Origin of the sequence: Embleya sp. NPDC127516 (genome assembly GCF_044765325.1) — a bacterium.
Classification (GTDB): domain Bacteria; phylum Actinomycetota; class Actinomycetes; order Streptomycetales; family Streptomycetaceae; genus Embleya.
Genome location: NZ_JBIWJT010000052.1, coordinates 1 through 57,671, shown reverse-complemented (window position 1 = coordinate 57,671; position 57,671 = coordinate 1). Strand labels below are relative to the sequence as shown.

General features: G+C 71.9%; 48 protein-coding genes and 1 pseudogene. 34 read left to right on the top strand and 15 right to left on the bottom strand.

The window, feature by feature from the left end; all coding sequences use genetic code 11:
* The first annotated feature begins 994 nt into the window (after positions 1 to 994).
* Positions 995 to 1,861: a hypothetical protein gene (locus tag ACIRL2_RS48835; protein ID WP_395873808.1), complete on the top strand. Its 867-nt coding sequence runs from the start codon at positions 995 to 997 to the stop codon at positions 1,859 to 1,861.
* A gap of 427 nt (positions 1,862 to 2,288) precedes the next feature.
* On the opposite strand, the gene ACIRL2_RS48830 is transcribed toward ACIRL2_RS48835, so the two are convergent.
* Complete coding sequence (locus ACIRL2_RS48830; RefSeq protein WP_395873756.1) at positions 2,289 to 3,548, bottom strand: DUF1015 family protein; 1,260 nt, start codon at positions 3,546 to 3,548, stop codon at positions 2,289 to 2,291.
* A 103-nt stretch (positions 3,549 to 3,651) separates the two neighbouring features.
* Between ACIRL2_RS48830 and ACIRL2_RS48825 the strand changes: the two genes are divergently transcribed.
* Both ACIRL2_RS48825 and ACIRL2_RS48820 read left to right on the top strand, forming a co-directional pair.
* Positions 3,652 to 4,125, top strand: a complete 474-nt coding sequence (locus ACIRL2_RS48825) for a tetratricopeptide repeat protein (RefSeq protein ID WP_395873757.1) — start codon at positions 3,652 to 3,654, stop codon at positions 4,123 to 4,125.
* Positions 4,126 to 4,190: 65 nt separating this feature from the next.
* Positions 4,191 to 5,195 carry an HAD-IIA family hydrolase gene (locus ACIRL2_RS48820; RefSeq protein WP_402241837.1) on the top strand — a complete coding sequence of 335 codons (1,005 nt, stop codon included), beginning with the start codon at positions 4,191 to 4,193 and terminating at the stop codon, positions 5,193 to 5,195.
* A gap of 30 nt (positions 5,196 to 5,225) precedes the next feature.
* On the opposite strand, the gene ACIRL2_RS48815 is transcribed toward ACIRL2_RS48820, so the two are convergent.
* Positions 5,226 to 5,567 (bottom strand): alkyl sulfatase C-terminal domain-containing protein, encoded by a 342-nt coding sequence (locus tag ACIRL2_RS48815; RefSeq protein WP_395873758.1) that lies wholly within the window; start codon positions 5,565 to 5,567, stop codon positions 5,226 to 5,228.
* Positions 5,568 to 5,964: 397 nt separating this feature from the next.
* Here ACIRL2_RS48815 and ACIRL2_RS48810 point away from each other — a divergent pair, with 397 nt between their 5' ends.
* From ACIRL2_RS48810 to recN, 5 genes are all read left to right on the top strand, one after another.
* Positions 5,965 to 6,573, top strand: coding sequence for a hypothetical protein (locus tag ACIRL2_RS48810; RefSeq protein ID WP_395873759.1), 609 nt, complete (start codon positions 5,965 to 5,967; stop codon positions 6,571 to 6,573).
* A complete protein-coding gene (locus tag ACIRL2_RS48805; RefSeq protein ID WP_395873760.1) occupies positions 6,570 to 6,821 on the top strand; it encodes a hypothetical protein in 252 nt (83 codons plus the stop codon). The genes ACIRL2_RS48810 and ACIRL2_RS48805 overlap by 4 nt, the downstream gene beginning before the upstream one ends.
* A gap of 102 nt (positions 6,822 to 6,923) precedes the next feature.
* Complete coding sequence (locus tag ACIRL2_RS48800) at positions 6,924 to 7,727, top strand: TlyA family RNA methyltransferase (protein ID WP_395873810.1); 804 nt, start codon at positions 6,924 to 6,926, stop codon at positions 7,725 to 7,727.
* Between the two features lie 73 nt (positions 7,728 to 7,800).
* Positions 7,801 to 8,688, top strand: a complete 888-nt coding sequence (locus ACIRL2_RS48795) for an NAD kinase (protein WP_395873761.1) — start codon at positions 7,801 to 7,803, stop codon at positions 8,686 to 8,688.
* 122 nt (positions 8,689 to 8,810) lie between these two features.
* Positions 8,811 to 10,544 carry a DNA repair protein RecN gene (gene recN / locus ACIRL2_RS48790; protein ID WP_395873811.1) on the top strand — a complete coding sequence of 578 codons (1,734 nt, stop codon included), beginning with the start codon at positions 8,811 to 8,813 and terminating at the stop codon, positions 10,542 to 10,544.
* A gap of 683 nt (positions 10,545 to 11,227) precedes the next feature.
* Here recN and ACIRL2_RS48785 read toward each other — a convergent pair.
* The 3 genes from ACIRL2_RS48785 to ACIRL2_RS48775 form a co-directional block, all read right to left on the bottom strand.
* Positions 11,228 to 11,842 (bottom strand): DUF4865 family protein, encoded by a 615-nt coding sequence (locus ACIRL2_RS48785; protein ID WP_402241827.1) that lies wholly within the window; start codon positions 11,840 to 11,842, stop codon positions 11,228 to 11,230.
* Positions 11,843 to 11,894: 52 nt separating this feature from the next.
* Complete coding sequence (locus tag ACIRL2_RS48780) at positions 11,895 to 12,296, bottom strand: cupin domain-containing protein (protein WP_395873763.1); 402 nt, start codon at positions 12,294 to 12,296, stop codon at positions 11,895 to 11,897.
* Positions 12,297 to 12,423: 127 nt separating this feature from the next.
* A complete protein-coding gene (locus ACIRL2_RS48775; RefSeq protein ID WP_402241824.1) occupies positions 12,424 to 13,008 on the bottom strand; it encodes a TetR/AcrR family transcriptional regulator in 585 nt (194 codons plus the stop codon).
* 332 nt (positions 13,009 to 13,340) lie between these two features.
* On the opposite strand from ACIRL2_RS48775, the gene ACIRL2_RS48770 reads away from it, so the two are divergent.
* Complete coding sequence (locus ACIRL2_RS48770; protein ID WP_402241822.1) at positions 13,341 to 13,847, top strand: hypothetical protein; 507 nt, start codon at positions 13,341 to 13,343, stop codon at positions 13,845 to 13,847.
* A gap of 232 nt (positions 13,848 to 14,079) precedes the next feature.
* On the opposite strand, the gene ACIRL2_RS48765 is transcribed toward ACIRL2_RS48770, so the two are convergent.
* On the bottom strand, positions 14,080 to 16,482 hold the full coding sequence (locus ACIRL2_RS48765; RefSeq protein ID WP_395873766.1) for a hypothetical protein: 2,403 nt from the start codon (positions 16,480 to 16,482) through the stop codon (positions 14,080 to 14,082).
* Between the two features lie 252 nt (positions 16,483 to 16,734).
* Between ACIRL2_RS48765 and ACIRL2_RS48760 the strand changes: the two genes are divergently transcribed.
* The 7 genes from ACIRL2_RS48760 (at position 16,735) to ACIRL2_RS48730 (ending at position 25,742) form a co-directional block, all read left to right on the top strand.
* Entirely contained in the window at positions 16,735 to 18,153 is a 1,419-nt protein-coding gene (locus ACIRL2_RS48760) for an ABC transporter substrate-binding protein (protein WP_402241819.1), read from the top strand.
* 184 nt (positions 18,154 to 18,337) lie between these two features.
* Positions 18,338 to 19,291, top strand: coding sequence for a carbohydrate ABC transporter permease (locus ACIRL2_RS48755; RefSeq protein ID WP_402241816.1), 954 nt, complete (start codon positions 18,338 to 18,340; stop codon positions 19,289 to 19,291).
* A 20-nt stretch (positions 19,292 to 19,311) separates the two neighbouring features.
* Positions 19,312 to 20,166, top strand: coding sequence for a carbohydrate ABC transporter permease (locus tag ACIRL2_RS48750; RefSeq protein WP_395873769.1), 855 nt, complete (start codon positions 19,312 to 19,314; stop codon positions 20,164 to 20,166).
* 104 nt (positions 20,167 to 20,270) lie between these two features.
* Positions 20,271 to 21,260, top strand: coding sequence for an NAD-dependent epimerase/dehydratase family protein (locus tag ACIRL2_RS48745; RefSeq protein WP_402241813.1), 990 nt, complete (start codon positions 20,271 to 20,273; stop codon positions 21,258 to 21,260).
* Positions 21,257 to 22,717 (top strand): enolase C-terminal domain-like protein, encoded by a 1,461-nt coding sequence (locus ACIRL2_RS48740; RefSeq protein WP_402241811.1) that lies wholly within the window; start codon positions 21,257 to 21,259, stop codon positions 22,715 to 22,717. Before ACIRL2_RS48745 ends, ACIRL2_RS48740 begins: the two co-directional genes overlap by 4 nt.
* 147 nt (positions 22,718 to 22,864) lie before the next feature.
* Positions 22,865 to 23,875 carry a LacI family DNA-binding transcriptional regulator gene (locus tag ACIRL2_RS48735; RefSeq protein WP_395873812.1) on the top strand — a complete coding sequence of 337 codons (1,011 nt, stop codon included), beginning with the start codon at positions 22,865 to 22,867 and terminating at the stop codon, positions 23,873 to 23,875.
* Positions 23,876 to 24,128: 253 nt separating this feature from the next.
* Positions 24,129 to 25,742, top strand: coding sequence for an FAD-dependent oxidoreductase (locus tag ACIRL2_RS48730; RefSeq protein ID WP_402241809.1), 1,614 nt, complete (start codon positions 24,129 to 24,131; stop codon positions 25,740 to 25,742).
* A gap of 147 nt (positions 25,743 to 25,889) precedes the next feature.
* Here the strand turns inward: ACIRL2_RS48730 and ACIRL2_RS48725 are convergent, their stop codons facing one another.
* The 4 genes from ACIRL2_RS48725 to ACIRL2_RS48710 form a co-directional block, all read right to left on the bottom strand.
* Positions 25,890 to 26,447, bottom strand: a complete 558-nt coding sequence (locus ACIRL2_RS48725) for a hypothetical protein (protein ID WP_402241806.1) — start codon at positions 26,445 to 26,447, stop codon at positions 25,890 to 25,892.
* Positions 26,448 to 26,555: 108 nt separating this feature from the next.
* Complete coding sequence (locus tag ACIRL2_RS48720) at positions 26,556 to 27,350, bottom strand: metal-dependent hydrolase (RefSeq protein WP_402241803.1); 795 nt, start codon at positions 27,348 to 27,350, stop codon at positions 26,556 to 26,558.
* Positions 27,351 to 27,510: 160 nt separating this feature from the next.
* Positions 27,511 to 27,840: a hypothetical protein gene (locus ACIRL2_RS48715; protein ID WP_402241800.1), complete on the bottom strand. Its 330-nt coding sequence runs from the start codon at positions 27,838 to 27,840 to the stop codon at positions 27,511 to 27,513.
* A gap of 137 nt (positions 27,841 to 27,977) precedes the next feature.
* Positions 27,978 to 28,355, bottom strand: a complete 378-nt coding sequence (locus ACIRL2_RS48710) for a hypothetical protein (protein WP_402241797.1) — start codon at positions 28,353 to 28,355, stop codon at positions 27,978 to 27,980.
* Between the two features lie 294 nt (positions 28,356 to 28,649).
* Here ACIRL2_RS48710 and ACIRL2_RS48705 point away from each other — a divergent pair, with 294 nt between their 5' ends.
* Together ACIRL2_RS48705 and ACIRL2_RS48700 are read left to right on the top strand one after the other, a co-directional pair.
* Entirely contained in the window at positions 28,650 to 29,255 is a 606-nt protein-coding gene (locus ACIRL2_RS48705) for an RNA polymerase sigma factor (protein ID WP_395873776.1), read from the top strand.
* Positions 29,252 to 30,019 carry a hypothetical protein gene (locus ACIRL2_RS48700; RefSeq protein ID WP_402241794.1) on the top strand — a complete coding sequence of 256 codons (768 nt, stop codon included), beginning with the start codon at positions 29,252 to 29,254 and terminating at the stop codon, positions 30,017 to 30,019. The genes ACIRL2_RS48705 and ACIRL2_RS48700 overlap by 4 nt, the downstream gene beginning before the upstream one ends.
* 122 nt (positions 30,020 to 30,141) lie before the next feature.
* On the opposite strand, the pseudogene ACIRL2_RS48695 reads toward ACIRL2_RS48700, so the two are convergent.
* Positions 30,142 to 30,435 (bottom strand): annotated as a pseudogene (locus ACIRL2_RS48695) (FCD domain-containing protein); the annotation flags it as partial.
* A 278-nt stretch (positions 30,436 to 30,713) separates the two neighbouring features.
* Here ACIRL2_RS48695 and ACIRL2_RS48690 point away from each other — a divergent pair.
* Positions 30,714 to 31,388 (top strand): antibiotic biosynthesis monooxygenase, encoded by a 675-nt coding sequence (locus tag ACIRL2_RS48690; protein WP_402241791.1) that lies wholly within the window; start codon positions 30,714 to 30,716, stop codon positions 31,386 to 31,388.
* Between the two features lie 40 nt (positions 31,389 to 31,428).
* On the opposite strand, the gene ACIRL2_RS48685 is transcribed toward ACIRL2_RS48690, so the two are convergent.
* The 3 genes from ACIRL2_RS48685 to ACIRL2_RS48675 all read right to left on the bottom strand — a co-directional run bounded on the left by ACIRL2_RS48685 (position 31,429) and on the right by ACIRL2_RS48675 (position 35,433).
* Positions 31,429 to 32,115: a response regulator gene (locus ACIRL2_RS48685; protein ID WP_395873779.1), complete on the bottom strand. Its 687-nt coding sequence runs from the start codon at positions 32,113 to 32,115 to the stop codon at positions 31,429 to 31,431.
* Positions 32,116 to 32,614: 499 nt separating this feature from the next.
* The gene (locus ACIRL2_RS48680; RefSeq protein WP_402241788.1) at positions 32,615 to 33,835 is read right to left on the bottom strand and encodes a sensor histidine kinase; all 1,221 of its coding nucleotides are present in this window, start codon (positions 33,833 to 33,835) and stop codon (positions 32,615 to 32,617) included.
* A gap of 362 nt (positions 33,836 to 34,197) precedes the next feature.
* Positions 34,198 to 35,433, bottom strand: a complete 1,236-nt coding sequence (locus tag ACIRL2_RS48675) for a hypothetical protein (RefSeq protein WP_395873781.1) — start codon at positions 35,431 to 35,433, stop codon at positions 34,198 to 34,200.
* A 507-nt stretch (positions 35,434 to 35,940) separates the two neighbouring features.
* Here ACIRL2_RS48675 and steA point away from each other — a divergent pair.
* The 5 genes from steA to ACIRL2_RS48650 all read left to right on the top strand — a co-directional run bounded on the left by steA (position 35,941) and on the right by ACIRL2_RS48650 (position 42,159).
* Positions 35,941 to 37,116: a putative cytokinetic ring protein SteA gene (gene steA, locus ACIRL2_RS48670; RefSeq protein ID WP_395873782.1), complete on the top strand. Its 1,176-nt coding sequence runs from the start codon at positions 35,941 to 35,943 to the stop codon at positions 37,114 to 37,116.
* A complete protein-coding gene (locus tag ACIRL2_RS48665; protein WP_395873783.1) occupies positions 37,113 to 38,234 on the top strand; it encodes a copper transporter in 1,122 nt (373 codons plus the stop codon). The genes steA and ACIRL2_RS48665 overlap by 4 nt, the downstream gene beginning before the upstream one ends.
* Positions 38,231 to 39,178 (top strand): hypothetical protein, encoded by a 948-nt coding sequence (locus ACIRL2_RS48660; RefSeq protein ID WP_395873784.1) that lies wholly within the window; start codon positions 38,231 to 38,233, stop codon positions 39,176 to 39,178. Before ACIRL2_RS48665 ends, ACIRL2_RS48660 begins: the two co-directional genes overlap by 4 nt.
* A 70-nt stretch (positions 39,179 to 39,248) precedes the next feature.
* Positions 39,249 to 41,042 (top strand): murein biosynthesis integral membrane protein MurJ, encoded by a 1,794-nt coding sequence (gene murJ, locus ACIRL2_RS48655; RefSeq protein ID WP_402241782.1) that lies wholly within the window; start codon positions 39,249 to 39,251, stop codon positions 41,040 to 41,042.
* Positions 41,026 to 42,159 (top strand): glycosyltransferase family 4 protein, encoded by a 1,134-nt coding sequence (locus ACIRL2_RS48650; RefSeq protein ID WP_395873786.1) that lies wholly within the window; start codon positions 41,026 to 41,028, stop codon positions 42,157 to 42,159. The genes murJ and ACIRL2_RS48650 overlap by 17 nt, the downstream gene beginning before the upstream one ends.
* A 548-nt stretch (positions 42,160 to 42,707) precedes the next feature.
* Here ACIRL2_RS48650 and ACIRL2_RS48645 read toward each other — a convergent pair.
* The gene (locus tag ACIRL2_RS48645; RefSeq protein ID WP_395873788.1) at positions 42,708 to 44,531 is read right to left on the bottom strand and encodes a glycoside hydrolase family 15 protein; all 1,824 of its coding nucleotides are present in this window, start codon (positions 44,529 to 44,531) and stop codon (positions 42,708 to 42,710) included.
* 707 nt (positions 44,532 to 45,238) lie between these two features.
* Between ACIRL2_RS48645 and ACIRL2_RS48640 the strand changes: the two genes are divergently transcribed.
* The 10 genes from ACIRL2_RS48640 (at position 45,239) to ACIRL2_RS48595 (ending at position 57,492) form a co-directional block, all read left to right on the top strand.
* The gene (locus ACIRL2_RS48640) at positions 45,239 to 46,915 is read left to right on the top strand and encodes a CTP synthase (protein ID WP_395873813.1); all 1,677 of its coding nucleotides are present in this window, start codon (positions 45,239 to 45,241) and stop codon (positions 46,913 to 46,915) included.
* Between the two features lie 275 nt (positions 46,916 to 47,190).
* Positions 47,191 to 47,832, top strand: a complete 642-nt coding sequence (locus ACIRL2_RS48635; RefSeq protein ID WP_395873789.1) for an NUDIX domain-containing protein — start codon at positions 47,191 to 47,193, stop codon at positions 47,830 to 47,832.
* A gap of 188 nt (positions 47,833 to 48,020) precedes the next feature.
* The gene (locus ACIRL2_RS48630) at positions 48,021 to 50,141 is read left to right on the top strand and encodes a tetratricopeptide repeat protein (protein ID WP_395873790.1); all 2,121 of its coding nucleotides are present in this window, start codon (positions 48,021 to 48,023) and stop codon (positions 50,139 to 50,141) included.
* Positions 50,142 to 50,341: 200 nt separating this feature from the next.
* Entirely contained in the window at positions 50,342 to 51,457 is a 1,116-nt protein-coding gene (gene ald, locus ACIRL2_RS48625; protein ID WP_395873791.1) for an alanine dehydrogenase, read from the top strand.
* A 335-nt stretch (positions 51,458 to 51,792) separates the two neighbouring features.
* Positions 51,793 to 52,692 carry a tyrosine recombinase gene (locus ACIRL2_RS48620; protein WP_402241777.1) on the top strand — a complete coding sequence of 300 codons (900 nt, stop codon included), beginning with the start codon at positions 51,793 to 51,795 and terminating at the stop codon, positions 52,690 to 52,692.
* Between the two features lie 354 nt (positions 52,693 to 53,046).
* Positions 53,047 to 54,021, top strand: a complete 975-nt coding sequence (locus ACIRL2_RS48615; protein ID WP_020555592.1) for a ParA family protein — start codon at positions 53,047 to 53,049, stop codon at positions 54,019 to 54,021.
* Positions 54,006 to 54,569: a hypothetical protein gene (locus ACIRL2_RS48610; RefSeq protein ID WP_395873793.1), complete on the top strand. Its 564-nt coding sequence runs from the start codon at positions 54,006 to 54,008 to the stop codon at positions 54,567 to 54,569. The genes ACIRL2_RS48615 and ACIRL2_RS48610 overlap by 16 nt, the downstream gene beginning before the upstream one ends.
* A 132-nt stretch (positions 54,570 to 54,701) precedes the next feature.
* A complete protein-coding gene (locus tag ACIRL2_RS48605) occupies positions 54,702 to 55,736 on the top strand; it encodes a segregation and condensation protein A (protein WP_402241774.1) in 1,035 nt (344 codons plus the stop codon).
* 146 nt (positions 55,737 to 55,882) lie between these two features.
* The gene (gene scpB, locus ACIRL2_RS48600) at positions 55,883 to 56,506 is read left to right on the top strand and encodes an SMC-Scp complex subunit ScpB (RefSeq protein WP_402241833.1); all 624 of its coding nucleotides are present in this window, start codon (positions 55,883 to 55,885) and stop codon (positions 56,504 to 56,506) included.
* A complete protein-coding gene (locus ACIRL2_RS48595; RefSeq protein ID WP_395873795.1) occupies positions 56,506 to 57,492 on the top strand; it encodes a pseudouridine synthase in 987 nt (328 codons plus the stop codon). The genes scpB and ACIRL2_RS48595 overlap by 1 nt, the downstream gene beginning before the upstream one ends.
* The last annotated feature ends 179 nt before the right edge of the window (positions 57,493 to 57,671 follow it).

Sequence of the window (57,671 nt, the reverse complement as noted above, 5' to 3'; positions counted from 1 at the left end):
GTTCAATCGTGACGATCGTTCCGGTGGCGGTTCGCGTCCGCCGTACCGGTCGGACCGGCCCGAGCGTTCGGACCGGCCTGCTCGGGACGACCGCGGTGCTTCGTCGCGTCCCTCGTTCAACCGTGATGATCGTGGCGACCGGGGTGGCGCCGGTGGGCGTTTGCCGTTCCGGTCGGATCGGCCGGAGCGTTCGGACCGGCCCGGTCGGGACGACCGCGGTGGTTCGTCGCGTCCCTCGTTCAACCGTGACGACCGGGGTGGCTCGCGTCCCCCGTTCAACCGGGACGAGCGTGGTGGGGACCGTCGTCCGTCGTTCAACCGGGACGACCGCAGCGGTGCGGGCGGTTCGCGTCCGCCGTTCCGGTCGGACCGTCCGGAGCGTTCGGACCGGTCCGCTCGTGACGAGCGGGAGTTCGGGGACCGCGACTACAAGGACGGCGCCAGCAGCCGGCCGACCTACAACGGTCAGCCCGGTGCGCGGCAGCCGTTCCACGAGCGTCGTCCGGCGCCGCGGCGGGACGACCGGGGTTCGGGTCGTCCGGCGAGTGGTGGTCGGGACGAGCGTGGTGGGGACCGTCGCCCGTCGTTCAACCGGGACGACCGTGGTGGCTCGGCGCGTCCCGCGTTCAATCGTGACGATCGTTCCGGTGGCGGTTCGCGTCCGCCGTACCGGTCGGACCGTCCGGAGCGTTCGGACCGGCCTGCTCGGGACGACCGCGGTGCTTCGTCGCGTCCGCCGTTCCGGTCGGATCGGCCGGAGCGTTCGGACCGGCCTGCTCGGGACGACCGCGGCTCGCGGCCGTCGTATGGCGACCGCGGGGATCGTGGTGGGTCGCGCTCCTCGTTCAGCCGGGACGACCGTGGTGGCCGACCCTCCCATGGGGACCGGGATCGCGGGAACAGCCGTCCGTCGTATGGGAATCGGGACGATCGTGGTGGGTCGCGGCCGTCGTTCGACCGTCGGGACGAGCCCGGTTACGTGCCGGTCGAGCGGATGTACATCCCGGAGGACGTGCAGGCCGAGGAGCTCGGTGCGGAGGCGCGGCAGGAGCTGCGCGGGCTGCCCAAGACCCTCGCCGACGAGGTCGCGCGCAACCTGGTGATGATCGGCCGTACGGTCGACGAGGACCCGGAGCTGGCCTATAAGTACGCCAAGGTCGCGCTGCGGCTCGCGTCGCGTGTTGCCGCGGTGCGGGAGGCGGCGGGGATCGCCGCGTACATGGCGGGTGCGTACGCGGAGGCGCTGTCCGAGCTGCGTGCGGCGCGGCGGATGACCGGTTCGAGCGAGCACTGGGCCGTGATGGCCGACTGCGAGCGTGGGCTGGGTCGTCCGGAGCGGGCGTTGCAGATGGCCGGCGCGGACGAGGTCAAGGAACTGGACAAGGCCGCGCAGATCGAGCTGCGGATCGTTGCCGCCGGCGCGCGTCGCGACCTGGACCAGCTCGACGCGGCCGTGGTCACGCTGCAGGTGCCGGAGCTGAACTCGGCGTCGACGAATCCGTGGGTGGCGCGACTGCGATTCGCGTACGCCGACGCGTTGGCGGCCGTGGGCCGGGACGATGAGGCGCGCGACTGGTTCGGCCGGGCAGCCGAGGCGGACACGACGGGCGAGACGGGTGCGGCCGAGCGGGTCGCCGAACTCGACGGCCTCGACTTCACCGACGCTCTCGACCCGGACGCGGAGGATGACGCGGACGCGGAATCCGACGACGTCGACGTCGATGGCTCCGCCGACTCCGACGAGGAGGCCGGGGACGAGGTTGCCGACGTCGAGGCCGAGGTTGCGGCCGAGGACGAGGTTGCCGGTGCGGCGAACTCGGACGTGGTTGCGGATGACGAGTCGGCGGCCGAGAAGGACTGACTTGGCGGTGGGAGGTGAGAAGGGCCTGGCACGTATGTGTGTCGGGCCCTTCTTGCGTTTCGGGCGTGGCCACCGTTGCGCGTTGGTTGGGTTGGGTTGTGTACCCACCCGCTCCACCCGTTGCCTTTGGCGCGGAGGTTGGGGTTTCAGGGGCGCCGGGGTGGCCTGGTCCGGCCCCGCGACCCGGTCCCGCCTGCGAGCCGGCTCGAACCGCGACCCGGTCCCGCTTGTGATCCGGCTCCGCCTGCGACCCAGCGGCGCTCGCAGCCTGGCCCGAGCCGGCTCCGCCTGCGACCCGCCCCGACTGGACCCGCCCCGGCCCAGTCCCACCCGCGACCGCGACGCGACGCCGCCTACGACCCGGCGCCGCCTACGACTTGGCGCCGACTACGAGGCGGGGTCGGTTGTGGGGTGGTATTGGTTGGGGCTACTCGTCCAGGTCCAAGGTTCGTAGCACCAAGCCGGTGGCTGGTTTCGGGCCGAATGATGTTGATTTGCGGGGCATGCGCACGTCTTGTTCTGCCAGCGTTCTCACCACCCGCTCGTCGGTGGGGCGGAGCAGGATTGCCGTGCCGCCCGTGTGGTTGGCCTGGCGTACGGCGGCGGTGGCGTCGTGGACGTAGGTGATGTTGTCCCAGTTGTCGGGGACGTGCCAGACGTGATCGAGCAGGGCCGCGTGCAGGACGGTGGCGTCCAGGCAGCGCCACATGTGCGGGCGGTCGGCGCGGATCGCGAGGTCGAGCAGGTCCGGGTCGGGGCCGGTGAGCAGGTGGAAGCGGCGGTCGCCGGCGAGCAGGAAGGCCGGTCCGGTGGCCTGGTCCAGTGCCCACAGGGCGGCCGGCAAAGTGCCGTCGAGGGGGCGGGCCAGGAACGCGCCGGCGCCCGCGTCGCCGTAGGTGGCCAGGGCGTTCAGCGCGTCGGCCGGGCGCAGCTTGGGCAGGACGCGGTGGATCGCGCCGACCCTCAGCGGGTGTCGGACGGTGTCCACGAGCAGCACCAGGCCGCGATCCCAGGGGCCGTTGCCACGGCCGTCCGCGTGCGCGCGGTCGCGCATCCTGGCGTAGGCCGCCCAGCGGTGGTGGCCGTCGGCGATCAGCGCCTTGCGATGCGCGAGGTCCTCGCGGATCGCGGCGAGCGCGTGCCGATCGGTCACCCCCCACAGCCGGTGACGTATGCCGTCCGGCGTGCGCAGACCGACCAGCGGCGACTGGTGGGTGGTCTGTTCCACGATGTCCGAGGCGCGCCCGCCGCCGGTGTACACCAGCAGGATCGGCTCGGGGTTGGCCGACAACTCGGTCATCAGCGCGGCGCGGTTCGCGACCGGGCCGGCCATCACGTCCTCGTGCGGCAGGACCGCGGAGTCGAGCGAGAGGGCGCCGATCAGACCGCGTTGGATGGAGTTGTGGTCGCGCTGTTCGTATACGTACAGCGTGGGCAGCGGGTCGGGGCGCAAGACGCCCTCGGCCAGCCAGGTGCGCAACGTGGTGCCCGCCTGTTCCGCGCTGCGCGGGAGGACCAGGCGCACGATGTTGTGCGGATCGGCGTCCTCCAGCGCGGGTACGCCGCCGGGCTCGACCACGTCGTACGGCGGCGAGGTCACCGAGGCGACGTCCCCCACGTGTTCCGGGTCGTAGCGAAGCCCGCGGAAGGGGGCCAGATCGAGCCCGTTCGGCACTGCGTCGTCCATGGCCGAATGTTACGGGCCCGAGCCCGGGCAAGATCAGGACATCCGATGTCGCCGGCCGCCGGATTTCGCCGGCCGGCGGATGGTCGAGTTGCGGGAGGGCATCATGGCGATGGCTCAGGGAGCCGGCGGGGTGAACGGTGCGCCCACGGGAGACGTGTACGACTGGTATCGGCGTGGCATGCAGTTGCTCTCGTCGGGTAATCCGGCCGCCGCCGCGCAGTTGCTGGCGCGGGCGGCGGACGCGGCGCCGGAGTCGCGCAGTGTGCGGGAGGCGCTGGCGCGGGCCTGGTTCGACTCGGGCAGACACGACGAGGCGCTGCGGCATTTTCGGGCGGTGGCCGAGTCGGATCCGGCGGACGACTACGCGCAGTTCGGGTGGGGACTGTCCGCGTCGCGGCTCGGCGATTTCGAGACCGCCGTGGAGCACTTGGCGCTCGCGGTGGCGATGCGGCCGGAGACCGAGCACTACCGGACGGCGCTGGTCCAGGCGCGGGCCACGTTGCGCGCGAGGGCCGGCGCGTACGGGACGATCGGCAAGGACGGTGGGGACATGGACGACAGGAGCGACGACGCGTGAGCAAGCAGACCTCGGCAGGGACCTCGGCAACGACTTCGACCTCGGCAACGACTTCGGCATCGGGGGTGGACGCTCCGGACGTGGCTGCGGCGGCGGGGGAGTTGGCACGGGAGTACGACGTCGCGCTGCTCGACCTGGACGGTGTCGTGTACACCGGCGCGCGGGCCGTTCCGCACGCGGTGGAGGTGCTGGCCGAGGCTCGGCGGCGGGGGATGGGGCTGGCGTTCGTCACGAACAACGCGTCCCGGCCGCCCAAGACGGTGGCCGAACATCTGGTCGAGCTGGGCATCCCGGCTCAGCCCGAGGACGTGGTGACCTCGGCGCAGGCCGCCGCGCGGGTGGTCGCGGAGCGGGTGCCCGAGGGCGCGGCGGTGCTCGTGGTCGGCGGCGCGGGGCTGGAGGTGGCGTTGCGCGAGCACGGGCTGCGGCCGGTGCGGTCGGCGGACGAGGAGCCCGCGGCGGTGGTTCAGGGGTTCGCGTCCGACGTGGGGTGGCAGGCGCTCACCGAGGCGTCGTACGCGGTGGCGCGCGGGGTGTTCTGGGTGGCCTCGAACGCGGACCTGACCATTCCCACCGAGCGTGGGATCGCGCCGGGCAACGGCGCGTTGGTGGGCGTGGTGCGAGCGGCGACGGGGGTCGAGCCGGTGGTCGCGGGCAAGCCCGAGTTGCCGCTGCATCGGGAGACGATCCTGCGTACCGGCGCGCGTCGGCCGTTGGTGGTGGGCGACCGGCTGGATACCGACATCGAGGGCGCGTGCAAGGGGGGCGTGGACAGCCTGTTGGTGCTCACCGGGGTCACCACGCCGGATGGGCTGCTGGCGGCGGGCGAGGGCCGGCGGCCGACGTTCGTGGCCGAGGACCTGCGGGCGTTGTTGGCCGCGCCGGTGACGGCCCGGCCGGAGGGCGAGGCGTGGGTGTGCGGTGGTTGGTCGGCGCGGGTGGTCGACGGCGCGTTGGCGGTCGAGGGCAAGGGCGAGCGGATCGACGGGCTGCGGGCGGCGTGCGCCGCGGCCTGGGCGGCGCACGCGCCGGTGGACACGGCCGGGGTCGTGTCGCGTCTGGGCTGGTAGCGGGCGCGACCCGAGGTGGGGCGGGCCGGGTCAGAGCAGTTTGCGCAGGACCAGCAGGTCCTTGAACGAGGCGTCCAGCTTGACCCGGCCCTTGGCCCACGCGGCACCGAAGTTGAGTTCGCCGGCGACCAGCGCGATCAGGTCGTCGCCGGTCAGGCTCAGCCGGATCTGTGCCTTGTCGGTGCGCGGCTCGGTGTCGATGTCGTGCAGCGCGCCGTCGCGCAGTCGGCCGGAGAAGGTGACGTCGAGGTCGGTGACGCGGCAACTGAGGCTGCGGTCGAGCTGGGTGGCCTTGCGGGTTTCGCCCTCCGCTCGGCCCATCTTGGCGGACAGTTCCTCGAGGGCCTTGCGGCACTCTTCGACGGTGGCCATGCGAAGGCGTTCCTTCCGTGGGATCCGGTTGGCGACCGTACCCCACCAGGGGTCCGCCGATGCCGGGCCGGGTCGCCGGGTGCGGTCGGCTCGCCTTCCGCCGCCTCCTCCTCGGTCGTCGTCGACGGCCGTGGTCGGCGGCCGTCCTCGGGCCGGCGCCATGTCGTTCTCCGTCCTTCTTCCCCTCTCTCGGCCCCTCTCCGCCCTTCTCCGTCGTTCTCGGCGCGGCCCGCATGTCGTTGCTTCCGGCCCCGCGCCGGTCGAGAGGGTAGCGTCGGAGCAGACCGATCATCGCCGTTCGTATCGCCGCGCAGGCACGCATACGGCGGCCGGAGCAGGAAGGCAGGCGCCGCTTATGCGAGATGTCGTTCGCAGTTACCTTCAGATCGCCAGTGGCTTGACCGAGATGACCCGGCAGCGTGTCACCGAGGTGGCCAAGGCCCTCGTCGAGCGCAGCGGCCTGGACCTGGAGCAGGTGCCCGACCAGGCCCAGGCGTTGCCGCAGTACGTGCAGCAGGTCGCCGAGGAGCTGTACGAGACGGGCAAGGCGAACCGGGACCTGCTCGTGGGCGTCGTGCGCGGCGAGGTGGACAAGGCGTTGTCCCGGTCGAAGCCGTGGACCAAGGATCTGATCAAGGCGGAGGAGGAGATCGCTCGGCTCAAGAGCCGGGTGACCGACCTGGAGCATCGCCTGGCGCGCGCGTCCACGCCGCGGACGGCCCGTCCGGCGACGGGTACGGGCTCGCCGGCCGCGACCCGTGCCGCCGCTTCGCCGGTCGCCGAGCCCGCCGCCCCGAAGCCCGCGGCGGCCCCGAAGCCCGCTGCGGCGAAGAAGGCCGCGGCGCGCAAGACGGCCGCGAACGCGCCCGCGTCGGCTCCGGTGGCCGGCCCGCGCAAGCCCGCGCGCAAGACGAACGGCACCGCCGCGACGAAGAAGGCGACGCCGGCCAAGAAGGCCATCCGCAAGCCCGCCGAGCCGGCCGCCGGCGCGGACGAGCAGTCGTGAGCGAGGGCGCGGACGTGGGCGTGGCGGGCGGCGACGGGTCCGGCGCGGTCGGGCTCGTCGCGCCCTCGGGGCCGACCGCGATCGGGCCGCTCGACGTCGAGCCGCCCGCGCCCACCGGTGATCCGCACGTGGACGCCGTACTCGCCACCCTGAGCCGTGTGGGTGACCTGCCCACCGAGGCGCACGGGTCGGTGTACGAGGATGTGCACCGAGGGCTGCGGGACACCCTGGCGGACCTGGACCGGTAGGTCCGAATCCCGACTCGGGCGAGGGACCCACGCGTGTCGGGCGCGGGAACGGCGGTCCTCGTCGACGACTTCGGCACAACCAAGGAACGGCAGGCACGACCGGTGGCACGACGCAGGCTCGACGCCGAGCTGGTGCGCAGGGGACTCGCTCGCTCCCGGGACCACGCGAGCGAACTGATCGCGGCCGGGCGGGTGACGGTGGGCGGTCAGGCCGCGACCAAGGCGGCCACCCAGGTCGATGCGGGGGCGGCCGTGGTGGTCGCCGCCGACGAGGGCGATCCGGACTACGTCTCGCGCGGTGGACACAAACTCGCGGGCGCGCTGGCCGCGTTCACCCCGCTGGGCCTCACCGTCGAGGGGCGGCGCTGCATCGACGCGGGCGCCTCCACCGGCGGCTTCACCGACGTGTTGCTGCGCGCGGGCGCGGCGCACGTGGTCGCGGTGGACGTCGGGTACGGGCAACTGGCCTGGGCGCTGCGCAGCGACGATCGGGTGACGGTACGAGACCGGACCAACGTGCGTGAGCTGACGCCGGATCAGGTGGGGCCGGCGGTCGATCTGGTGGTGGGCGACCTGTCCTTCATCTCGCTCGGGCTGGTGCTGCCCGCGCTGGTGCGCTGTTCCGCGCCGGACGCGGATCTGGTGATGATGGTCAAGCCGCAGTTCGAGGTCGGGCGCGAGCGGCTCGGCGCGGGCGGGGTGGTGCGTGATCCGGCCTTGCGGGCCGAGGCGGTGCGTACGGTCGCGGAACAGGCCGCGAAGACGGGGCTGGGTGTGCTCGGGGTGACCGCGTCGCCGCTGCCGGGGCCTTCGGGCAACGTCGAGTACTTCCTGTGGATGCGGGCCGGTGCGCCGGAGTTGGACCCGGCGGACGTCGATCGGGCGGTCGCCGAGGGGCCTCGGTGAGCGGCGCGCACGGTAGCGTCACGGCGTACGGGTACGGCTGCGGTCGGTTCGATGCGGACGAGGGGATACGGGCATGAACGATCGCACGGTACTGGTGGTGACGCACACCGGCCGACCTGCGGCATTGCGCAGCGCACGGCTGGTGGTGGAGCGGTTGATCGCGGCGGGCCTGGGCGTACGGGTGCTCGAGAACGAGGCGGACGACCTGGCCCTGCCGGGCGCGGTCGTGGTGTCGGTGGAGCCGGACGCGGCCAAGGGCTGCGAGCTGGCCATCGTGCTCGGCGGCGACGGCACGCTGCTGCGCGGCGCGGAGCTGGTACGCGAGGCGGCGGTGCCGATGCTCGGGGTCAACCTGGGCCGGGTCGGCTTCCTGGCGGAGGCCGAGCGCGAGGACCTCAACGACGTGGTGGAGCGGGTCGTGGCGCGCGACTACGACGTCGAGGAGCGCATGACGCTCGACGTGCTGGTGCGGGTCAACGGCGAGATCGTGCACACCAACTGGGCGCTGAACGAGGCCGCGATCGAGAAGGCCTCGCGTGAGCGCATGCTGGAACTGGTCGCCGAGGTGGACGGCCGGCCGCTGTCCCGGTGGGGCTGCGACGGGGTGGTGTGCGCGACGCCGACCGGGTCGACCGCGTACGCCTTCTCCGGCGGCGGGCCGATCGTGTGGCCCGAGGTGGAGGCGCTGATCATGGTGCCGATCAGCGCGCACGCGTTGTTCGCGCGCCCGGTGGTGGTCTCGCCGAACTCGGTGCTGGCGCTCGAGCTCGCGCCGGAGACGCCGCCCGGCGCGCTGTGGTGTGACGGCCGGCGCACCGTGCAGTTGCCTGCCGGGGCGCGTGTGGAGGTGCGTCGCGGGACCCAGCCGGTGCGGTTGGCGCGGTTGCATCGGGCACCGTTCACGGATCGACTGGTGGCCAAGTTCGCGCTGCCGGTCAAGGGCTGGCGCGGGCGAAAGTGAGTCGCCTTTCCGGGCCGGATCGTCGATACGGTCGTCTGTTCGTGTGTTGAACACACGCCGTTGAACTGCGTTCTTCGCGTGGAGTCCCCACGACCTCGTAGTGTCGTCCCGTGCTCGAAGAGATGCGGATACAGGGTCTGGGTGTCATCGAAGACGCCGTAGTCGAGCTCGCGCCGGGCTTCACCGTGGTCACGGGCGAGACCGGCGCCGGCAAGACGATGGTGGTGACCGGGCTCGGCTTGCTGTTCGGTGGGCGGGCCGATGCCGGGCTGGTGCGCAACGGGACGGGGAAGGCCCTGGTGGAGGGTCGGCTCAGCGTGCCGGCGGACTCGCCGGCGGGGCGTCGGGCGATCGAGGCGGGCGCCGAGCTGGACGACGACGAGCTGCTGCTGGCGCGGACGGTCTCGGCCGAGGGTCGCTCGCGTGCGCACGTGGGCGGGCGGTCCGCGCCGGTCGGGTTGTTGACCGACCTGGCCGACGACCTGATCGCGGTGCACGGCCAGACCGATCAGCAGCGGCTGCTGCGCCCGGCCCGGCAGCGCGGCGCGCTCGACCGGTACGCCGGGGAGGCCGTGTCGGTGCCGTTGAAGGCGTACGGCGGGGTCTATCGGCGGCTGCGCGAGGTGAGCGCGGAACTCGCCGAGATCACCACCCGGGCGCGCGAACGCGCGCAGGAGGCCGATCTGTTGCGGTTCGGCCTGACCGAGATCGAACAGGTCGTGCCGCAGCCGGGCGAGGACGCGGAACTGGCCGCGGAGACCTTGCGGCTGGGCCACGCGGACGCGCTGCGCACCGCGGCGACCACGGCGCACGAGGCGCTGTTGGGCGATCCGGAGACCGGTACGGACGCGGTGGACGCCTCGACCCTGCTGGGCGCCGCGCAGCGGGCGGTGGAGGCGGTACGCGCGCACGACCCGGCGTTGGCGGCGTTGGCGGATCGGCTCGGCGAGGTCGGCTACCTGGTGTCCGACGTGGCCACCGAGCTCGCCTCCTACGCGGCCGGCGTGGACGCGGACCCGGTTCGGCTCGCGGCGGCGGAAGAGCGGCGGGCGGCGCTGTCGGCGCTGACCCGCAAGTACGGAGAGTCGATCGACGAGGTGCTGGCCTGGGCCGAGCGCTCGGCCACGCGGTTGGCCGAGTTGGACGGCGACGACGACCGCACCGAGGAACTGACCGCCGAACGGGACGCGCTGCGGGTCGAGTTGGCGGCGCTCGCGAGCGAGGTGTCGGCGGCCCGGCACGCCGCGGCGGAACGCTTCGCGGCGGCGGTGACCGGCGAGTTGGCGGCGCTGGCGATGCCGTACGCGCGGGTCGGCGTGGCCATCTCCGGGGTGGACGACCCGGACGGGCTGCCGGTCGGCGATCGGGTCCTGGCGTACGGCCAGGCGGGCGTGGACGAGGTCGAACTGCAACTGTCCCCGCACCCGGGAGCGCCACCGCGACCGCTGGCCAAGGGTGCCTCCGGCGGTGAGCTCTCCCGGGTGATGCTCGCCGTCGAGGTGGTCTTCGCCGGCGCCGACCCGGTCCCCACGTTCGTCTTCGACGAGGTCGACCAGGGCGTCGGCGGCAAGGCCGCGGTCGAGGTGGGCCGCCGCCTGGCCCGCCTGGCGCGGGTCGCCCAGGTGATCGTGGTGACCCACCTCCCCCAGGTGGCGGCCTTCGCCGACCGCCACCTGGTGGTGGAAAAGTCCAGCGACGGTACGGTCACCCGCTCCGGAGTGGTCACCCTCGACGACCCGGCCCGAGTCCGAGAACTCTCCCGCATGTTGGCCGGCCTGGAAGACTCCGAACTCGGCCGGGCCCACGCGGAAGAACTCTTGGCCACGGCCGCCGGGGCCAAGCTCGAGGTCACATGACCCTGATGGGCGAAGCGGTTTGGGCGGGTTCGCTGCGGTAGCGGGTGGGTCGCGCGGGCGATCGGCGTGCGCTGTGCGCGTTGCTGCGGATGCGTCTTTGGTTGTTTTGGGTTGTGTACCCACCCGCTCCACCCGTTGCCTTTGGTGCGGAGGTTGGGGTTTCAGGGGCTGCGTGGGGGCCTGATCCGGCCTCGCGGCCCCGGTGTGGTTTGCCGGATGGGTGGGGTTGGCTGCTGCGGTGAGAGGTCGGCCCGCCCGCGACCGGGCCGGCGGATCCGGCTGCGGTTTGGCGCGTCAGCGCCCCCGACCCGCGCCCACCCCAGTGATCGACGCGCGAAGCGCGGAGAGCGGCGGAGCCGCAGGTGTGGGCTTCGTGGCCCGGAGCGAAGCGGAGGGACACGAAGCCCCGAGCGAGGCACCGCTTTTTCTTGGAGGAGCGAAGCGGGGGAAAGAAAAAGCGGTGCCTCGCGAGCCGGCGACGAAGTCGCCCAACAAACAGCAACGCCGCGGGACACGACTCCGGCCTACCCCGCCCCGCTTCGGTCCCGACCCGGTCCCGACCCGGTCCCGCCCCGACCCGCTCCAGCTCCGACCCAGTCCCACCCGACCGCCCCGACGCCCCGCTCGCTCTTCGGCCGTGTGTGGAGTCGGCCCCGCTTGCGCCCCAGGTGCAAGCGGGGGTCTCAGGTGAGGCGGCCGGTAGGCAGGTCGGTCAGGGACGGTGTGGATGTGTGCAGGATTTCGTAGCGTTCGGTGGTGTCCTTGTGGTGGGGCGTCGGGATGGGGCCCTGCCACAGGACGAAGCGCATCAGGTGCCAGTGGTCCGGGTCGAGGGCGAGGGCGGCGGTGTGGACGCCGTCGGTGCGGGCGAGCGCGTGTAGGGCTTCGATTTCGGCGTCGATGTGTGTGGCCAGGCCGAGACCCGTGGGGTCGGGGTCGGCCGGCAGCGGAAGCAGGCGGCGGGAGGCGGCCTTGGGCGCGTGCTCCCGAGCGGGGCCGGGCAGATGGGCCAGGCCGGTCCAGTGCCGGACCCGGGGGCGACCGAAGTCGCGGATGATGCCTTGGAAGCCGCCACCGCCGACCAGGAAGTGGGCCATCGCGCCGATGTCCCGCCACAGGTAGAACGGCGCGTACTCGTTGACCGGCGAGCCGTCGACGCCGCGTTCGCGGATCGTGTACGCCTTCAGGCCCAGGCCCGCCCGGTCGTCGAGGCCGTGCCCGAAGTCGGCGACGCGCTTGCGGATGATGCCCATGTCGTAGTCGGCGGGCAAGGTGATCTCGTACTGATGGGCGTACATGTCCGAAGGTCCCGTCCTCGTGGTCGTTGCGGTTCGGTGTCGGCTGCATCGGCTATCCGACGGGTTGGTACTCCGTGTCGGTGACCGGGTCGCCTCGTTCGGCCTCGGTGCCGTCGGGGGCCACCTCCTGGATGGCCAGGTGGGTCATGAATGTGGTGGGGCCGGCGCCGTGCCAGTGCCATTCGTCGGGCGCGATGCGTACGGTGTCGCCGGGACGCACGGTTTCCACGGGACCGCCGCGGTGCTGGACCAGGCCGGTGCCCTCGGTGATGTGGAGCACCTGGCCGAGCGGGTGGCGGTGCCACACGGTGCGGGAGCCGGGTGCGAAGTGCACACTGTCGACGCGCACCCGCGAGGGCTCGACCGGCGCGGCGATCTCGTCGAGCCAGGCCGGGCCGGTCAGCCACTCGGGCGGTGCCGCGGCGGTGGCGGCCTGGGTACGGATGACCTGCATGTAGGGGGCTCCTCGGAACTCGGACCCTGTTTCGCTCGGACTCTGTCTCGCTCGGACTCTGTTTCGCTCGGACTCGATGTCGCCTGGACTCTGTTTCGCAAGCCCGGACTCGGTTTCGGACCCGGCTTCAGCCCCGGCCGGTGGGCGGCGGTGCGCTCAGCAGGCCGAGTACGCCGGTCACGGCCTGGTCGAAGGGCTCGGTCGAGTCGGCGGCGCGGGCCAGTACGTAACCGCCCTGGAGCACCGCGACGATGGTGGCGGCGGTGCTGTCGGGGTCGAGCGCGGCCACACCCGATTCACCCCGCGCGCGGCCCTCGGCCAGGACCCGGGCCAGCCTGCCGCGCAGCCAGACGAAGGTCTCGTCGACGGGTCCGCGCAGCGCCGGGTCGCTCATGACGTCCGGATCCTGGGTCAGCCGGCCGATCGGGCAGCCCTTGAGCACGTCGCGCTCGCGTCGCAGGTAGACGGTGATCCGCTCGACGGCGGTTCCCGGCGCGGCGAACTGCCGTTCGGCGGCGGCCCGCATCTCCTTGGCGGTCCGGTCGATCGCGGCCAGCGCGAGATCCGACTTGCCGGTGAAGTGGTGGTACATGCTGCCCTGGCCCACTCCGGCCCGCTGCTGAATCGCCTTGGGGCTGGTGCCGATATAGCCGCGCTCCCAGAGGAGGTCACGCGTGGTCTCGATCAGCAGGTCGGCGGTATTCGAACTCATGCTGCGAGTGTACATACCAGTAGGTACAGAATCCGTAATGCACCCGACACCTCATAGGACCGGCGCCACCGCACAACGCGCACCGCGCAACGCACACGCGCACCCCCCACCACCACGCACCCCTACCACGCACCCACACCACGCACCCCGTACCGCGCCACCGCCGGTCGCCGGATCCCGCCATTTGCCAGATCGAGACATTCCCGTCGGCCGGCTTGTCGGGGTGGGGCGGGGGTTGGTCTACTGGGCGCGCGTGACGGGTGTGGTCGCACCCGGTGTACTTCTGCTCCTCCGCACGGTTCGGGTCCAGCCCAGAAACCCAGGAGACAGGTATGTCCAAGCGCGCAAAGATCGCCGCGCTCGCCACCGCCGGCGCATTCGCCGCCGTGACCACGTTCGCCGGTACCGCCTCTGCGGGCGGGCCCTCGACATCCCCCTACAACTGCGTGGACACCAGGGGCCGAACGTTCACCACGAAGGTGACGTACAGCACCGGCGGTGGCCTGCTCAAGGTGAACATCGCCACGGCGGTCCCGGTGAGCTTCCCCGCGAACTCGATCAACACCACCGTGCTCTTCAACGGACCCAGTGGCGGCGTGGTCTACGACGGCACGATCAATCCGCCCTACACGGCCGGTGCGCCCGTGCTCAACCTGGGTGCGATCCCGAAGGTCAGCGGCACCATCTCGCCCGGGCAGCCATTGAACGCCGTGCTCACCGGTTCGCCGCCCTCACCGAGCAACTGGAGCCTGCGGGTGCTGTTCCCGACGTCGACGTCGTGGCCCAGTTGGTACTGCGTCACCCGCACCCCGCTCAGCCCGCCCCTGACCTACAACTGATCCGCCACCAGACCGGGGCGGCGGCACCGAGTCCGCCGCCGCCCCGCTCCACCCCGACGAGGCCGCCCGCCGCGTCGCCGCGCCGCCTTCGCGTCCCGTCCGTCCCGTCCGGCACGTCCGCCACGCCCGGCACGTCCGGCACGCCCGCCACGCCCGCCACGCCCGCCACGCCCGGTCCAGCGTGCCGGTCAGCCCGTACCGGCAGTGTGTCCGGCGGATCCGTCGGCCCGGATCAACACGGCGCGTCCGGTGTGTCCGTGAGCCCGTAGTAGATCCGAGGCGCGCCATCCAGGCGAAGCTCCACGCGCCCGCGCACCGGAGTCAGCAGCCGCTCCCGCCCGATGCAGTCCAGCTCGCGGACCGTCGCCGCGGTGTTGCGCCCGCCGCCGCGATGCCCACGACCGCGTCGCCCGGCCTCTGCCGGTGAAGCTCCCGGGGCCGCCGCCACCATCAGCGTCGTCTTCGTCCGCCACCCGTCCACCCACGGCTCGGGCGCGGCGAACCATCCCGAGTCCGTCGGGTGGTCGGGGTTGAGTACGTACCCGTCCTTGCGGCTCCACAGGATCGAAATCGGGCCGTCGGGCGAGGCGAACAGCAGCCCCTTGAGATCCGGGTCGGCCAGGTTCAACCGGCGGACGAACGTGGCCCGATCCAGCACCCGGGCCGCCGTGGCGTAGGCCAGTGCCGACGGCTTGGCGCCGAGGTCGCGGTGCATCAGCCCGTAGTGGTATTCGGAGTTCACCGGGTCGGCCAGTTGCGGCTTGCCCAGCACGCTGTCGTGCAACTGGTACCAGTTCACGCAGCGCACCCCCTCGGCCTTGGCCAGCGCCAGGGTCAACAGCACGTTCTCCGCCGCGTGCCGATAGGTGTCGTGCCACCAACTGTTCGGCTTGGTGCACGCGTACGCCTCGGTCAGCCACAGCTCCTTCTCGCCGTACTCGGCGATCACCTCGCGGGCCTTGCGCAGGCCGCCGAGGAAGTTCCAGTACGTGCCGTGGTCGCCCATGGTCCAGTCGGCCGGCGCCGGCGCGTAGTCGGGGGTGAAGTTGCCGCGGCCGGGGTGGAAGGCGAAGCCGTCGATCAGGTCCCAGCCGCCCGCGTCGCGGAAGTTCTTGGTCCAGACGTAGTCCATCCCGGCCAGGCCCGCGTTCATCACCTTGGTCCGGGCCCCGGCCGCGGTCAGCCGATCCCGTACGGGGTGCAGTCCGTCGCGGACGTAGGCGGACGCGGTCTGGCCGCTCATCCACGGCTTGTTGATCTCGTTGGCCACCTCGAACCAGTCGGCGTTCGCGCCGATCGCCTTGGCGGTGTTGGTGTCCGCCCACGCGGCGATCTGGGCGGTGGTGCCGCCGAGCGGGATGCCGGCCAGTTCGATGTTGTGCGCGAAGCCGGCCGCGTCGAGCGTGGCCGGTGGCAGGCCGGGGCCGCCGTCGTAGGAGATCCGCACCCGCTTGATGCCGAGTCGCCGCATCAGGCCCAGCACGGCCGGGGCGTCCGGCTCGAGCAGCCACGGGTAGTTGGCGATGCCGAACATGCTGTCGGGGCCCGCTTGGTAGGCGAACGAGGGCAGCACCGAGAGGTTGGTCCGGGCGAACGCCTCGTCCGTTCCGGAGGTCGCGCTCACCTCGGTGAACACGATGCCGTGCGGCGGCGAGGTGACGGTGAACGTCTGCGCCCAGGTGGCGCCCGCCGCGACGGTGTCGGTGACCGTGCCGCTGCCCAGGATCCGGCCGTCGAAGTCGCGCGCCCACCAGGACAGTCGCACCGCCTTGTCCGTGGCGCCGCCGTTGGCGACCTCCGCGTGCAGTGGCATCGGTACCCCGCCCCGGTCCCACAGCGAGAACGGCTGGTCGGTCCACACCTCGACACCGAGCGGCCGGGCCGATCCGGTGGTGCCGGCCGCCGCGGGCCGCATCGTGCCGAGCACCAGGTCGGCCTCGGTCACCGCGCCGTCGGTGGTCGCGGTGCCGGGCGCGTGGATCCAGGTGGCGTTGGTCCAGGCCGGAGTGGTGCCGGCGAGCCGGAAATACGCCTTCGTGTCGGCCCAGGTCTCCTGGTAGACCACGCCGGCGTTGGTCTCGTACGGGATGCCGCCGCCCGCGTCCCGGTTCCACGTGGTCAGCGCGGCGAAGGTTTCCGGCGCGGTGGGCGCGAGTACGGTGCGCCCGAACATGAAGCCGGCCGGGATCAGTGTGGTCGAGCCGCCCACCTCCCAGCGCAGATGCGCCCGGTGCGCGGTGACGTCGAAGACGCCCCGGACGGTGATCCCGTTCGCGGCGGCGGGCAGCGTGTACTCGACCCGGATCGCGGGTCTGCCGTCGGCGAGCGTGATCAACGACGGTGTGCCGCCGGTGCTCTGCTGGATGCCGGCGACGGTGTCCTTGGCCATGAATCTGGTCAGGCGCACCCGCTCGATCCCGCCGCCGTCGCGGATCGAGACGTAGCCGTCGGCGCCGGCGGTGAGGCTGATGCCCGGCGCGGACACGGTTACCGGGGCCGCCTGTTCGGCCGCGAACGCGGTTCCCGGCAGCACCGTGCCGGCCACACCGACGGCGACCGCCCCGGCGAGGAAGCCGCGTCGGCGCAGGTCGCCGTCGCCGCTGTGGTGGTCGTCGGGTGCGTGGTGGGTGGACATGAGGATCCCTTTCCCGAGCGACAGGGCTGACCTAATGCGGATTAGAGCGAATGTGTACTCCGATCGTCGACACGAGTCAAGGTCGCCGTATGTCTGATTCGCCGGGCCGCGCAACTTGTCGGCAACCCTCTTGACACACTCTCCTAATGCGAATTAGATACGACCTCATCGCAGCCCGACGCATCCGCGTCCGGAGCGGCATCCCTCCGGAGCAACGTCCGGCCCGCAGCACCAGGATCCAGGGAGGTACCCGTGGCCGAGTCAGTCCCGGTCAGCACGCACCGGCGCCGGCGCCGGCGCCGTCGGGCGGTGGCGGGGGCCGGGGCGCTCGCGCTCGCCCTCGTCGCAGGCACCGCCGGTTGTTCGTCCGGCACGTCCGACGGCGCCGGCTCCTCCGGCAAGACCACGATCACCGTCGCGGGCATGCCCGCGACCACGGCCCCGAAGACGCGGCAACAATTCCTGGACGCGGTCGCCGCGTTCGAGAAGGCCAACCCGAACATCAAGCTCAAGCCGACCGACACCCAGTGGGACGCGCGCACGTTCGCGGCCCGCCTGGCGGGCGGCAGCGCCGAGACGGTGCTGACCGTGCCGCTGACCGAACCGCCCGGCCTGATCGCGCGCAAGCAGATCGCCGACCTGAGCACCGAGGTCAAGAGCCTGCCGCACTCGGGCGACCTGGACCCGCGCGCGCTGGCCCCGGCCACCGCCGCGGACGGCAAGATCCACGGGCTGCCGGTCACCGAGTACGCGCTCGGCCTGGTCTACAACCGCGACCTGTTCACCAAGGCCGGTCTGGACCCGGACAAGCCGCCCGCGACCTGGGACGAGGTGCGTAGCGCCGCCAAGAAGATCTCCGACACCGGCGCCACCGGCTACACCCAGATGACCGTCAAGAACACCGGCGGTTGGATCCTCACCGCGATGACCTACGCCTACGGCGGCTCGATGGAGAAGAAGGTCGGCGACAAGTACGTGCCGTCCCTGCTCGACGGCCCGGCCGAGAACGCGCTCAAGCAACTGTCCGCGATGCGCTGGCAGGACGACTCGATGGGCAACAACCATCTGCGCACCCAGCAGGACGCCGAACGCGACTTCGCCGCGGGCAAGATCGGCATGATGATCAGCACGGTCAACAGCTACCAGCGCTACATCACCCAGTACTCCGGCAAGCCCGCCGACTTCGGCATGGCCGCGCTTCCGCAACAGAACGGCGGCAAGGCCACCCTGCTCGGCGGCCTGATGGCCGTGGTCAGCGCCAAGGCCACACCGGCGCAGCGGGCCGCGGCGGTGAAGTGGATCGACTACTTCTACCTCAAGCCGACGTACGACCCGGCCGCGGCCGAGGAACTCGCGCTCGCCCAGGCCGCGGACAAGCTCGCGGTCGGTCTGCCCACGCTGCCGTTCTACTCGGCCGCCGTGGCCGACCCGGTCAACGCCGCGATCAACAAGCACACCAACATCCCGACCGCGAACTTCGCGCCCTACGTCACCGGTGTGGGCAAGCTGGACTACCAGGTGGAGCCGCCGGTCGCCGCGCAGGATCTGTACGGGGCGTTGGACACCGTGGTGCAGGCCGTGTTGACCCGCAAGGACGCGGATCCGCGCGAGGAGTTGGCGAAGGCCGGCGACCGGCTCGGGCCGGCCTTCGAGAAGGCGCAGGCGCAGTGACCGGGGGCGAGACCCGGGCACGCCGAGGGGGTGCGTCGGGTCGACCCGGAATCATGCGGACGCCTGCTGCCGGCGGGGGGTCGGTCGGTGCCGGGATGTGCCGGGATCGCGATGGGGGTGCCGGGCCGTACCGGGATCACCACGGGGGCGTCGGGCGGTACCCGGATCGCGACGGGGGCTCGCGGTGAGTACGCCGACCATTTCCCGGGAGAGCCTGCCGGTCGTCGCGCAGGTGCCCTCGCGCAAGGGCCTGCCCAAGGCGACCCGGTGGCGCGGCGGATCCCGGCACGTCGCGGCGGCGTTGTTCCTGCTGCCGACCGTGCTGGTGTTCGGCCTGTTCTCGTGGTGGCCGATCATCCGCAGCCTGGTGCTCAGCTTCCAGCAGACCAACCTGGTCGAACCGGCGAGTTGGGTCGGCCTACAGAACTACCAGACCCTGCTGGACGATCCGCTGCTCGGCAAGGCGGTGTGGAACACCCTGGTGTTCACCGGCCTGGCGCTGCTGATCGGCTTCCCGTTGCCGCTGTTCCTGGCCGTGCTGATGTCCGAACTGCGGCGCGGCGCCGGGCTGATGCGTGTGCTGGTCTACCTGCCGGTCGCGGTCCCGCCGGTGGTGGCGGTGCTGATGTGGAAGTGGTTCTACGACCCGGACTCGGGGCTGTTCAACGAGGTGCTCGGCAAGGTCGGCCTGGGCCCGTACCCGTGGTTGCAATCCGCCGACACCGCGATGACGAGCCTGGTGGTGGAGGCGACCTGGGCGGGCGCGGGCGGCGCGGTACTGATCTATCTGGCCGCGCTCGCGAGTGTGCCGACCGAGTTGTACGAGGCCGCGGAACTGGACGGGGCCTCGGTCCGGCGCCGGTTGTGGCACGTCACGCTGCCGCACATGCGCTCGGTCCTGTTGATCATGATGCTGCTCCAAGTGATCAACACCTTCCAGGTGTTCACCGAGCCGTTCGTACTCACCGACGGCGGCCCGGAGGACTCCACGGTCACCGTGCTGCTGCTCATCTACCGGTACGCGTTCGTCAGTGGCGACTACGGCAGCGCCGCCGCGCTGAGCGTGAGCCTGGCCGCGGTGCTCGCGATCCTGTCGGCGATCTATCTGCGGCTCACCCGCACGTGGGGGACGAAATGAGTACCGGTACCAGGGGCGTGATGTCCGAGACGGAACGCCGCCGTCCCCTCACCCGGTTCGGCCTGGGCACCACCCAACTGCTGCTGATCGCCGCGCTGGTGATCGAGGGCGCGGGCCCCATCTACTGGGTGTTCAAAGGCTCGATCTCCTCCACCCAGGAGTCGTTGCGGCACCCGCTGGCGCTGTGGCCCGAGGAGGCGCACTGGTCGAACATCTCGACCGCGTGGACGAGCTTGGACCTGGGCCGCTATCTGACGAACACCGTTGTACTGGTGGGTGGTTCCTGGTTCGTGCAGTTGTTCGTCGCGGTCACCGGGGCCTATGCGCTGTCCATTCTGCGGCCGTTCTACGGCAAGTACGTCTACGCCGCGGTGCTGGCCACGCTGTTCCTGCCGGGCACGGTGTCGATGGTTTCGCTCTACCTGACCATCCAGGACCTGCCGCTGACCGGCGGGTCGATCGCCAACACGCCGATGGCGGTGTGGCTGCCGGCCGGCGCGCACGCGTTCAACGTGCTGCTGATGAAACAGTTCTTCGACGGCATTCCCCGGGAACTTCTCGAGGCGGCCCGCCTGGACGGTGCCGGTCCGTGGCGGGTTCTCACCCGTATCGTGCTGCCCATGTCCCGGCCGATCCTGGCCGTGGTGTCGCTGCTCGCGGTGATGAACGCCTGGAAGGACTTCCTCTGGCCGATGATCGCCATCACCGACACGGACAAGCAGCCGCTGGCGGTGGCGCTCCCGCGACTCGCGGACACCTCGGACCAGAGTCTGCTGATCGCGGGAATGCTGATCACGATCATCCCGCCGGTTGTGGTCTTCCTGGTCTTCCAGCGGCAGATCGTGCGCGGCATCGCGTTCACGGGGCTCAAGTGAGCGGGGGGCGCGGAACGCGCGGGCGCGGAAGGCACGAGCCAGTGGCGCACGGAAGCGGTGTGCGGGGAAGCGGCGTGGGTGGGTCCGCGACGCGTGGGTCGGAGGTGCCCGAGCCCGAGGTGTGGATGGCGCGGGTTCTCGTTACCGGTGCCGCGGGACGGCTGGGGACCGCCGTGTTGGCGGAGTTGGCCGGTCGAGGGGTGCCGGTGACCGCGTTGGTCGCCGAGGACGTCGGGGATGCCGGGGAGTTGCGCGCCGACCGGGTGGTGGTCGGTGACGCCCGGGATCCGGTGGCCGTGGCGGATGCGCTCGACGGGGTCGACGCGGTGATCCACCTGGCCGCGCTCGCCTCGCCCGAAGTAGCCGCGCCCGAGGTGGTGTTCGGTACGAATACGCAGGCCACCTTCGTGGTGCTGAACGAGGCCGGGCGGGCGGGGCTGCGCCGCGCGGTGTTGGCGAGCAGCCTGTCCGTCACCGGCCTGCCGTTCGCCCGTTCCACGCCTCGGCCGCAGCCGGCGTACCTGCCCCTCGACACGGAGTTGCCGCTTTGCATCGAGGACCCGTACGCGCTGTCCAAGCAGGTCGACGAGGCCACCGCCGCGATGATGCACCGGCGACACGGAATGACGGCGGTGGCGTTGCGCCTGCCGTTCCTCGGTGATCCCGCCCGACTCGGCGGGCACGCCGCTCGGTTGGCCGGCGACCCGGCCGGCGGTGCGGCGGAGGTGTGGAGTTATCTCGACCTGCGGGACGCCGCCCGAGCGTGCGTACTCGGCCTGACCGCGTCGGGTGTGACGGGCGCACCGGTGCTGTTCGTGGCGGCGCCGGACACGCTTTCGGCGACGCCCACTCGCGAACTCGTCGCCACCCACCTGCCGGATGTGCCCTGCCGGGCGACGTTTCCCGAGCGGTCGGTCCCGATCGACCTGGCGCCCGCCCGGCGGCTTCTCGGCTTCAGCGCCCGATACCCGTATCCGGTCGCGGGCGGGCTGATCTCCGGCGATACCCGGGACGATTCGTCTGCGAAACAGCCGGAGTCGGGTAGCGCTCGGCACGCTGATCGGACCTCGTACCCACAGGAGCGAACCTCATGAGCAAGTCGGAGTCGGAGTCCGAGACGGAGTCCGAGACGGGGACGCGCTCCACCGATCGGGTGGACCCGGCGGCGACGCCCGGCGTTCGCATGGCCGAGGCGCACGTGGCCGAGGCTCACGTGCCCGGCGTGCTCGTGCCCGGGGCTTACGTGACCGAGGCCCAAGTGCCCGGTGTTCACGTGCCCGACACGGCGACTCTCGCGGTCATGGCCGAGACGCAGGCGCCGTGGGCCGCTCGGGACGCGTTGCGGATCACGTCGGTGCGGGCGATCGTGACCGCGCCCGGTGGGGTGCCGCTCGTCGTGGTGCGGGTCGACACGTCCGAGCCGGGGCTGTACGGCCTCGGCTGCGCCACCTTCACCCAGCGCTTCCACGCGGTGGTCGCGGCCGTCGAGGAACACCTCGCGCCGATGGTGATCGGTCGGCACCCGGCCGACATCGAGGACATCTTCCGGCTGTTGCACTACTCCTCCTATTGGCGTGGCGGCCCGGTGCACAACAACGCGCTGTCCGGGATCGACCAGGCGCTGTGGGACATCGCCGGCAAACGACTGGGCGTGCCGGTGTACGAACTGCTCGGCGGCCGGGTGCGCGGTGGTGCCGCGGTGTACACCGGGGCTCGCGGCGGCAGCATCGAGGAGTCGATCGAGCGGGTGGCCGCATTGGCCGAACAGGGCTACCGCTACGTGCGGTTGCAGACCGGCGGCCCGGGTCTGGGTACCTACGGCGCCGACGGCACGCCGGGCGGCTACCCGGGCGCGCCCTATCCGGACGGCTGGGACGTCGGCCACTACCTGCGTACCGCGCCGCGCCTGTTCGAGCGGGCCCGGGAGGTGCTCGGCGACGAACTCGGGCTGCTGCACGACGCACACAACCGGCTCACCCCGAAGGAGGCGGTGGGACTGGCCCGTTCGCTGGAGCCGTACCGGCTGTTCTTCCTCGAGGACCCGCTGGCGCCGGAGCACTTCGATCGGCTGCCCGAGGTGCGCGCCGCCGCGCCGATGCCGATCGCCTCCGGCGAGTTGCTCACCTCGATGACCGACGCGACGCGCCTGATCACCTCCGGCGGCGTCGACTACCTGCGGGTGCACGTGTCGGCGGTGGGCGGGCTGACCCCGGCCCGCAAGCTGGCCACACTGTGCGAGCTGACCGGGGTGCGGACCGCGTGGCACGGGCCGCCGGACGTCTCGCCGATCGGCGCGGCGGTCAACGTCACGCTCGATGTGACCAGTCCCGCCTTCGGCATCCAGGAGCAACACGTCTACCCCGAGCGGGTGCACGAGGTGTTCCCCGGCACGCTGCGCACCGTGGACGGCTACCTCACGCCCTCGGATCGGCCCGGATGGGGCATCGACCTGGACGAGGCGGCGGCGGCGAAGTACCCGCCGCGGACCCACCTGCACGAGCGGTGGGCGGCCCGGGTGCGCCGCCCCGACGGCGGCCTGGAAGCACCGTGAATCACGCACCGTGACTGGATATACTGGATCGATTGATCTGATGCGCATTAGGAACCCGTTGTCAGGCATTTGGAGGAGTACATGAAGCCGATCGGCGGGCCCGGACGGCCGGCTGGTTCACGCGCGAACCGGCCCCGTCAGGCGGATATCGCCCGCTTGGCCGGCGTCTCACAGCCGACGGTGTCCCTGATCCTCAGCGGCGGTTCGGCAGCGGTCGGGATCGCCGACGAGACCCGGCGCAAGGTGATGGCCGCCGCCGAGCAACTCGGCTACGTGCCGGACCCGATAGCGAAGCGGCTGGCGGCCGGCCAGAACAACCTGCTCGGCCTGTACACGTTCACCGCGACCTTCCCCACCGAGATGTCGCACGCGTACCACCCGTTCCTGGTCGGCATCGAGCAGGAGTCCGCCGCCCAGGGCTACGACCTGCTGATGTTCATCGCCTCCAGCGTCACCGGCGAGCGGCCACACGCCGAGGTGCTCAACCGGGTCCGGCTGGCCGACGGTTGCCTGTTCATGGGCCGACACCTGCCGATCCGGGAGATGGACCGGCTCCTGGCCACCGACCTGCCGGTGGTCTACCTGGGCCGGCACGACGACTTCGGCGACCGACTGCCGTACGTCGGTGCGGACTACGTGACGGCGACGGCGGAGGTCGTACGTCACCTGGCCGAGCTGGGGCACCACAAGATCCTGTACGTCCGCGAACTCGACGACGCGATCAGCGCGGTGGACCGCGAGGCCGGGTTCCGTCGCGGCATGGCCGAATGCGGACTCCCGGTCGAGCGCGCCGGCGTGGTGCGCACCGACGGTTCGGACCTGACCACCGACCGGTTGCGGGGCTGGTACGAGCAGGGCGTCACCGCGATCGTCACCGAGGCGACCGACACCGACGCCGCGCATCGCGCGGTGCTGGAGGCGGCCTCCGCCGCCGGCTACCGCTTTCCCGAGGACCTGTCGCTGGCGACCCTGGGTGCGCCCGAACACGCGGTCCCCGGGCCGGCGTTCCTGTCCGGGTTCTCGGTACCCAGACGGGAGATGGGCGCGGCCGCGGTCCGCCTGCTCACCGGCCTGATCGCGGGGGATCCGAGCCTGGCCAGACACCAGTTGATGAACTGTGAGGCGGTGCCGGGGCAGACGGCGGGGCCGGCGCGCTGAGTTCGGGCTGAGGGGCGAGTCGGCGGGCCCGGCAGATCGGTGGGCCGGCGCGCCGGTCGGCCCGTCGGCCGGTGAGTCGTCCTGGGTCGTCCCGCGGCGAACGGCCATGCGGGCATGCCGTTCTAGGCCCTGGCGATCTTGCGTGTTGCCCGGCTTCGCCTCGTTTCGCTGATTTCTTCCTTCGTCTTCACAACCTCGTTCCCTCGCGATTCCGCAGCGCGTTCCATTCGCACCGTTCACGGAAGGCTTCACCATGTCCGAAATCAGCACCGAGATTCTCATCGTCGGCGGTGGGCTCGGCGGAGTTGCCGCCGCGCTGGCCGCGTGCCGCGCGGGCCGGACGGTCGTACTCACGGAGGAGACCGACTGGATCGGCGGACAGCTCACCGCGCAGGCCGTGCCGCCGGACGAGCATCCCTGGATCGAGAGCTACGGCGCACCCGCGAGCTACCGCGAATTGCGCACCGCGATCCGCGACCACTACCGCACCTGGTACCCGCTGACCGGAGCGGCTCGGCAGCGTCGCGAGCTCAACCCCGGCGCCGGTTACGTGAGCAAGCTGTGCCACGAACCGCGCGCCGCGCTGGCCGTGTTGCAGGCGCTGCTCGCGCCGCACCTGGCGTCCGGGCGGCTGCGCATACTCCTGGAGCACGTGCCCGCCGAGGTGTTCGCGGACGGCGACCGGGTTCGCGCGGTCACCCTGTGGGGCGTGCGTACCGAGGAGTCGCACACGATCAGCGCGACGTACGTCCTGGACGCGACCGAAACCGGTGAGCTGCTTCCGCTGGCCAAGGCGGAGTACGTCACCGGCGCCGAGTCCCGGGACGAGCATGGCGAGCCGAACGCGCCCGAGCGGTACGAGCCGTTGAACATGCAGGGCATCACCTACTGCTTCGCGGTGTCGTACCACGAGGGCGAGAACCACGTGATCGACAAGCCCGCCGACTACGAGTTCTGGCGCTCGTACCGGCCGGACTTCTGGCCCGGGCCCCTGCTCGGCTTCCTCGCGCCGGACCCGCGCACGCTCGAACCCGAGGTGCGGACCTTCGACCCGCGCCCGACCGGGGACCCGCTCGCGGTGCATGCCGACCAGAGCGCCAACGCCGGTGGCGACGACCTGTGGTTGTTCCGGCGGATCCTGGCCAAGGGCCTGTTCGAGCCCGGCGCGGTCGACTCGGACATCACCCTGGTGAACTGGCCGCTGAACGACTACTGGCTGCGGCCGATCATCGAGGTCGGCGCGGACGAGGCCGCCGCCGCGCACCGGGAGGCCAAGCAACTGTCCCTGTCGGTGCTGTACTGGCTCCAGACCGAGGCGCCCCGGCCGGACGGAGGCACCGGGTATCCCGGACTGCGGCTGCGGCACGATGTGGTCGGCACGGCCGACGGGCTGGCCAAGTCCGCCTACGTGCGCGAGTCGCGGCGCATCCGCGCGGTCACCACGGTGACCGAACACCACGTTTCGCGGGACATCCTGGGCACGCACGGCATCCACCACTTCCCGGACTCGGTGGGCGTGGGCGCCTACCGGATCGACCTGCATCCCTCGACCGGCGGCGACAACTACATCGACGTGGCCAGCGTGCCGTTCGAGATCCCGCTCGGCGCACTGCTGCCGATCCGGATGCGCAACCTGCTCCCGGCGGCCAAGAACATCGGCACCACGCACATCTCCAACGGCTGCTACCGGCTGCACCCGGTGGAGTGGAACGTGGGCGAGGTGGTCGGCCGACTCGCCTCCTATTGCCTGGAGCGGGGCGTCGAACCACACGCGGTACGCGAAGACCCCGCGCTGTTCGCCGAGTTCGCGGACGAACTGGACGCGATCGGGGTGGAGCGCCACTGGCCGGCCCCGGCCGGGTACTGAACAGCCCCAGCCCGAGGGCCGCTTCGCCGCAGGCGTGTCGGTGGGGCGGCCTTCGGAGGGTGCCGGGCCGATTGGTCGTAATCGGGTCTGATCGCGTGGTCGGGGCCCGGACCTGATCGATGGGTCGGGCTCGTAACCCATCGAGGTTCAGGGTTGGCGGACGGCATCCGCCGAGACGGCCCAGAAGCGCAGGGATAGCGCGATCAGGGCGAAGAGCAGCAGCCACGTCAGCGACCAGCCGAAGTCCGCGCCGGTACCGGTGGACAGCGCCATGCTCAGCACACCGACGCTGGTGACGGCCATGACGCCGAGTGCCGCGAGGAAGCTCGCGCGGATGAACTTGGCGGCTGTGTAACGGAACGGATAGAGCAGCAAGAGCCGGGTGGGGGACAACCGACGTGGTGGGTCGACGGTGCCGGGTCCGGCGGCGACCACGAGCGCGCCCGCCTGATCGAGCCAGCGTTGGGCGACGCGACTCGCGTTGGCCAACTCCTCCTGGTTGCCGGGAAGGCGTTGACGCGCGTCCCACCACAGGACCGCGAAGTCGACCTGTCGGGTCGCGTCCTCGAACGCCCGTTGCCGACGGCCGGTTTGCGACCGGCTCGCCTGGCGATCCTGCCAGGCGACCGCGAAGACCGCGACGGTTGCGGTCAGTACGGGCACCACCACCGCGACCACGACCGCGGCCACGTCCTCCGCACGCATCGACGCTCCTGTCGTTCGAGCCGGAACAATCAGCATGACAGGGACAATTGCGTGCCGTCGGGAAAGCGTTTCGACGATCGAACGCGGGTGCGAGGATTGCGGCCCGGGTCAGCCGAGGTAGCCGAGGGCGCTGACGGCGCCCAGGCCGCCCGCGCCCATGAACAGTGGCATCAGGACCTTGACCTCGACCTTGGCGCCCGCGCGGAAGCGCATGGACTTCGGCGGGCCCAGGGGGTACCAGCGTTTGCGGCCGATCGGTATCGGCCACAGGATCGGGCAGCCGGAGACGGTGAGCGCGTCGCCGACGCAGTGGGTGAGGGCGCCGAGAGCGATCGGTAGGCCGATCCACCAGTACTCCTGGCCGGGCTCGGTGAAGAACCAATTCGAGCCGTTGCCCGGACGGTTCAGGACCTCGACGAGCATCCAGGTGCTGGTGGCGCCGAGGAGCCAGACCAGGATGTCGCTGTGCAGCCGGGCCTGGCGCCACAACAGACCCTCGATGGCGAGCACCATGTGCACGAACAGAACGCCCAGTACGCCCCAGCGGCCGCCGTACGCGCAGATCGCCGAGGCGCCGGTGCCGACCAGCAGGGCCCAGACCCAGGTGTGGGTGAGGGTGCGGTGGCCACCGTTGCGGCGGGGGTCGCCCTTCTTGCGGGTGGCCTTGTAGGTGGCGGACGCGAGGGCGTCGACCAGGCCGCACAGGATCAGGGATATCGGCCCGAACGAGCGGGAGACGGTGGCGGCTTTGTGGTCGAGGTCCGGCCCGAGGGCGGCGCCGGCGCAGATCAGGCCGCCGACCACCAGGACGGGCCAGGGCATCGGGCGGCCGTAGGCATCGGCGGCGGCACCCGCGGCCATCCACGCGCATGCTCCGGACAGTGAATGGGCCGGCCCCATCATGCGGTCGTGCTCCTCTGGTGAACCCGGGCGAACCCCGAGCCCGCACAGTGACCGCAGCTTAGCGGTGCCGATCTTGGGGGCTGTGAACCCCCGTGGAGAGGGCAGTCGTTCGGCTGGTGGCCCGGCAGTCCGCACCGGCGGGCCGTCGGTTCGCGCACGGTCAGCAGTGGTCTTCGATGTAGAGCATGCGGCGTCGCGGCTCGGCACGGAACTCGTGTGCCAGGTAACGGCCGGTCGAGCATGCTCCGCCGGGGCCCAGGTACTCGTCTTTGATCCGACCCCAGAGCTCGGGTCGTTCGGTCTCCGGGACGGGTCGAGGGCAGATGCCTCCCATGTCGCCCCATATGACCGATGTGGCGTTGTCCTTGACGAGCCGCCGCACGACGCGCAGGTCCACGCGCCTGCGATGGAGTACCCAGCGGGTCCCTTCGTCGTCGAGGAGAGTGACCGGGTCTTTCAGGCCGCCGGGGTTCGCCGGGAATCGCTGCATGAGTGCAGTCTCCCGGCGATCGTCAGGCCGGCACACCCGATTTCCGGGCGGTTCGAACCCCGTGCGGCCGAACGTCCGGCGCGTCGCTTCGCTCGGCGGGCTGGGGCGGGGTCGACCGGGCGCCGCCTCCGGGGTGGTCAGGCGGCGGGGGGCGGTAGGTGGCCGAGGTGTTTGGTGACGCGTTCGCGCAGGAGCAGGTACTCCTCGCGGCGTCGGGGTGGCAGGCCCGGTGGGCGTGGGACGACGCGGGCTTCGGTGACGGCCTGGCCCTGCCGGAACTGTTCGTGAGTCAGGTCGAGTTCGATGCCGCTGGGCAGGCGGTTCCACCAGTGGAAGCCATGTTGGTCCCCGTCGAGGTGGACCTCGCCGAGCAGGAGGTCGCCGCCGAGGATGTCCTGGACGATCAAGGCCGTGATGTCGCAGTGGCCCCAGGCAGGGTTGTCGGGAGAGCAGGTGTCGGCGGCCCAACCGGCGCGCAGGGCCTTGTCGAGGACGAGCAGGTTCCAAGGGGGCACGTCGGAAGCATCGCAGCCGCCGCCGACAGCGCGTCACACGATCGCCGCGGGCATGCGGTGCGGTCCATCTGCTCGATCGTCGCGTGGAGTCGTCGTCGCCGTACGACGGCTTCTGCGGACAGCAGTCGCCGCGCGGATGCGTATGTGTATGTGGATGTGCGCGCTTTCGTGTCCGTGTACACGCCGGGTCCGTGTCGGGGTCGGAGCTCCTGTCGGGACCTGTAACGCTCTCGGTGCCACCCGCCACAAGAGAGGTGACAGGCGACAACATCGGCGCGGTGCGAGGAGCCCATTTTGGACGGACCGGATGTGCAAGCGGTCAAAGGGATCGCCGGGGACCCGGCGCTCCTGGAGGCGTTCTATCGCAGACATATAGACGCGGTGGGGCGTTTCGTGGCCCGACGGGTGGACGACCCACAGTCGGCCGCCGATCTGACCGTCGAGGTCTTCATCGCCGCGATGGGCTCTGCTGGGGGCTATCGGGGCGGTCCGGGCGGCGAATTGGCATGGCTGTACGGGGTTGCCCGCAACGTGGTCGCGAGCGAACGTCGTCGCTCGGCGCGTGAGGCCGACGCGTCGCGGCGGATGGCGGGCCGTCGGTGGCTGGACGAGGACGACATCCTGCGACTGGAGGAGCGACTCGACGCGGCATCGGCGGCCCGGCACATCTACCGGGCGATCGAGCGGTTGTCCGAGGACGACCGCTCGGTGGTCGAACTGGTCAGCGTCGACGGCATGACGGTCGTCGAGGCCGCTCGGGTGCTGGGCATCGGGCCGGTCGCGGCGCGGGTGCGGTTGCACCGGGCGCGGCGACGACTCGCGAAGGAACTGGGCTCGCCGTCGGCGGAGCCCCACCGAGAGACCCGGAGCGCACACGTACAGGCGGAGGCGAAGGCATGATCAATTTCGAGGAACGCGCGCTGGAGGAGCTCAAGACGCTCGCCGCCGAGGGAGGTGTGCCGGCGACCGATCCGCCACCGGTGCGCCCCGCGACCTCTCGCCGGCGCAGGCGGGCGGTCTACGGCTTGGCCGCCTCGGCGGTGCTCGCGACCGGGATCGGGGTCGGTGTGCCGATGCTCAGCGGTGGTTCGGCCGAGGCCCAGCCCTTCGAGGTGGTGAAGCGGCCCGATGGCGGGATCCTGTTCAAGGTCGACGAGTTCCGGAACCCCAAGGGCCTCGAACAGCGCTTCCGGGACCTGGGATTGCGGGCAGTCGTCGACTACGTGCCCTACGGCAAGAAGTGCGCTGCCGGCCGCTTCACCGAACGCCCCATCTCGAACGACGACCTGAACGCGATCTATCACTGGCTCCCATCGCCCGAGGGCCGGCTGATGACAGACGCGGAACTGGAGTTCTACAGCCACCGTTGGACCGAGGTACGCCCGGAGCTCATCCCCCCGGACGCCACGTTGGTGCTCACCGCCACTCTCTTCAAGGTCAACGCGAAGGACCTCCCCGACCCGGGCTTTCGCGATGGCCGACGCGTACACAACTCGGACAGCGCCGGAAGCACCACCCTCTACCAGCTCGCCGATGGCCCGGTGGGTCCCTGTGTCCTGGTCGACGACCCGAGTCAGACGGGCCCGACCTTCGACGACGGCCCGACCCCGCCACCCGCTCCGGCCGGGTCGGCAACTCCCGCTGGTCCCTTGCCCGGCCGATAGTTCGGCCCGCGGTTCGCCCGGCTCGCCCGGCTTGCCTGCGGGGCGGCGTCGGCAGCGCGGCTTCGGGCCCGACGCGGCTCCGCCGACGCCGTGAGGTGCAGTGTCGGCGTGGGACGTGACCGCTACGCCGGTCCGGTGTGTGGCGTGGTGTCGTGTCCGGGGTCGGGGTCGGGGTGGGCACAGCCGGTCAGGTTGGTCGCGGTTCGGGTGAGGTGCTTGAGCAGCACCGCAGCTGCGGTGTCGGCGTCACGGGCCGGCGCCGCTTCCTCGAGTCGGCGGTGTTCGTCGATGCCGTCCCGGTCGGGGGAGCGGTGGGCCGACCAGCGGCGGGCCAGTTCGCTCGCGGTCCACATGCGGTCGAAGGTCTCCAGGAGTACGGGGTTGCCGCAACCCTCCAGCAGGGTGCGGTGGAAGAGAGGACGTGGGGCCTGGGGCCGGCCGCGCCTGTCAGGGGCCGGGTGGGCGCCGTTGGCGCGGTGTTGCTGTCGGGGGCGCGTGTGTGGTGCGTTTGGCGTATTGCTCGTCGGGTTCGGCGTACGCGCTCCGACCGTTGGTCTGTCGTACTCGATCCGCAGCGGCGCCACGGCGGCCGCCTGCGGTGGTGGCCGGGCGCCGTGCCGGGCTTGACCTCAAGGGCGGTTGAAGTTGCACCGTGGGGTGGGTTCTGCCGTCGAGGTCGAGTCGAGGAGTCTCCGTGACCGCTACACCGCACCATGCGCTGCCCCGGGTTCGCCGGGCCGACGTGGGTACGATCCTGGTCAGCCCCTGGATCGTGCACACGCCGGAGCGCCAACGCGCCGCCGTGGACGCGACGATCGCCGAGTGGGAGGGCGTTCCGTGGCCCGCCGGTTTCCTCACCCTGAACTGCTTCGTGAGTACCGACGGCGAGCGCGTCCTCAACTACGCCCAGTGGACCGGCGACGACGAGCACCGGGCCTTCATGCGCACCACGCGGCCGAAGCTCGTCCGAGGCATCGATGAGGTCATACCCGGCATCGAACGCCCCGGCGTGATCCGCTATCGCCTGACCGGCAGCGCGATCCACCCCGAATACCCGGCCACCCCGACCCTGATCGTGATCGACGACATCGAGGCCGACACCGCACCGGCCGCCCGCCGCTGGGCCGAACTGACCCTGGCGACGGCGGTACGCGACCACGCCCCGGGCCCGATCGCCACCCACGTGCACATCAACCTCGACGGCACCCGGGGCATGGCCTACACGGAGTGGGCCGACGCGGAGTCCTACGCCGCGTCCCGAGCCGCCACCGGTCCGTCCGACCCACCCGACCCGGTTCTCCCGGGGGTGCGTTCCCTCGACACCCGGGCCTACCACCTGCGCAAGAGCCTGCACCGCCCCACAGCCTGAGCCGGCAAGGGACCCGCTCCCGGAGTCGCCACAAAGGGACCTACTCCCAGCCCCCGCGCCCCGTCGTGGCGAATCCGCTCTCATACGCGGCGATCACCGCCTGGGTGCGGTCTCGGACGCCGAGCTTGCCGAGTACACGGGCCACGTGCGTCTTGACCGTCTCCGACCCCAGCGCGGTCCGTTCGGCGATCTCGGTGTTCGACAGGCCGGCCGTGATCAACCGCAGCACCTCCTGCTCGCGCGCGGTCAGCCGGTCGATCCGCGTACGCAGTTCCCGGCTCCGCTCCCGGGCCGATGCCCGGCTCAACGCCAAGTCGCGGATCGCGGTCGGGAACAACAACGAATCGCCTCGGGCCACGGTCCGAATCGCGTGCACCATCTCCTCCGCGCGCGCCCGCTTGAGCAGGAAGCCGTGCGCTCCGGCCCGCAACGCGTCGTAGACGTACTCGTCGTTCTCGAACGTCGTCACCACCAGAACTTTCGGCGACCCCGACGGTTCGCGCAGCAACTGCGCGGTCGCCTCGATCCCGTTCAGGCCCGGCATCCGAACGTCCATCAACACCAGATCCGGCCGCAACTCCCGCGCCCTCGCCACCGCCTCCACACCCGTGGCGGCCTCCCCGACGACAGCCAGGTCGGGCTCGGCGGCCACGATCGCGTGGAGTCCCGCACGAACCAGGCTCTCGTCATCGGCGATCAACACGCGCACGGGCTCGTTCACGGACATACCTCCAAGCGGTCGCGACGCACACCCGCTTCCCCGCCGCCGCCATTCGGCGCGGGCCGGGCGCCGATGACCATGGCGCGCGGGCCGGCATGGCGGGAATTCCGCCGTCGTCGGCGGCGATCGGGCCGGGTTCGGGCCGGGTCACGACCGCGTCTCCGAGAGTCCGCGGCTCACGGCAGCAGCCTCCACGGCGACGTGCGCCCGATCGATCACGGTGGGGCCGGCCGTCGCGACGGTGTGGACCGCGCTGTTTGTCGGTGTCGGCTCGGGGTCGCTCACAGGGACGCCCCCGAGGAGATGCGGTACGCGTCCCGTCTTCGTGCGGCCGGGGAGTCGCCCGATGGGGGCGGTGCGGGGCCGGTTGCGGCGGCGGGCGTGGTGTGTGGGGTGGCGTGGTCGGGGTGTCGCCGGCGTCGGTGCGGGCCGGCGGTGAGGGTGCGCGGGCGGCGGCCTGTGGCGGCGGCACTTCGGCGGTGGTCGGCACGCGTGTGGGTCTTGGTCACGAGTGGCCTTCCAGGGGGATGCGGGCGGTCAGGTGCCAGTGGCCGTCGTGGGGGGCGGCGGTGAAGGTGCCGCGCAGTACGGCGATTCGCTCGGCTGCGCCGCGCAGGCCGCGTCCGCCGCCGTGTCGGGTGGCCCGGGCCGAGCCGAGCGGATTGCTCAGGTCGATGCCCAACTCGCCCCTGGCGACCGCTATGCGGAGTCGGACCGGGACTTCGCCCGCGTGCCGCAAGACGTTGCCGAATCCCTCCTGGATGATTCGGTACGCCTCGCGCGAGACCAGGCGCGGCAGGCCCTCCAAGCCCCCCGTCGGTTCGAGGTCGCGGCCGAGTTCGGGTTCGAGGTCGAGTTCGAGGTCTACGTCGGCGCCCGCCGCGCGGGTGCGGGCGATCAGGTCGGCCAGGTTGGTGAGCGACGGTACGGGCGCGGCGGACGGGTCCGATTCCTCGCGCAACAGGCCCAGAACATGGTCGAGTTCGGCCACCGCCTCGCGTGCGGTGTCCTCGATCGCGGCCAGCGCCCGGGCGGCGAAGGCCGGATCGCGCTCCAGCAGCCGGCCGGCCGCAGCGGCCTGGATGCCGACGGCGCTCAGCGCGTGGCCGACCGAGTCGTGCAGGTCGCGGGCGATTCGGGCGCGTTCGGCGAGGCGTTCGGCGCGTTGCTCGGCGAGGGCGAGGCGGTCGGCGGGGGTCGGGCCGAGCAGGGTGGGGGCGAGGCGGGCCAGCCAGGCGCCGGCGGCGGCGGATACGAACAGGGGGAGGACGAGCAGGGCCAGGCCGACCGGCACCCACGCGATCGGCAGCGCGTGCGCGGGTTCGGCCCAGGGGAAGACGTCGGCGACGGCCGGGGCCAGGGGCAGTACGAGCAACACCACACCCCCGGGCGGCGCGGCGAGCGAGGTGCCCGCGACGACACCGCCCACGAGCGCATGCAGCGTGAACCACGCGGACGCCCGCCGCCGCGCCGCCGCACTGGTCGCCGGGACACTCAGCACCTCACCCTCCGGCGCGCACAACACCCGTGCGGCGCTGCCCTCCAGGGTGCGTACCAGCGGAACCAGCCCGGCCGTCGCCACGAACGGCAGCGCCAAGACCAGCGCGACGAACTGCGACGTGAGCGCCTCCGCCGGTGTGCCGCGCAACAGCCCGGTGGCCGCGAGCACGGTGAGCGCGGCGAAATGGAAGGGCATCAACAGGGCGCCCCCCAACACGAGATGCACCCACCGCAACCGTGCCCGCCGCCCGACCAGCCCTCGAACGACCCGAACCATCATCCGCCGACCCACCCATCCGACCACGCCCCGCGCCCCCGCCCCCAGCCCCCGCCACGCCCACGCCCACCCCAACCCCGCCACACCATCGCCGCCCGAGGCGCCGGCGGCACGCCGACCCCGTCCACCCACGGCCGACGTGCCGTCACGGACCACCCCGACACCGGCACACGCGACGCCCCCGGCACACGGGATCCGAGTCGGCTCGGGTGTGTCGTCGTGGGCCGGGCCGGGGGCACCGTGCGCGGTGGCGCCCGGTGCGCCGTCGGCGTTGCGCGTGGTGGGTGGGGCGGCGTGGATGCGACCGGTGGTCACGGGTGGGCTTTCGTCGAGTGCGCGTGGGGCTCGCCGTCGGCGCTCGGGGCGTCGGGGGTGGTGCTCGGGTGTGCCGTGTGCGTGATGTGGCGGGTGTGGCCGGCGTACTCGGTCAGGAAGAACCAGCCGATGGTCAGAGCCAGGACGCCGCTGATCATTTCGGCAGTGTAGACAAAGTGCAGCAGTCTGGAGGTGCGCTCCGCCAGGGTGCTGTCGGCTGCGGCTCCGGCGCTGATCAAGCCCATCCAGGCGCCCCATCCGAAAGCGCTGCCCGCCCCGAACCAGGCCATTGCCAGGGGACCCCGGACACGCGTGCCGCCGAGCCGGTGGACGAGCAGGATCAGGCCCGTCGCGCCGATCAGGGCGAGCCCGCCCTGTACGCCGTCCATCCAGCGCCCGGTCGCGTTCCGGTCGGCGATCCACCGGCCGGTCATGCCGAAGTGGGCGCCCGCTGCCCACGCCATCCGGAGTACACCCGCGAAGCCGAGGAGGAGCGCGGCAACCGTACCGAGGAACCGCTGCGCGTCACCGGTGCCGGCCGGATCCGGCAGAGCCCGAACGCGGACCCGCAAGAGCGCGCCCCAGCGTTCGTGGGCATACAGCCCGAAGGCCACCGACAACACCGCGCCTTCGACAATGAAGCCGCCGTAGACGACCGCGTACACCCACGGCCGCAGGAAGTCGTCGTCCGCGAACGGGTTGCCGTCACCGACCGCGGCACCCATCAGGCTGAGCGGTACGGCCGTCATGATCACCACGAGCAGCCCCGACGCCACCCACAAAGGCAACGCGATCAACCAGGCGCGGACCCGGACCTCGCGCGTCCGAGTGAGGGCGTACGCGATCAGCGCCGCGATCGCGTCCATTCCGAACGTGAGCGCGTTCGCGGCAATCCACTGCGCGCGGTGCAGCTCGTCGGGATGCACCACGCCCACGTCTATCCCGACCACCCAGAGCAGCTTCAACAGCAAGTAGGGCGAACACGCGAGCACCGCGAACCAGGCGAGCCGCCGCCGAAGCACGCCCCGGGCATCGGCGCCGGCCGGACGCGGACCGGCGGGGTCGGCGTCGCGCGGGACGTCGAGGGTGGGGCCCGCCCCGGGGGCCACGACCGGGCGGGGTCCGCCGCGCGGGTCCGCCTCGGCCGGATGCCGGGCATCGGTGTCCGCGCATGTCGGATCGGGTGCCGTCGGGTGCGGGTCGGCGGTGTGGGTCGGCTCCGTGGTCTCCATGCGGACCAGCCTTGTGGCGACCCACACCCGAGCGCGTCGCCACACATGCCGATCCCGATCCCCCGGATGGGGGACCGCCCCTCGTCGGCATTCCCACCGATCCCGGAACGGGCCGCGTACCCGAGCCGGCCGGGCACGGGTGCGGCCGCGTCTCGGTGGGCCGGGTGGGACATGTCCCACCCGGCCCACCGTTGCGGGGGAGTGTGGGGTTTCACGGGCGCCGCCGTGGCCTGCCGCGACCCCGCGGCCCATGTCGTGTGCGCTGCTCCACCGGCGTCGTGTAACAGCCGCGCTTCGGTTTCACCCCTCCTCGCGCCCCTCATCCGCCCCCACTTCGGCCCTGCCCCCACGACCCGGCCGCGCCCCCACCCCCGGGCTGCTGCGAATTCGGGCGCCTCTCTGCGCGTCGGCGCCCACGACTTCATCGTCGACCGGTGATCGACGAGCGAGCGAGGAGAGAGCGGCCGGCGGCCACCGCCAAATACTGTGCATGGCAGGATTGCGCCGGTGAGGATTCCCGCGCTTCGTCGTCGACGGCAAACCGAGGACACCGGCTCGTTCGCCCGGGTCGATCGGCGTACCAAGGACCTCACCAAGCGCCTGCGGCCCGGAGACGTCGCGATCATCAATCACGGCGACCTCGACCGCGTCGCCGCCGAGGCGCTGGTCAAGTGCCGGCCGGCCGCCGTGGTCAACGCCGCCGAAAGCATCAGCGGGCGCTACCCCAACATCGGGCCGCAACTGCTCGTCGAGGCCGGCGTACCGCTCCTCGACGCCGTCGGCGGGAGCGTGCTCGACCGGATCCGCGAGGGTGAGCTGGTCCGGGTCGAGGACAACGTCCTCTACCGCGGCGACGACCCGATCGCCGTCGGCACCCTGCTCGACGCGGAATCGGTCGCGGCCGCGATGGAGGAGGCCCGCGCCGGGCTGTCCGAGCAGATCGAGGCGTTCGCCGAGAACACCCTCAAGTACATCCGCGAGGAGCGCGAACTGCTCCTCGACGGCGTCGGCGTCCCCGAGATCCGGACCCGGATCGACGGCCGTCAGGTGCTCATCGTGGTCCGCGGCTACCACTACCGCGAGGACATCGCCGCGCTGCGGCCGTACATCCGGGAGTACCGCCCGGTGATGATCGGCGTCGACGGCGGTGCGGACGCGCTGCTCCAGGCCGGCTACAAGCCGGACATGATCGTCGGCGACATGGACTCCGTGTCCGACCAGGCGCTGCGCTGCGGCGCGGAGATCATCGTGCACGCGTACCGCGACGGGCGCGCCCCCGGGATGGAACGCCTCGACGAGCTCGGTGTGGACGGGATCGCCTTCCCCGCCACCGGGACCAGCGAGGACATCGCGATGCTGCTCGCCGACGACGGCGGCGCGAGCCTGATCGTCGCGGTCGGTACGCACCTCACGCTCGTCGAGTTCCTGGACAAGGGCCGGGCCGGCATGGCGAGCACCTTCCTCACGCGGCTGCGGGTCGGCGGCAAGCTCGTGGACGCCAAGGGCGTCAGCCGTCTGTACCGCAGCCGCATCTCCACGACATCGCTGCTCATGCTGTGCCTCGCCGCGCTGGTCACCATCGCGGTCACCGTGCGGGTCACCCCGCTCGGTCGCGCGTACTTCCACGTGTTCGGGGCGCAGTGGGACGCCTTCGTCTACTGGCTCCAGGGACTGTTCAGTTGATCGACTTCAGATACCACGTCGTCTCCATCATCGCGGTCTTCCTGGCCCTGTCGGTCGGGCTGGTGCTCGGCGCGTCCTTCCTCAAGGAGGCGGCCGTCTCCGGGCTCGACACGCAGGTCCAGGACCTGGCCCGGAACAACGAAGGCTTGCGTCGTGAACTCGATCGGGCGAACGCCGGTACGAGGTACCTGAACGGCATCATGAACACCGTCGGGCCCGAGCTGACCAAGGGCCGGCTCGCCGGGCACAAGGCGGTCGTGGTCGCGCTGCCCGGCGCGGACACCAAGCTGACCGACAGCACGGTCAAGCTGCTCGACGGCGCCTCCGCGACGGTCACCGGCCAGGTGGCGGTCAAGGGCGCCTGGACCGACCCCAAGCGCGAGAGCGACCTGGTCACCGCCCTGGGCGCCAACGCGGCGGCCTTCCCGACCGGGTCGGCGACCGATCGGGCCGCGCGCGTGCTCGCGGGCGCGATCACCGAGAAGTTGCCGCCGGTGCAGACCGGTACGCCCGGTTCGCCGCCGGCGTCGACCCAGCCGCCCGCGAGCGGCTCGACGCCGGGCGCGCCCGAGTCGGGCGCGCCGACGACCGGAGCCGGGACCACCTCCGCGCCGCCGAGCGGCCAGACCCCGGGCCAGGGCACCACCAACCAGAACAACGGCACCACCACCCCCGCCACGCACAACACGCAGGCCGCGACCGAGACGCTGACCAAGCTCAAGGACGCCGGCTTCGTGGACATCAAGGACAACCCCGCCACCGGCGCCGACCTGGTCGTGATCGTCGCGCCTTCGGGCGCCACCGGCGGGGACGATCCGGGCCGGATCAACAACATTCATCTTTCGCTCGCTCGCGCCCTGGACAGCGGCGACGGCGGTACGGTCATGGCCGGCACCGCGTCCGCCGCGCAGGAGAACGGCGTGATCTGGGCGCTGCGCCGTAACGATCAAACCGCCAAGGCCGTTTCCACCGTGGACACCGCCGACACGCCAGTGGGTCAGGTCGCGGTCGTGTGGTCCCTGGTGGTCGAGGACAAGCAGGGCAGTTCGGGTCAATACGGGACGACGGGCACCACCGACGGTCCGTTGCCGGAGCTGCCGAAGAAGGAGACGCCGTGACGAAGGCCGCCGCCGCCCCGGCTGGTGCCACCGCTCGTGTAGCCGGCCGTGCCGCGGCCCCCGGCGACACCCACCGGGGTCGGCCGGGTCGGCTGGTGACGGCGCTGGCCGCGACCGGTGCGGCCCGGGCCGCGTACGCCGCGCTGACCCGCCGCCCGCCGGGCGAGGCCGCGCTGTGGGAGCGGCGCAACCACCGGGGCGAGGTACTGACCCTGCTCGAAGGGCCCGCGACGGCGGTCGGCACGGCCGTCGCCGCCGCGTGCGCCCCGGGGGTGCCCGGTCGGTGGCGCGCGGCCGGCGTGCTGGCGGCGGTCGCGGGTGCCGGGTTCGGGACCTACGACGACATGGCCGGGTCGAGCGATCGGCGCGGGTTCAAGGGCCACCTCGGCGCGCTCGCCAAGGGCGAGGTGACCAGCGGGGGCCTCAAGATCGTCGGACTCGGCGCGGCCGGTCTCGCGGCCGGCGCGCTCGTGCAGCGGCGGCCGGTGGACAAGCTGCTCGCGGGCGTGGTGGTCGCCGGTACGGCCAACCTGATCAACCTGTTCGACCTGCGGCCGGGCCGCGCGGCCAAGGCGGTCCTGATCTCGGGCACTCCGCGGCTGCTCCGCGGCGGCCCCGCGGCAGCCCTCGCGGCGGCGCCGCTGGGCGCGGCGGCGGCGCTGCTGCCCGAGGACCTCGGCGAGAAGTCGATGCTCGGCGACGCGGGCGCGAACGCGCTGGGCGCGGCTCTGGGTGTGGCCTTTGCCGCCGGTTCCTCGCGCAAGGGCCTGCTGGCCAAGGCGCTCGTGCTCACCGCGCTCACCGCGGCCAGCGAGAAGGTCAGCTTCACCAAGGTCATCGCCGGCAACCGGCCGCTGAACACCATCGATATGCTCGGCCGTCGCCCGGCCGCCGCTCCGGCGCCCCGACAGCCGGCCGCCGAGGGAGCCACCGCACCGGCATGACCGGCAACGATCGATGGCCCACGGGCACGCGAGGGGGCGTGTCCGAGAGCGGCACGGAAACGGTCGGCAGGTGAGCGACACCCGAGGCGCCTGCCCGCCGTCGGATGGCCGCGGAGCCGACGGCTCGCCCCCCGGGAGCGAAGCCGGCGCCATCCCCCCCGACGCCGGCACCGACGCGATCCCCCCGGACGCCGAACTCGCCCCCACCCCAGCCGGTGCCACCCGCTCGCGCGCCGTCGTGCGTGGTCTCGCCGGGGCCGCCGCGTTGATGGCCGTGGTCACCGTTTTCGCCCGACTGGCCGGGTTCGGGCGGCAGTTGGTGTTCTCCGGGACGGTCGGTGACACCGTCCTGGGCACCGTGTACAGCACGGTCAACTCGGTGCCCAACATCGTCTTCGAGATCGTGGCCGGCGGGGCGCTGGCGAGTGTCGTCGTGCCGGTGCTGGCCGGACCGGTGGCCAAGGGCGCGCGCGAGGACGCCGGGCGGATCGCGTCCGCGCTGCTGACCTGGGTCGTCCTGGTGCTGACCCCGATCGTGCTGCTGGGCGCGCTGCTCGCCCGCCCGATCGCCGAACTGCTGTTGGCCGGGAAGGCGGACGGGCCGGGCGTCGCGGACGTCGCCTCCCGGATGTTGCTGGTGTTCCTGCCGCAGGTGCCGCTGTACGGGATCGCCGTGGTCGCCGGCGGCATCCTCCAGGCGCACCACCGATTCCTGGCCGGCACGCTCGCGCCGCTGGTGTCCAGCCTGGTGGTGGCCGGCAGCTATCTGCTCTTCGCGAGCCGCTACGACGTCGACCTCGACAACCTCGCCGACCTGCCGCGCGGCGCCGAACTGACGCTGTCGCTGGGCACCACCGCGGGCGTCCTCGCGCTCGCGCTGGTCACCGTCGTACCGCTGCGCTCGACCGGCCTGCGACTGCGTCCCACGCTGCGCTTCCCGGACGGCGTGGCCCGCCGGGTGCGCACCCTCGCGCTGGCCGGCGTCGCGACGCTGATCGCCCAGCAGGCCGCGACGATCGCGGTGATCCTGCTCGCCAACGGGCGCGGTACGCACGGATCCCTGGTCGTCTACCAGACCACGTGGATGGTCTACCTGCTCCCGTACGCGGTACTCGCGGTGCCGATCGCCACCGCCGCCTTCCCGCGGCTGAGCGCCCACGCGCACGACGGCGACCGGGACGCGTTCGCGGACGCCGTCGCCGCGACCACCCGCACCGTGCTCCTGGTCGGCGCGCTCGGCACCGCGCTGCTGCTGGCCGCCGCCGCGCCGCTGGGTCGATTCTTCGCGCTGTTCATGGCCGGCTCCACCGAGCCCGAGCAGATGGCCTGGGCGCTGGCCGCGTTCGCGCCCGGCCTGCTCGGGTACGCGCTGATCGCGCACCTGGGCCGCGCGCTGAACGCCTCCGGCCACGGTCGCGCCGCCGCGGGTTGTGTGGTGGCCGGCTGGTGCGTGGTGGTACTCGCCGACGTCGCCCTCGCCTTCGCGCTGCCCGCGCGCTGGACGGTGGCCGCGCTCGGCCTGGGCAACTCGATCGGGATGAGCGCGGCCGGCGTGTTGCTGGCCTACGCCGTGGCCCGCACGGCCGGCCCCCGGGCGTTGGCGGGCACGTCGATGGCCGGGACGGCGGCCGGCACGGTGGTGGCCGCGGTCGCCGCCGGCGCGGCCGGATTCGGCGTGTCGCGCCTATTCGGGACGGGCGGCATCGTCTTCACGTTGATCATCGCGGCGGTTGCCGCCATCGTGGGCACCCTGGTGTTCGCGGGAGTCGTTTCCGTGACCGTCGGCGAGGCTGTCAAAGCCGCGTTGCGCGGGCGGCGGACGGCCGAATCGGAAGGGGAGCAGCGACGTGGACACGACGACTGAGTCGCGAGAGCGCACCGAACCGGCCCGGTTGCGGGCCGTCCTGGTCCTGGCCACGTCCACCGGCGGCATCGGCGCGCACGTGCGCTCGCTGGCCGCCGGCCTGGTCGGGCGCGGGGTCGCGGTGACCGTGTGCGGCCCGGCCGCGACCGACGAGCACTTCGACTTCACGGGCGCCGGCGCGCGATTTCGCCCGGTCGAGATCGGGTCCGGGCCCCGGCCCACCGATCGGGCGGCGCTGCGGGAACTGCGCGCGGCCTGCGCCCCGGCGCATGTGGTGCACGCGCACGGGCTGCGCGCGGGGCTGGCGGCGGGCAACGCGCTCGGCCGACATCGGGTACGACGCAGGCCGCTGGTGCTGACCCTGCACAACGCGGTCCTGGTCGGCGGCGCGAAGGGCGCGCTGACCCGGGTGCTGGAGGGGCGGGCGGTACGGGCGGCCGACGTCGTACTGGGCGCCTCGACCGACCTGGTCGACCGGGCCAGGCAACTCGGCGCGCGGGATGCCCGGCTGGGACCCGTGTCGGCGCCGCCGCTGCCGCCGGCCGAACGGGATCGGGCGGCGGTCCGGGCCGAATTCGCGGCCGGGGACCGGCCGCTGCTGGTCGCGGTGGGCAGGTTGGCCCCGCAGAAGGACTACCCGGTGCTTCTGGACGCCGCGCGGCAGTGGCTGGATGACGAGCCGACCCCGCTGCTGGTGATCGCCGGAGACGGTCCGCTGCGGGAATCGCTCCAGGACCGGATCGACGCCGAGTCGCTGCCGGTCCGCCTGCTCGGCCACCGCGCCGATGTGGCCGACCTGCTCGGCGCGGCCGACCTCGCGGTCCTGCCCAGCCACTGGGAGGCCCGCGCGCTGGTCGCCCAGGAGGCCCTGCGCACCGGCGTCGCACTGGTCGCCACGCAGGTCGGCGGCATCCCCGAACTCGTCGGCGACGCGGCGGTGTTGGTGCCGGCCGGAGAGCCGGACGAGCTCGCCGCCGCGGTCCGCGGCCTGCTCGCCGACCCGACCCGGCGCGCCGAACTCGTCGAGGCGGGCCGAGCCCAGGCCGCGACCTGGCCCGACGAACGCGAGACCATCGCCCAGGTGCTGAGCATCTACGAGGAACTGGGCCCGGTGTAGCCCGCGGCCACCTCGCCGTCCCGCGACCATCACACCGGAGCCGCGGCCCGCACCGAGCGCCGCGCCGGCGCGCGGCGCACCGGGACGGGTCGCGGTCACGCCACCGGTGCCGTGACCGGGGGGGCCGGCCCGCCCGGCCGCCGCGCACCCTCCGTCGGTCCGCCCGCCCGCTCAGCCGATCCCTTGTCGATCCGGCCCACGCGAAGCGGCGACCGGCCGCGTCGGGGTAGGTGCGCTCGACCGCGTCGCGCAGCAGGGATCGTTGCCGGACCCACTCCGGGCAGCGGGCGGGGTGATCGCCGGCAGGTCGCCGGGCGCCGGGGGTGAGCGCGCGCCGCCGCCGGCCCCGGGGCAGGAACGGCAACGACAAGACGGGCGACGAGCCGGTCGGCTCGTCGCCCGTCGCTGCGGTCCTGGAGCGTGCGCGGGTCATGGCGTCCGAAGGAACCACCCGGAAACCGATGCGCACACCTGCACGCAGTGCCCACCGGACCCGCCCGGGCCGCTCGCTCCCGGCTTCGTGCCGTGCCTCTCCCGCGCCCGCGTGCTCAGTCCTGGTCGGTCGCCGTCTCGGCGCGCATCGTCGCGGTCAGCCGCAGGGCCGTGTCGATCAGTGGCACGTGACTGAATGCCTGGGGGAAGTTGCCCACCTGGCGTTGGAGTCGGGGGTCCCACTCCTCGGCGAGCAGGCCCAGGTCGTTGCGCAGCGCGAGCAGGCGCTCGAACAACTCGCGCGCCTCCTCGACCCGGCCGATCATCGCCAGGTCGTCGGCCAGCCAGAACGAGCAGGCCAGGAACGCCCCTTCGTCGCCGGGCAGACCGTCCAGGCCGACGCTGGTGCCGTTGGTCGGGTAGCGGCGCACGAAGCCGTCCTCGGTCAGCTCGCGCTGGATCGCCTCGATCGTGCCGATCACCCGCTTGTCCTCCGGCGGCAGGAAGCCCACCTGCGGGATCAGCAGGAGCGACGCGTCCAGCTCGGTCGAGCCGTAGTACTGGGTGAAGGTGTTGCGGTCCACGTCGTACCCGTAGGCGCACACCTCGCGGTGGATCTCCTCGCGCACGCCCCGCAGGTGCTCGAGCATCTTCTCGGTGTCCGAGGCCATCGGCTCGTCCACGAGCATCCGGATCGTGCGGTCCACCGCGACCCAGGCCATCACCTTGGAGTGCACGAAGTGCCGGCGCGGCCCGCGCACCTCCCAGATGCCCTCGTCCGGGTCGCGCCAGTGCTGCTCCATGTAGTCCATCAGCTTGAGCTGGAGCGCGTGCGCGTGGTCGTTGCCCTCCATGCCGGAGACCCGGCCCAGGTGCAGCGCGTCGACCACCTCGCCGTAGACGTCGAGCTGGAACTGCTCGGCGGCGGCGTTGCCGATCCGGACCGGGTGCGAGCCCTCGTAGCCCGGCAGCCAGGTCGCCTCGTACTCGGTCAGCCGGCGCTCGCCGCCCACGCCGTACATGATCTGCAGGTTCTCCGGGTCGCCCGCGACCGCCCGCAGCAGCCACTCGCGCCACGCCTTGGCCTCGTCCACGAAACCGGTCTTCAGCAGCGCGCCCAGCGTCATCGCCGCGTCCCGCAGCCACGTGTAGCGGTAGTCCCAGTTGCGCACCCCGCCCACGTCCTCGGGCAGCGACGTGGTCGGCGCCGCGACGATCCCGCCGGTCGGCGCGTACGTGAGCGCCTTGAGCGTGATCAGCGAGCGCACCACCGGCTCGCGCCACGGCCCCTTGTAGGTGCAGCGGGTCATCCAGTCGGTCCAGAACCTCTCGGTGTCCGCCAGCGCCGCGAGCGCGTCGGTGGGCAGCGGGCCCTCGACGTGCGAGGGATGCCACGTGAGGGTGAAGGTGACCCGGTCGCCCTCGCCGAGGGTGACGTCCGAATAGGTGGTCAGACCCCGCCCGTAGGTCTCGGTGTCACTGGCGAACCACACCGCGTCGGGGCCGGCCACCGCGACGGTGCGCCCGTCCGCCTCGCGCCGCACCCAGGGCACGACCTTGCCGTAGTGGAACCGCATGCGCAGCTCCGAGCGGACCGGCACGCGGCCCGACACCCCCTCCACGATCCGTACCACCACGGGCGCGCCGACCAGCGCGTCCGCCGGAGGCATGAAATCGATCACCCGAATGGTCCCCCGCGGGGTCTCCCATTCCGATTCGAGGATCAGCGAGTCGCCGCGATACCGCCGGCGTGTCGCGGGCCCGCCGGAGAGCGGGGCGACCCGCCACGAGCCGTGTTCCTCGGTGCCGAGCAGGCCGGCGAACACGGCGGGCGAATCGAAGCGGGGGAGGCAGAGCCAATCCATGGAACCGTCGCGGCCCACGAGAGCGGCGGTCTGCATGTCCCCGATGAGGGCGTAGTCCTCGATGCGGCTGGTCACGGGCAACGCTTTCCGTTCCTGGTCGTCCTGTTGATGCCGGTCGTCCTGGTTGTGCGTATTGCGAGTCGGTCGGCGCGTGCTGCGTCCCGGCTCGTACTGCGCGCGGCGGGGGTCCGGCGGAATGTGGTGCGGAGAACCGCGTTGTGCTGCGTTCGGTGATGTGGAGAACCGTGTTGTGCTGCGCTTGTGCTTACCGCGTCGCCGACCGGCATGTTCTGATCAGCGGTTGATCGATTCATTCCAGAGTGCACCACGCGCGCGTGATCGACCGCCGAAACGGTGGTCGGATCGACCGGTACTCCCGAAATGTCGTCCCGTCGGGATCCGGGGGACGTCACCCGTCGCGCGCGTGAGGTTCCGCTGCGCGCGGGCGACGGCGAGCGGAGAAACGCTCGCGCGCCGTCTGCGTAGCATAGTGCGCCGTCGGCGCTGAAACGTGCCCGCGAGCGCCGACCCGATCGTTGACTCTGTGTCGAATCCGACTCGGCCGATCCGTCGGTATGTGCCCGGATTCTCCCGTGCGTTGTCACTCTGGGCAATCGCCGTATGGTGTCGCAGTTGTTCCGCACCGGGTGCGGGACCTCGACGCCCGACGCTGTTAGGCTGGTATCCCGTGGACTTGGTGGGACTGTTCCGGGCCCGCATCGGCCCAGCAGCGTCCCCTTCGAAATCCCCTCGATCGCAACCACGGGAGCCCCTCCTTGGCAGTGCCTCAGACGCCCAGTCGCACCCGGCAGGCGAAGCACCTTTTCGTCACCGGAGGCGTCGCCTCCTCGCTCGGCAAGGGGCTCACCGCGTCGAGCCTCGGAGCGCTCCTCAAGGCGCGCGGCCTGCGGGTCACGATGCAAAAGCTCGACCCCTACCTGAACGTCGACCCCGGGACGATGAACCCGTTCCAGCACGGCGAGGTGTTCGTCACCAACGACGGCGCCGAGACCGACCTGGACGTCGGCCACTACGAGCGCTTCCTCGACGTCGACCTGCACGGCTCGGCCAATGTGACGACCGGTCAGGTCTACTCGACGGTCATCGCCAAGGAGCGCCGCGGCGAGTACCTCGGTGACACCGTGCAGGTCATCCCGCACATCACCAACGAGATCAAGTCGCGGATCCGGGCCATGGCCGCGGACGACGTGGACATCGTGATCACCGAGGTCGGCGGCACCGTCGGCGACATCGAGTCGCTGCCCTTCCTCGAGTCGATCCGCCAGGTCCGGCACGAGGTCGGCCGGGACAACGTGTTCTTCCTGCACGTCTCGCTGCTGCCCTACATCGGCCCGTCGGGCGAGTTGAAGACCAAGCCGACCCAGCACTCGGTCGCCGCGCTGCGCAGCATCGGCATCCAGCCGGACGCGATCGTGCTGCGCGCGGACCGGGCCGTACCGCAGGACATCAAGCGCAAGATCTCGCTGATGTGCGACGTGGACGAGGAGGCCGTGGTCGCGGCCATCGACGCCCCCTCGATCTACGACATCCCCAAGGTGCTGCACTCCGAGGGCCTGGACGCGTACGTGGTGCGCCGGCTCGGGCTCAACTTCCGGGACGTGGACTGGACCCAGTGGGACGACCTGCTGCGCCGGGTGCACCAGCCCGAGCGCGAGGTCACCGTCGCGCTGGTGGGCAAGTACATCGACCTGCCGGACGCCTACCTCTCGGTCACCGAGGCGATCCGCGCGGGCGGCTTCGCGAACAACGTGCGCGCCAAGATCAAGTGGGTGACGTCGGACAACACCGCGACGCCCGAAGGCGCCGCGCGTGAACTCGGCGACTGCGACGCGGTGCTGGTCCCCGGCGGGTTCGGCGACCGGGGTGTCGAGGGCAAGGTGCAGGCGATCGCGTACGCGCGCGAGCACCGGATCCCGACCCTGGGCATCTGTCTGGGCCTTCAGTGCATGGTGATCGAGGCCGCGCGCAACCTGGCCGGCCTGGACGGCGCGAACTCGCTCGAGTTCGACCCCGAGGCAGCGCACCCGGTGGTGGCGACCATGGCCGACCAGCTCGACATCGTCGCGGGCCAGGGTGACCTGGGCGGCACGATGCGACTGGGCCTGTACACCGCGGACCTGGCCGAGGGCTCGATCGCCCGCGAGGTCTACGGCGCGCCCCAGTCCGAGGAGCGCCACCGGCACCGCTACGAGGTCAACAACGCCTACCGCGCCAGGTTGGAGGAGACCGGCCTGACCTTCTCCGGCCTCTCGCCCGACGGCCGGCTGGTGGAGTACGTGGAACTGCCGCGCGAGCAGCACCCGTACTTCATCGCCACCCAGGCCCACCCCGAGCTCAAGTCCCGCCCGACCCGCCCGCACCCGCTCTTCGCGGGCCTGGTCGCGGCGGCGGTACGGCGGATCAAGGGCGAGGACCGGGTCGCGGAGACCACCTCCTGAACACCGGGCGGCGCCGTGACCGGGAACCGGTACGCGCCGCCGGTCGCGGCAGCGGCGCCTGACCGGCGATCCGGCCCGATCGACAACCCCGAGAAGCCACCCGCCCCGATACCCGGGGCGGGTGGCTTCTCCGCCGGTGGCCTCCGACGCCGGACCGGCGGTGGACCGGCGCGACAAACCGCGGGCCGGGGCGCTCGGTGTGGCCGGGAGCGGCACTAGGCTGGCCGATCGGGACGGCGGTATCCGGCCGGCGGCAGCTTGAAGGGGAGCGCATCGTGAACGACCCGGGCACTCGGGCGAGGATCGTCGATACCGCCGAGGCGTGGCCCGTCGCGGAGAGCGAGACACCGTTCAAGGGGCGGGTCTGGTCGATGCGCAGCGATGTGGTCGAGATGCCGGACGGGAGCAGCGCGCGACGCGACTACCTGGACCATCCCGGGGCGGTGGGCGTGGTGGCGCTGGACGAGCAGGGGCGGCTGCTGGTGCTGCGCCAGTACCGGCACCCGGTGCGGCACAAATTGTGGGAGATTCCGGCGGGGCTGCTGGACGTGCCGGGGGAGAACCCGCTGCACGCGGCCGAGCGCGAGCTGTTCGAGGAGGCCCATCACGAGGCCGCCACGTGGAACGTGCTGGTGGACGTCTTCACCACACCCGGCTCCTCGGATGAGGCGATCCGGGTGTTCCTCGCGCGCGGGTTGTCCGAGTCGCGGGCCGAGCGGTTCGCGGCCGAGCACGAGGAGGCCGGGATGGAACTCTCCTGGCTTCCGCTGGACGAGGCGATCGCCGGGATTCTGGCGGGCGAACTGCACAACCCGATGCTGGTTTCCGGAGCGCTGGCGCTCTCGGCGGCGTTGGCCGGCGACGGGCTGGACGCGCTTCGGGCGGCGGACGCGCCCTGGCCCGCTCGGCCCTTTTGACGGGCCGCGGTCGCCGCCGGGTGGGCTCGGGATTTCCCGCCCACCGGCACACCCGTCGCGTCTGGGTCGAGAGGCCGCGGAATCAGCGCTACGGAATTAGCGCCGCGGGGTTGGCGAGTCGGGCCCTGTGGACCGGTGCGTGGTCGTAATCTGCGGGCTGGGTGTGGGTGAGACAGGGGGCGTCTGCGGTGGCTGTGACCGGGGAGTCCGGGGTCGGGTGCGCGACGGCCGAGGCGCTGGTTCCCGGAATGCGCGCGCCGGTTGAGGCGTTGCCCGCGATCGTGGACCAACTGCCCCCCGGAGGCCCCGACTTCGTCGGCCGCACCGACGAACTCGACACTCTCTACGGCTGGGTCACCGGTCCCGGCGCGGCGATCCCGGCCCAGTTGGCGCCGACCGACCCCGAGCACCCGGGCACCACCCGCACGGTCTGGCTGCCCCGGGACCGGGTGGTCGCGATCACCGGACCGGTCGGCGTGGGCCGGACCGAGTTCGCGGTACGACTGGCCCACCGGCTCGCGCCGCACTTCCCCGACGGTCGGCTCTACGCCCGCCTCACCGGGCCGCGCGGTGAGTTGATCCCGCCCGGCGACGTGCTCGAATCACTGCTGTACGCGCTCGGCACGGTCGGCATCCCCTCCGCGCACGAGGAGCGGATCCGGCTCTTTCGCGAGCACCTGGACGGCAAGCGTTTCCTGATCCTGCTCGAGGACGTGACCGGGACGGCGCAACTGCGCCCGCTGCTCCCGGAGAGTCCCACCGCGCTCGTGGTGCTCACCTCGGTGTCCCCGCTCACCGGGCTCGGCCGAGCCGCCGCGGTGCGCACGTGCGCGCTGGACATGCTGGACACCCGCGCCTCGGCCGAACTGCTCGGCAACCTGGCCGGGCACACCCGGGTCGCGTGCGATCCGCGCGCCGCGGACGAGTTGGCCGCGCTGTGCGACTTCCACCCGGCCGCGCTGCGGATGGCGGGTGCCTGGTTGCGGGCCCGGCCGCGGTACGCGATGGCCGACGTCGGGCGCCGGCTGCGGGCCGAGCGGTTGCGGTTGCACGAGCAGGCCGGCGACGACCTCGCGGTGCGCGCGTGCTTCTCGCTGATCCACCGCGAACTGGTGCCTTCCGCCGCGCGGCTGTTGCGGCTGCTCGCGCTGGTGCCCGGGCGCGAGTTCGGCGCGGACGCCGCCGCCGCGCTCGCCGACTGCGGTCCCGACGCGGCGACCCGCTCGCTGATCGAGTTGCGCGAGCTGCATCTGCTGGAGCAGGGCTCGGTGCCGGGACGGTTCCGCTTTCACGACTTGGTGCGCGGTTACGTACAGGAGCGCCTGGACGCGGAGGAGCGGCCCGGCGAGCGGCGCAACGCGCGGGTGCGCCTGCTCGACCGGTATGTACGGCTCGCCCGCTCGGCCGAGCGGGTCATCGTCGGCGTGGACGGCCCTGACCCGGGCGCCGACGTGCGCTTCGAGTCCGCCGACGAGGCGCGTGCCTGGCTGCGCGACGAGCGGCCGGAGCTGCTGGCCGCCGCCCGGGTCGCCGCGGCGGCCGGCCTGGACGCGGCCACCCGCCGACTGGTCTCGGTGCTCACCCGCCTGCTCGACCGGCGTGCGCACTGGAGCGACGTGCGCGAACTGCACGAACTCGCGCTGACCACCGCACGGCGGGCCGGCTCCGGTCGGCAGGAGGCGGTCGCGCTGCTCAATCTGGGCAATCTGCACGTCGCGCGCCAGGAACTGGAGGAGGCGCTGTCCTGCTACCGGGCGGCCCTGGAGGTGTCCCGCGGACTGGGCGACCCGGCCGGCGAGGGCCGCGCGATGGTCAACCTCGGCAACGCCTACGCCGACCTGGGCGATCTGCAACGCGCCGCGGACTGGTACGACCGCTCGTTGTTGCTGCGCCGCACCATCGGCGACGCGGCCGGCCAGGCCAGGGTGTTGTCCCACCTGGGCCGGCTGCACGCGCGGATGGGCCGGTTCGAACAGTCCGTCCGCGATCACCGGGCGGCCCTCGGAGTGCGCCGCCGGATCGGTGACCCCGCCGACATCGGCCGGGTGCTCACCGACATCGCGGCGGTTCTCGGCGAGGCGGGCCGGGTGCCGGAGGGGCTCGCGGTCTACCGGGACGCGATGGAGGCGTTCCGGGCGGCGGGCGACGAGCGCCTGGAGGCCCTCGCCCTGTTGCAAAGCGCCGAACTGGCGCTCGAGGCCGGCGACGTCCGGGACGCCCGATCGCGCCGCCGGCAGGCATTGGCCCTGCTCGTGGACGCGGGCGCGCCCGAGGCCGACGAGGTTCGTCGCCATCTGGGTGACGAATAGCCGCCTCGCGGGTACTCGCTCCGACCCATCCACTCGGGCGCAACCTACGAAATAGACAAGCGGTCGACCCCTCACTGCCACTTTGTAAGGTTGGCGGGGCGTTCCAACCGCATTAAGCTAGGGACACCACGAGGTAGGGCGTGCATTCGCATGCCCGGGCTCGCTGGTGCCCAACCCTCTGTCGACAGGACTTGATAGCCGTGAAGGTCGGTATCCCCCGCGAGGTCAAGAACCACGAGTACCGCGTGGCGATCACGCCCGCCGGCGTGCACGAGCTCGTGCGCAACGGTCACGAGGTCTACATCGAGCACGATGCGGGCGTCGGCTCGTCCATCCCGAACGAGGAGTACGTGGCCGCGGGGGCGACCATCCTCGCGACCGCGGACGACGTCTGGGCGACCGGTGACCTCATTCTGAAGGTCAAGGAGCCGATCGCCTCGGAGTTCGGTCGGCTGCGCAAGGACCAGACGCTGTTCACCTACCTGCACCTCGCCGCGGGTAAGGAGTGCACCGAGGCCCTGCTCAACGCCGGCACCACGTCCATCGCGTACGAGACGGTGCAGTTGCCGAACGGCGCGCTGCCGCTGCTCGCCCCGATGTCCGAGGTGGCCGGTCGACTCGCGCCGCAGGTCGGCTCGTACCACCTGATGGCGCAGGGCGGCGGTCGCGGCACCCTGATGGGTGGCGTCTCCGGTGTCTACGCCGCGAAGGTCGTCGTGATCGGCGCCGGCGTCTCGGGCATGAACGCGGCGGCGATCGCGCTCGGCATGCAGGCCGAGGTGCTTTTGCTGGACCGGAACATCCAGGCGCTGCGCGACGCGGACCGGATCTACCAGGGCCACCTGCAGACCGTCGCGTCCAACACGTACGAGATCGAGAAGGCCGTGCTGGACGCGGACCTGGTCATCGGCGCGGTGCTGATCCCGGGCGCGAAGGCCCCGAAGCTGATCACCAACGAGCTGGTGTCGCGGATGAAGCCGGGCTCGGTGCTCGTGGACATCGCGATCGACCAGGGTGGTTGCTTCGAGGACTCGCACGCCACGACGCACGACGACCCGGTGTACAAGGTGCACAACTCGATCTTCTACTGCGTCGCGAACATGCCGGGTGCGGTGCCGCACACCTCGACCTACGCGCTGACGAACGCGACGCTGCCGTACATCGTGCAGCTCGCGAACCGCGGGTGGCGGGATGCGGCGAAGGCGGATCGGGCGCTGGCGCTTGGCCTGTCGACGCACGAGGGTCTGCTTACGAACGCTGCGGTCGGCGAGGCGCTCGGCCTGCCGGCTGTGTCGTTGGATGACGTGCTGGGCTGACGCCTGGCTTTTGGCCTCAGGCGCCGGCCGGGCTGGGATTGGCCTCATGCGCCGGCCGGGCTGAGGTTGGCCTGGGCTACTTGTCCTCAAGCGCCGGACGGGCTGGAGTTGGCTTGCCCGGTGTTTGGGGGTGGCGGTCTCGTTAGTCCTCAAGCGCCGGACGGGCTGGAGTCGGCTTGCCCGGTGTTTGAGGGTGGCGGTCTCGTTAGTCCTCAGACACCGGGCGAGCTGGGTTGGCTTGTTTGGTGTTTGAGGTTTTTGTAGGCATTGCGTGCCGTGTACCCCCAAAGATGTGGGTGCGCGGCATGTGGTGTTTTGGGGGTCAGAATGGGGGCGTGGATGTGGTGGTCGGGGCCTATTTGGCCCATGTGACGGGTGAGTGTGGGGCGGCGCGGAACACGCTGCTCGCCTACCGGCGGGATTTGCGGCGTTACCTCTCCCATCTGGACGGGCGCGGGGTGGGTGCGCTCGCGCAGGTGCGGGCCGCGGACGTGACCGCGTTCGTCGCGGCGTTGCGCACCGCGGGGTCGGCCGAGGCGTCGGTGGTCCGGGCCGTGGTCGCGGTGCGCGGGTTGCACCGGTTCGCGCTGCGCGAGGGGTTGGTCCCGGTCGACGTGGCGCACGACGTGCGTCCGGGCGCGCCGCCGCCGCGGCGCACCGGAGCGCTGTCGGTCGAGCAGGTCGAGGCGCTGCTCGCCGCCGCCTCGACGGGTGCCGCGCCGTACGGGCACCGCGACCGCGCCCTGCTCGAACTCCTGTACGGCACCGGTGCGCGCGTCTCGGAGGCGGTCGGCGCGGATCTGCACGATCTGGACTTGGCCGCGCGGACCATCACCCTGGCCGGTCCCGGCGGCCGGCGTCGTGTCGTGCCGCTAGGCGCGCCGGCCCTGGAGGCGCTCGACACGTACCTGGTGCGCGCGCGTCCCGAACTCGCCGCCGCCGGGTGCGGCGTCACCGCCGTCTTTCTCAACGCGCGAGGCGGCGGATTGTCACGGCAGAGCGGCTGGGCCGTGCTCCGGGCCGCCGCCGCGCGGGCGGCGTTGACCGACCCCATCTCCCCGCACACGCTGCGGCGTTCGTTCGCCACACATTTGCTCGACGGTGGGGCCGATGTCCGGGTCGTCCAGGAACTCCTGGGTCATTCCTCGGTGTCCACGACCCGGGTCTACGGGCGCGAAACCCCCGACGGACGTCGTCATGTGTACGCAGGATCCCACCCCCGGGCGCTTGACTAGATCGCCTCACATGTTGCATGCGTCGGGCGGTTCGCCTTGCTGCGACCGTCCGCAACGCCATAGAGTCGCGATCCGTCGGCAAGGATTCAGGCTGACGAAGCAAGAAATGACCTGGTCGGCAAGGAGGTAAGACGACTTGTGAACGAGTCGACATTTGCTCCCGGGGGTGCCCAGCCAGGGGCGGCGCCGGGCCGTGCAGCGCCGACTACCTCTTCCTACGGGCCCGCCGACGGCCTGCAGGACCAGCAGGGGACGCGCACGGACAGCGCCGCCCAGGCGGGCCAGACCGCCCCGGCCGGCCAGGCCGGGCAAGACGGGCTCGATGGTCCGGACGCGCACGAGTACGCCTACGATATGTACTACTACGACGACGAGTTGCGCTACGCCGAGGAACTGCGTGGCGGACCGTTCGACCCCGACGCGGACTACGAACCGGATCCGGAGTACGCCGCGACACTCGCCCCCGACGCCGCCACGCAGCGGCGCGAGCGGGTCGGCCCGACCGGCCGCGCCCTTCCGTACTTCCCGATCCCGGCGCCCGTGAGCGAACACGGTCCCGCGAAGATCATCGCGATGTGCAACCAGAAGGGCGGCGTCGGCAAGACCACGTCGACCATCAACCTGGGTGCCGCGCTGGCCGAATACGGTCGTCGGGTCCTGCTCGTGGACTTCGACCCCCAGGGCGCGCTGTCGGTGGGCCTGGGCGTCAACCCCATGGAGCTCGAACTCACGGTCTACAACCTGCTGATGGAAAGTCACCTCAGCGCGGACGACGTCCTGCTGAAGACCATCATCCCGGGCATGGACCTGCTGCCCAGCAACATCGACTTGTCGGCGGCGGAGGTCCAGCTGGTCACCGAGGTGGCCCGTGAGACCACGCTCTCGCGCGCGATCCGGCCGCTGGTCAACGACTACGACTACATCATCATCGACTGCCAGCCCTCGCTCGGGCTGCTCACGGTCAACGCCCTCACCGCGGCGAACAGCGTCATCGTGCCGCTGGAATGCGAGTTCTTCGCACTGCGCGGGGTGGCGCTGCTGACCGAGACGATCGAGAAGGTGCACGAGCGGCTCAACCCCGACCTCGTGCTCGACGGCATCCTGGCGACGATGTACGACGTGCGCACCGTGCACGGCCGCGAGGTATTGGCCCGGGTCACCGAGGCGTTCGGCGACCAGGTCTTCCACACGGTGATCGGACGGACCGTCAGGTTCCCCGAGACCACCGTCGCGGGCGAACCGATCACCACCTACGCCTCCAACTCGGTGGGCGCGGCCGCCTATCGCCAACTGGCCAGGGAGGTGCTCGCCCGGTGTCGCGCCGAGTGAGTCTCCCGGGTGCCGACGAGCTGTTCCGGACCACCGGCGGCGCCATGCTGCGGCAACAACAGCAGCAGAGCGCCGGCGGGGAATCGGGAGAGCCGCGCGGCACCGTACCCGCGCAGGTTCCGCCGGTCGGGGCCAGTCCCGACAGCGCCGAGCGACACGAGTCGTCCGGTGCGGACGGTGGCTCCGGCGAGGTCGAACAGCACGCCGTGCAACACCCCGTGCCCGGCCGCCGTGAGGCGCCCACACCGTCGGGGGCGTCCTCGATGTCCGCCGCCGCGGGTGTCGACCCCAACGCGCGCCCGGCACACCGACGCACCCGTGCGCAGCGCCGACCGAGCGGGCGCGAGCGACACGACGAGAAGATCACGGTCTACGTGTCCGCCGAGGAACTGATGGACCTCGAGCACGCGCGCCTCAGCCTGCGCGGCGACTACGGCCTGGCCGTGGACCGCGGTCGGATAGTGCGTGAGGCCGTCGCGGTGGTCCTGGCCGACCTGGAGGCGCGCGGCGAGGCGAGCATTCTCGTCCGTCGGCTGCGTGGCTCTTAAGCGACATTCGAGCGAACCCCGCTTCGCGAAGTCTCGACGGACCCGCCGGTCCCCTGAGTGGCCCAATTCGGACCACCACCCGGCGGGTCCGTGCCGTTTCCCGCAGTCGCGGCCCGCACCATTGAGCGCACCATGTCCAACAGCAACGGTCCCGCCCCCACCCGACGCACGCTCGGGCGCGGCCCGGACCGGCCCGCCGTACCGGCCGAACGGGCCGTGCGGGCCGAGCCCGCCGCCGAGGCCGCACGCGCCGGCCGGGCCGGGCCCGGCGCGCCCGTCGGGTCGGGGTCCGCGTCGCGGCCCGAACCGCAGGCCCTCCCCGAGCCCGCCACACCGCCGCCCGCGGCGGACGACGACACCGGATTCCGGGTCAACCTGGCCAACTTCGAGGGCCCGTTCGACCTGCTCCTGGGCTTGATCGCCAAGCACAAGCTGGACGTCACCGAGGTCGCGTTGTCCCGGGTCACCGACGAGTTCATCGCGCACATCCGGGCCCAGGGCCCGGACTGGGACCTGGGCCAGGCCACCGAGTTCCTGCTGATCGCGGCGACCCTGCTGGACCTGAAGGCGGCCCGGCTGTTGCCGGTCGCCGAGGTCGAGGACGAGGAGGACCTGGCCCTGCTGGAGGCCCGGGACATACTGTTCGCGCGGCTGCTCCAATACCGGGCGTACAAGCAGATCGCGGGCATCCTGGAGCACCGCTGGGCCGAGGAGTCGCGCCGTCATCCGCGCGACGTGCCGCTGGAGCCGCGGTATCAGGGGTTGCTGCCCGAGGTGGTGATCACCACCTCGCTCGAGCGGTTCGCCCGGCTGGCGGCGAAGGCGATGACGCCCAAGGCGCCCAGGATCGTGTCGATCGAACACATCCACGTCCAGCGGGTGAGCGTGCGCGAGCAGGCGGCGATAGTGGTCGAGCGGCTGCGCCGGACCGGCAGCGCGACGTTCGCCGAACTGACCGCGGACGCGCCGGACACGCTGCACGTGGTCGCCCGGTTCCTGGTCCTGCTCGAACTCTTTCGCGAACTGGCGGTCGGGTTCGACCAGGTCGAGGCGCTGGGCGAGCTGACCGTGCGGTGGACGGCGGGCACGGACGAGGCGGTGGTGGTCGGGGACGGGTTCGACGAGTTCGACACGGTGTTGCGCGAGGGCGAGGAGGAGGACGCGTGAGCGGCGACCAGGGATATTGGATCGAGCCCGAGGACGAGGCCCCGGAGGCCGCCGTACCCGCCCCGCGGGCCGCGCGCGGCAAGACCCCGCCGCCCGCCCTCCCGGTGTCGGACAGCCCGCTTCCGGCGGCGCTGGAGGCCATCCTGATGGTGGTCCAGGAGCCGGTCTCCGAACATCTGCTCGCCGAGGTGCTCGATCGCCCGGTCGTCGAGGTGCTCGCCACACTGCGCACGTTGTCCCTGGAGTACACCGCCCAGGGCCGCGGCTTCGACCTGCGCGAGGTGGCCGGCGGCTGGCGGTTCTACAGCCGCCCCGAGCACGCCGCCGCCGTCGAGCGCTTCGTCCTGGACGGGCAGCAGTCCAGGCTGACCCAGGCCGCCCTGGAGACGCTCGCCGTGGTCGCCTACCGCCAGCCGGTCAGCCGCGGCCGGATCTCCTCGGTGCGCGGCGTCAACTGCGACGGCGTGATGCGCACGCTGCTCGCGCGCGGCCTGGTGGAGGAGTACGGCGTCGAATACGAGACCCAGGCCACGCTGTACCGCACGACCGAGTTCTTCCTGGAGCGGATGGGCCTGCGCTCGCTCGACGAGTTGCCGGAATTGGCCCCTTTCCTCCCCGAGATCGAGGCCCTGGAGGCGGAGGGCGAGGGGGTCCTGGACGGCTTCCCGGTACGCGCGGCGTCCCCGCTTGCGCGGAGCGGGGATACTGGGAGGGATACCGGGGCGGTGCACACCGACCCCGACGACGGCGAGACGACAACGGAAGTTTGATGGCACCCACCAACAGGCAAGGCTCCGGCGGCAACGACCGAGGCAACGAACGCTCGGTGAACAAGCGCGGGGGCACCGGGCGCGGCAGCAACACTCCGCAGCCCCGCCGGGTCGCCGACGACAATCGTCGAGGCGGCGCGGGTGGGCAGCCGAAGTCCGGCGCGGCGGGTGGCAAGGACCGCCGCCCGTCGGCGAGCACCGGTCGCCCGGACCGCCGTCCCACCACGATGCGCTCCAGTGAGCGCAACGAGCGCGAGAAGCAGGAGGGCGTCCGCCTCCAGAAGGTGATGGCGGACGCGGGCATCGGCAGCCGCCGGCACTGCGAGAACCTGATCGAGGCCGGCCGGGTCCAGGTCAACGACGAGCGGGTCACCGAGCAGGGCAAGCGGGTGGACCCGGACACGGTGGAGATCAAGGTCGACGGGATGCGCATCCCGACCCGCCCGGCGGAGACCTACATCGCGTTCAACAAGCCGACCGGCGTGGTGTCCACCATGTTCGACCCGGACGGCCGGTTCACCATCGCCGACTACATCACCGAGTTCGAGCAGCGCCTGTTCCACGTCGGCCGGTTGGACACCGAGACCGAGGGACTGATCCTGCTCACCAACCACGGTGAGCTGTCCAACCGCCTGACCCACCCCCGGTACGAGGTGCGCAAGACCTACCTCGCCTCGATCCAGGGCCCGATCCCGCGCGACCTGGGCAAGAAGCTCAAGGCCGGGGTCGAGTTGGAGGACGGCGTCGCGCGCGCCGACAGCTTCCGGATCGTGGACAGCGTCGGGAACAACTTCCTGGTCGAGGTGGTACTGCACGAGGGCCGCAAGCACATCGTCCGGCGCATGCTGGCCGAACTGGGCTTCCCGGTCGAGCGTCTGGTGCGCACGCAGTTCGGCCCGATCCAGTTGGGCGACCAGAAGCCGGGCCGCACCCGCCGGTTGTCCAACGACGAGATCGGCCTGCTCTTCCGCCAGGTCGACCTGTAGTCGAGGGCCCGCCGCATTCCGATGTCGGCGGCCAACTGCCTTGACGGCCGCGGGGGTTTCACATTAGAGTGGAAACAACCCCGCCCGTGTTGTTATAAGTGGGATTAGGTTTCGCCCGCCGGCGCGAATGTGGAAAGATGTAAACCCCCCCGGGGGGTTAGGGTGTTTGGCGAAAAAAA

What these genes read in the sequence shown, in the direction of transcription:
- ACIRL2_RS48775 (WP_402241824.1), bottom strand. Translation starts at nt 13,008, where the DNA reads ATGAGTTCGAATACCGCCGACCTGCTGATCGAGACCACGCGTGACCTC.
- ACIRL2_RS48825 (WP_395873757.1), top strand. Translation starts at nt 3,652, where the DNA reads ATGGCGATGGCTCAGGGAGCCGGCGGGGTGAACGGTGCGCCCACGGGA.
- ACIRL2_RS48770 (WP_402241822.1), top strand. Translation starts at nt 13,341, where the DNA reads ATGTCCAAGCGCGCAAAGATCGCCGCGCTCGCCACCGCCGGCGCATTC.
- ACIRL2_RS48595 (WP_395873795.1), top strand. Translation starts at nt 56,506, where the DNA reads ATGGCACCCACCAACAGGCAAGGCTCCGGCGGCAACGACCGAGGCAAC.
- ACIRL2_RS48730 (WP_402241809.1), top strand. Translation starts at nt 24,129, where the DNA reads ATGTCCGAAATCAGCACCGAGATTCTCATCGTCGGCGGTGGGCTCGGC.
- ACIRL2_RS48785 (WP_402241827.1), bottom strand. Translation starts at nt 11,842, where the DNA reads ATGTACGCCCATCAGTACGAGATCACCTTGCCCGCCGACTACGACATG.
- ACIRL2_RS48835 (WP_395873808.1), top strand. Translation starts at nt 995, where the DNA reads ATGTACATCCCGGAGGACGTGCAGGCCGAGGAGCTCGGTGCGGAGGCG.
- ACIRL2_RS48675 (WP_395873781.1), bottom strand. Translation starts at nt 35,433, where the DNA reads ATGGAGACCACGGAGCCGACCCACACCGCCGACCCGCACCCGACGGCA.
- ACIRL2_RS48700 (WP_402241794.1), top strand. Translation starts at nt 29,252, where the DNA reads ATGATCAATTTCGAGGAACGCGCGCTGGAGGAGCTCAAGACGCTCGCC.
- ACIRL2_RS48815 (WP_395873758.1), bottom strand. Translation starts at nt 5,567, where the DNA reads ATGGCCACCGTCGAAGAGTGCCGCAAGGCCCTCGAGGAACTGTCCGCC.
- ACIRL2_RS48685 (WP_395873779.1), bottom strand. Translation starts at nt 32,115, where the DNA reads ATGTCCGTGAACGAGCCCGTGCGCGTGTTGATCGCCGATGACGAGAGC.
- ACIRL2_RS48715 (WP_402241800.1), bottom strand. Translation starts at nt 27,840, where the DNA reads ATGCAGCGATTCCCGGCGAACCCCGGCGGCCTGAAAGACCCGGTCACT.
- ACIRL2_RS48740 (WP_402241811.1), top strand. Translation starts at nt 21,257, where the DNA reads ATGAGCAAGTCGGAGTCGGAGTCCGAGACGGAGTCCGAGACGGGGACG.
- ACIRL2_RS48750 (WP_395873769.1), top strand. Translation starts at nt 19,312, where the DNA reads ATGTCCGAGACGGAACGCCGCCGTCCCCTCACCCGGTTCGGCCTGGGC.
- recN (WP_395873811.1), top strand. Translation starts at nt 8,811, where the DNA reads ATGCGGATACAGGGTCTGGGTGTCATCGAAGACGCCGTAGTCGAGCTC.
- ACIRL2_RS48780 (WP_395873763.1), bottom strand. Translation starts at nt 12,296, where the DNA reads ATGCAGGTCATCCGTACCCAGGCCGCCACCGCCGCGGCACCGCCCGAG.
- ACIRL2_RS48605 (WP_402241774.1), top strand. Translation starts at nt 54,702, where the DNA reads ATGTCCAACAGCAACGGTCCCGCCCCCACCCGACGCACGCTCGGGCGC.
- ACIRL2_RS48720 (WP_402241803.1), bottom strand. Translation starts at nt 27,350, where the DNA reads ATGATGGGGCCGGCCCATTCACTGTCCGGAGCATGCGCGTGGATGGCC.
- scpB (WP_402241833.1), top strand. Translation starts at nt 55,883, where the DNA reads ATGGTGGTCCAGGAGCCGGTCTCCGAACATCTGCTCGCCGAGGTGCTC.
- ACIRL2_RS48615 (WP_020555592.1), top strand. Translation starts at nt 53,047, where the DNA reads ATGTACTACTACGACGACGAGTTGCGCTACGCCGAGGAACTGCGTGGC.
- ACIRL2_RS48725 (WP_402241806.1), bottom strand. Translation starts at nt 26,447, where the DNA reads ATGCGTGCGGAGGACGTGGCCGCGGTCGTGGTCGCGGTGGTGGTGCCC.
- ACIRL2_RS48830 (WP_395873756.1), bottom strand. Translation starts at nt 3,548, where the DNA reads ATGGACGACGCAGTGCCGAACGGGCTCGATCTGGCCCCCTTCCGCGGG.
- ACIRL2_RS48765 (WP_395873766.1), bottom strand. Translation starts at nt 16,482, where the DNA reads ATGTCCACCCACCACGCACCCGACGACCACCACAGCGGCGACGGCGAC.
- ACIRL2_RS48795 (WP_395873761.1), top strand. Translation starts at nt 7,801, where the DNA reads ATGAACGATCGCACGGTACTGGTGGTGACGCACACCGGCCGACCTGCG.